Annotated in this window: 56 protein-coding genes and 3 tRNA genes (1 of these 59 running past the window's edge); 24 read left to right on the top strand and 35 right to left on the bottom strand. The window is 74.4% G+C overall.

Annotation, left to right across the window (positions count from 1 at the left end; genetic code table 11):
* Positions 1-213: 213 nt before the first annotated feature.
* The 4 genes from ACI78T_RS04885 to ACI78T_RS04900 form a co-directional block, all read right to left on the bottom strand.
* Positions 214-930 carry a 50S ribosomal protein L25/general stress protein Ctc gene (locus ACI78T_RS04885; protein ID WP_456556962.1) on the bottom strand — a complete coding sequence of 239 codons (717 nt, stop codon included), beginning with the start codon at positions 928-930 and terminating at the stop codon, positions 214-216.
* Positions 931-1,153: 223 nt separating this feature from the next.
* Complete coding sequence (locus ACI78T_RS04890; RefSeq protein ID WP_456556963.1) at positions 1,154-2,134, bottom strand: ribose-phosphate diphosphokinase; 981 nt, start codon at positions 2,132-2,134, stop codon at positions 1,154-1,156.
* Positions 2,135-2,148: 14 nt separating this feature from the next.
* Complete coding sequence (glmU, locus tag ACI78T_RS04895) at positions 2,149-3,660, bottom strand: bifunctional UDP-N-acetylglucosamine diphosphorylase/glucosamine-1-phosphate N-acetyltransferase GlmU (RefSeq protein WP_456556964.1); 1,512 nt, start codon at positions 3,658-3,660, stop codon at positions 2,149-2,151.
* Positions 3,661-3,691: 31 nt separating this feature from the next.
* A tRNA-Gln gene (locus tag ACI78T_RS04900) sits at positions 3,692-3,764 on the bottom strand.
* Between the two features lie 208 nt (positions 3,765-3,972).
* On the opposite strand from ACI78T_RS04900, the gene ACI78T_RS04905 reads away from it, so the two are divergent.
* Entirely contained in the window at positions 3,973-4,968 is a 996-nt protein-coding gene (locus ACI78T_RS04905) for an acyl-CoA desaturase (RefSeq protein WP_456556965.1), read from the top strand.
* Between the two features lie 89 nt (positions 4,969-5,057).
* On the top strand, positions 5,058-5,693 hold the full coding sequence (locus ACI78T_RS04910; RefSeq protein WP_456556966.1) for a TetR/AcrR family transcriptional regulator: 636 nt from the start codon (positions 5,058-5,060) through the stop codon (positions 5,691-5,693).
* A 10-nt stretch (positions 5,694-5,703) separates the two neighbouring features.
* Here ACI78T_RS04910 and ACI78T_RS04915 read toward each other — a convergent pair whose 3' ends face one another.
* The 8 genes from ACI78T_RS04915 to ACI78T_RS04950 form a co-directional block, all read right to left on the bottom strand.
* Positions 5,704-6,621, bottom strand: a complete 918-nt coding sequence (locus ACI78T_RS04915) for a 4-(cytidine 5'-diphospho)-2-C-methyl-D-erythritol kinase (protein WP_456556967.1) — start codon at positions 6,619-6,621, stop codon at positions 5,704-5,706.
* On the bottom strand, positions 6,618-7,523 hold the full coding sequence (gene rsmA, locus ACI78T_RS04920) for a 16S rRNA (adenine(1518)-N(6)/adenine(1519)-N(6))-dimethyltransferase RsmA (protein WP_456557389.1): 906 nt from the start codon (positions 7,521-7,523) through the stop codon (positions 6,618-6,620). The genes ACI78T_RS04915 and rsmA overlap by 4 nt, the downstream gene beginning before the upstream one ends.
* Positions 7,484-8,593 (bottom strand): ubiquitin-like domain-containing protein, encoded by a 1,110-nt coding sequence (locus ACI78T_RS04925; RefSeq protein WP_456556968.1) that lies wholly within the window; start codon positions 8,591-8,593, stop codon positions 7,484-7,486. Before ACI78T_RS04925 ends, rsmA begins: the two co-directional genes overlap by 40 nt.
* Before the next feature lie 333 nt (positions 8,594-8,926).
* Complete coding sequence (locus tag ACI78T_RS04930) at positions 8,927-9,763, bottom strand: hypothetical protein (RefSeq protein WP_456556969.1); 837 nt, start codon at positions 9,761-9,763, stop codon at positions 8,927-8,929.
* A gap of 52 nt (positions 9,764-9,815) precedes the next feature.
* Positions 9,816-10,700, bottom strand: coding sequence for a TatD family hydrolase (locus ACI78T_RS04935; RefSeq protein ID WP_456556970.1), 885 nt, complete (start codon positions 10,698-10,700; stop codon positions 9,816-9,818).
* On the bottom strand, positions 10,697-12,496 hold the full coding sequence (gene metG, locus ACI78T_RS04940) for a methionine--tRNA ligase (protein WP_456556971.1): 1,800 nt from the start codon (positions 12,494-12,496) through the stop codon (positions 10,697-10,699). The genes ACI78T_RS04935 and metG overlap by 4 nt, the downstream gene beginning before the upstream one ends.
* Positions 12,497-12,616: 120 nt before the next feature.
* The gene (locus ACI78T_RS04945) at positions 12,617-13,306 is read right to left on the bottom strand and encodes a hypothetical protein (protein WP_456556972.1); all 690 of its coding nucleotides are present in this window, start codon (positions 13,304-13,306) and stop codon (positions 12,617-12,619) included.
* Positions 13,307-13,381: 75 nt separating this feature from the next.
* Positions 13,382-14,875 (bottom strand): amino acid permease, encoded by a 1,494-nt coding sequence (locus ACI78T_RS04950; protein WP_456556973.1) that lies wholly within the window; start codon positions 14,873-14,875, stop codon positions 13,382-13,384.
* Positions 14,876-14,995: 120 nt separating this feature from the next.
* Here ACI78T_RS04950 and corA point away from each other — a divergent pair, with 120 nt between their 5' ends.
* Positions 14,996-16,108, top strand: coding sequence for a magnesium/cobalt transporter CorA (gene corA, locus ACI78T_RS04955; RefSeq protein WP_456556974.1), 1,113 nt, complete (start codon positions 14,996-14,998; stop codon positions 16,106-16,108).
* Positions 16,109-16,181: 73 nt separating this feature from the next.
* On the opposite strand, the gene ACI78T_RS04960 is transcribed toward corA, so the two are convergent.
* Together ACI78T_RS04960 and rsmI are read right to left on the bottom strand one after the other, a co-directional pair.
* The gene (locus ACI78T_RS04960) at positions 16,182-16,925 is read right to left on the bottom strand and encodes an endonuclease domain-containing protein (protein ID WP_456556975.1); all 744 of its coding nucleotides are present in this window, start codon (positions 16,923-16,925) and stop codon (positions 16,182-16,184) included.
* 241 nt (positions 16,926-17,166) lie between these two features.
* On the bottom strand, positions 17,167-18,006 hold the full coding sequence (gene rsmI, locus ACI78T_RS04965) for a 16S rRNA (cytidine(1402)-2'-O)-methyltransferase (protein ID WP_456556976.1): 840 nt from the start codon (positions 18,004-18,006) through the stop codon (positions 17,167-17,169).
* 53 nt (positions 18,007-18,059) lie between these two features.
* Between rsmI and ACI78T_RS04970 the strand changes: the two genes are divergently transcribed.
* The 3 genes from ACI78T_RS04970 to ACI78T_RS04980 are packed head-to-tail and all read left to right on the top strand — an operon-like array spanning position 18,060 to position 21,732.
* A complete protein-coding gene (locus tag ACI78T_RS04970) occupies positions 18,060-19,568 on the top strand; it encodes a dolichyl-phosphate-mannose--protein mannosyltransferase (protein WP_456556977.1) in 1,509 nt (502 codons plus the stop codon).
* 44 nt (positions 19,569-19,612) lie between these two features.
* Positions 19,613-20,887, top strand: coding sequence for an MFS transporter (locus ACI78T_RS04975; protein ID WP_456556978.1), 1,275 nt, complete (start codon positions 19,613-19,615; stop codon positions 20,885-20,887).
* 56 nt (positions 20,888-20,943) lie between these two features.
* Complete coding sequence (locus ACI78T_RS04980; protein ID WP_456556979.1) at positions 20,944-21,732, top strand: enoyl-CoA hydratase/isomerase family protein; 789 nt, start codon at positions 20,944-20,946, stop codon at positions 21,730-21,732.
* 3 nt (positions 21,733-21,735) lie between these two features.
* Here ACI78T_RS04980 and ACI78T_RS04985 read toward each other — a convergent pair whose 3' ends face one another.
* The 6 genes from ACI78T_RS04985 to ACI78T_RS05010 form a co-directional block, all read right to left on the bottom strand.
* Positions 21,736-21,954, bottom strand: coding sequence for a hypothetical protein (locus ACI78T_RS04985; protein WP_456556980.1), 219 nt, complete (start codon positions 21,952-21,954; stop codon positions 21,736-21,738).
* A 77-nt stretch (positions 21,955-22,031) separates the two neighbouring features.
* Positions 22,032-22,105 (bottom strand) — tRNA-Ala (locus ACI78T_RS04990).
* 73 nt (positions 22,106-22,178) lie between these two features.
* The gene (locus tag ACI78T_RS04995; protein WP_456556981.1) at positions 22,179-22,862 is read right to left on the bottom strand and encodes a hypothetical protein; all 684 of its coding nucleotides are present in this window, start codon (positions 22,860-22,862) and stop codon (positions 22,179-22,181) included.
* Positions 22,863-23,028: 166 nt separating this feature from the next.
* Positions 23,029-23,595, bottom strand: a complete 567-nt coding sequence (locus ACI78T_RS05000; RefSeq protein WP_456556982.1) for a GNAT family N-acetyltransferase — start codon at positions 23,593-23,595, stop codon at positions 23,029-23,031.
* 52 nt (positions 23,596-23,647) lie between these two features.
* Entirely contained in the window at positions 23,648-25,102 is a 1,455-nt protein-coding gene (gene glp, locus ACI78T_RS05005) for a molybdotransferase-like divisome protein Glp (protein ID WP_456556983.1), read from the bottom strand.
* Positions 25,103-25,190: 88 nt separating this feature from the next.
* Complete coding sequence (locus tag ACI78T_RS05010) at positions 25,191-26,123, bottom strand: UTP--glucose-1-phosphate uridylyltransferase (RefSeq protein ID WP_456556984.1); 933 nt, start codon at positions 26,121-26,123, stop codon at positions 25,191-25,193.
* Between the two features lie 26 nt (positions 26,124-26,149).
* Between ACI78T_RS05010 and ACI78T_RS05015 the strand changes: the two genes are divergently transcribed.
* The 5 genes from ACI78T_RS05015 to ACI78T_RS05035 all read left to right on the top strand — a co-directional run bounded on the left by ACI78T_RS05015 (position 26,150) and on the right by ACI78T_RS05035 (position 31,664).
* Positions 26,150-26,743 (top strand): 5-formyltetrahydrofolate cyclo-ligase, encoded by a 594-nt coding sequence (locus tag ACI78T_RS05015; RefSeq protein WP_456556985.1) that lies wholly within the window; start codon positions 26,150-26,152, stop codon positions 26,741-26,743.
* Positions 26,744-26,778: 35 nt separating this feature from the next.
* A complete protein-coding gene (locus ACI78T_RS05020; RefSeq protein WP_456556986.1) occupies positions 26,779-28,164 on the top strand; it encodes an SLC13 family permease in 1,386 nt (461 codons plus the stop codon).
* Positions 28,165-28,178: 14 nt separating this feature from the next.
* On the top strand, positions 28,179-29,357 hold the full coding sequence (locus tag ACI78T_RS05025; RefSeq protein ID WP_456556987.1) for a CaiB/BaiF CoA transferase family protein: 1,179 nt from the start codon (positions 28,179-28,181) through the stop codon (positions 29,355-29,357).
* The gene (locus ACI78T_RS05030) at positions 29,354-30,883 is read left to right on the top strand and encodes a carboxyl transferase domain-containing protein (RefSeq protein ID WP_456556988.1); all 1,530 of its coding nucleotides are present in this window, start codon (positions 29,354-29,356) and stop codon (positions 30,881-30,883) included. The genes ACI78T_RS05025 and ACI78T_RS05030 overlap by 4 nt, the downstream gene beginning before the upstream one ends.
* Before the next feature lie 64 nt (positions 30,884-30,947).
* Positions 30,948-31,664, top strand: a complete 717-nt coding sequence (locus ACI78T_RS05035) for an AAA family ATPase (RefSeq protein WP_456556989.1) — start codon at positions 30,948-30,950, stop codon at positions 31,662-31,664.
* 6 nt (positions 31,665-31,670) lie between these two features.
* Here ACI78T_RS05035 and ACI78T_RS05040 read toward each other — a convergent pair whose 3' ends face one another.
* Positions 31,671-32,162, bottom strand: coding sequence for a MarR family winged helix-turn-helix transcriptional regulator (locus tag ACI78T_RS05040; RefSeq protein ID WP_456556990.1), 492 nt, complete (start codon positions 32,160-32,162; stop codon positions 31,671-31,673).
* 144 nt (positions 32,163-32,306) lie between these two features.
* Between ACI78T_RS05040 and ACI78T_RS05045 the strand changes: the two genes are divergently transcribed.
* The 4 genes from ACI78T_RS05045 (at position 32,307) to mscL (ending at position 35,532) form a co-directional block, all read left to right on the top strand.
* A complete protein-coding gene (locus ACI78T_RS05045) occupies positions 32,307-33,845 on the top strand; it encodes a PP2C family protein-serine/threonine phosphatase (RefSeq protein ID WP_456556991.1) in 1,539 nt (512 codons plus the stop codon).
* Between the two features lie 152 nt (positions 33,846-33,997).
* Positions 33,998-34,315 (top strand): FmdB family zinc ribbon protein, encoded by a 318-nt coding sequence (locus ACI78T_RS05050; protein ID WP_456556992.1) that lies wholly within the window; start codon positions 33,998-34,000, stop codon positions 34,313-34,315.
* Positions 34,316-34,408: 93 nt separating this feature from the next.
* Positions 34,409-35,035: a Flp pilus assembly protein CpaB gene (cpaB, locus tag ACI78T_RS05055; RefSeq protein ID WP_456556993.1), complete on the top strand. Its 627-nt coding sequence runs from the start codon at positions 34,409-34,411 to the stop codon at positions 35,033-35,035.
* Positions 35,035-35,532, top strand: coding sequence for a large conductance mechanosensitive channel protein MscL (mscL, locus tag ACI78T_RS05060; protein WP_456556994.1), 498 nt, complete (start codon positions 35,035-35,037; stop codon positions 35,530-35,532). Before cpaB ends, mscL begins: the two co-directional genes overlap by 1 nt.
* On the opposite strand, the gene ACI78T_RS05065 is transcribed toward mscL, so the two are convergent.
* Positions 35,533-36,225: a YbaK/EbsC family protein gene (locus tag ACI78T_RS05065; RefSeq protein ID WP_456556995.1), complete on the bottom strand. Its 693-nt coding sequence runs from the start codon at positions 36,223-36,225 to the stop codon at positions 35,533-35,535. It abuts the gene before it with no gap.
* Positions 36,226-36,342: 117 nt separating this feature from the next.
* Between ACI78T_RS05065 and ACI78T_RS05070 the strand changes: the two genes are divergently transcribed.
* Both ACI78T_RS05070 and ACI78T_RS05075 read left to right on the top strand, forming a co-directional pair.
* Entirely contained in the window at positions 36,343-36,699 is a 357-nt protein-coding gene (locus ACI78T_RS05070; RefSeq protein ID WP_456556996.1) for a VOC family protein, read from the top strand.
* Complete coding sequence (locus tag ACI78T_RS05075; protein WP_456556997.1) at positions 36,696-37,115, top strand: PaaI family thioesterase; 420 nt, start codon at positions 36,696-36,698, stop codon at positions 37,113-37,115. The genes ACI78T_RS05070 and ACI78T_RS05075 overlap by 4 nt, the downstream gene beginning before the upstream one ends.
* Here ACI78T_RS05075 and ACI78T_RS05080 read toward each other — a convergent pair.
* Genes ACI78T_RS05080 through ACI78T_RS05095 form a run of 4 tightly spaced genes read right to left on the bottom strand, consistent with a single transcriptional unit; the run spans position 37,112 to position 39,675 of the window.
* The gene (locus ACI78T_RS05080) at positions 37,112-38,014 is read right to left on the bottom strand and encodes an MSMEG_6728 family protein (RefSeq protein WP_456556998.1); all 903 of its coding nucleotides are present in this window, start codon (positions 38,012-38,014) and stop codon (positions 37,112-37,114) included. The genes ACI78T_RS05075 and ACI78T_RS05080 overlap by 4 nt on opposite strands.
* 15 nt (positions 38,015-38,029) lie before the next feature.
* Positions 38,030-38,335: a biopolymer transporter Tol gene (locus ACI78T_RS05085; protein ID WP_456556999.1), complete on the bottom strand. Its 306-nt coding sequence runs from the start codon at positions 38,333-38,335 to the stop codon at positions 38,030-38,032.
* Positions 38,332-39,189: an NAD-dependent protein deacetylase gene (locus tag ACI78T_RS05090; protein WP_456557000.1), complete on the bottom strand. Its 858-nt coding sequence runs from the start codon at positions 39,187-39,189 to the stop codon at positions 38,332-38,334. The genes ACI78T_RS05085 and ACI78T_RS05090 overlap by 4 nt, the downstream gene beginning before the upstream one ends.
* A gap of 39 nt (positions 39,190-39,228) precedes the next feature.
* On the bottom strand, positions 39,229-39,675 hold the full coding sequence (locus tag ACI78T_RS05095; protein ID WP_456557001.1) for an SRPBCC family protein: 447 nt from the start codon (positions 39,673-39,675) through the stop codon (positions 39,229-39,231).
* 96 nt (positions 39,676-39,771) lie between these two features.
* Here ACI78T_RS05095 and ACI78T_RS05100 point away from each other — a divergent pair, with 96 nt between their 5' ends.
* Complete coding sequence (locus ACI78T_RS05100) at positions 39,772-40,674, top strand: alpha/beta fold hydrolase (protein WP_456557002.1); 903 nt, start codon at positions 39,772-39,774, stop codon at positions 40,672-40,674.
* Here ACI78T_RS05100 and ACI78T_RS05105 read toward each other — a convergent pair.
* Positions 40,610-40,984, bottom strand: coding sequence for a hypothetical protein (locus tag ACI78T_RS05105; protein ID WP_456557003.1), 375 nt, complete (start codon positions 40,982-40,984; stop codon positions 40,610-40,612). The genes ACI78T_RS05100 and ACI78T_RS05105 overlap by 65 nt on opposite strands.
* Before the next feature lie 242 nt (positions 40,985-41,226).
* On the opposite strand from ACI78T_RS05105, the gene ACI78T_RS05110 reads away from it, so the two are divergent.
* Positions 41,227-43,164 carry a PKD domain-containing protein gene (locus ACI78T_RS05110; RefSeq protein WP_456557004.1) on the top strand — a complete coding sequence of 646 codons (1,938 nt, stop codon included), beginning with the start codon at positions 41,227-41,229 and terminating at the stop codon, positions 43,162-43,164.
* 29 nt (positions 43,165-43,193) lie between these two features.
* Here the strand turns inward: ACI78T_RS05110 and ACI78T_RS05115 are convergent.
* Positions 43,194-43,269, bottom strand: a tRNA-Arg gene (locus tag ACI78T_RS05115).
* A gap of 179 nt (positions 43,270-43,448) precedes the next feature.
* Here ACI78T_RS05115 and ACI78T_RS05120 point away from each other — a divergent pair.
* The 4 genes from ACI78T_RS05120 (at position 43,449) to ACI78T_RS05135 (ending at position 46,895) form a co-directional block, all read left to right on the top strand.
* Complete coding sequence (locus ACI78T_RS05120; RefSeq protein WP_456557005.1) at positions 43,449-43,769, top strand: GNAT family N-acetyltransferase; 321 nt, start codon at positions 43,449-43,451, stop codon at positions 43,767-43,769.
* A gap of 36 nt (positions 43,770-43,805) precedes the next feature.
* Positions 43,806-45,161, top strand: coding sequence for a cryptochrome/photolyase family protein (locus tag ACI78T_RS05125; RefSeq protein ID WP_456557006.1), 1,356 nt, complete (start codon positions 43,806-43,808; stop codon positions 45,159-45,161).
* A 42-nt stretch (positions 45,162-45,203) separates the two neighbouring features.
* A complete protein-coding gene (locus tag ACI78T_RS05130; RefSeq protein WP_456557007.1) occupies positions 45,204-46,013 on the top strand; it encodes an Fpg/Nei family DNA glycosylase in 810 nt (269 codons plus the stop codon).
* Between the two features lie 75 nt (positions 46,014-46,088).
* Positions 46,089-46,895: a hypothetical protein gene (locus ACI78T_RS05135; RefSeq protein WP_456557008.1), complete on the top strand. Its 807-nt coding sequence runs from the start codon at positions 46,089-46,091 to the stop codon at positions 46,893-46,895.
* Positions 46,896-46,898: 3 nt separating this feature from the next.
* Here ACI78T_RS05135 and ACI78T_RS05140 read toward each other — a convergent pair whose 3' ends face one another.
* Positions 46,899-47,207, bottom strand: a complete 309-nt coding sequence (locus ACI78T_RS05140) for a putative quinol monooxygenase (protein ID WP_456557009.1) — start codon at positions 47,205-47,207, stop codon at positions 46,899-46,901.
* A gap of 72 nt (positions 47,208-47,279) precedes the next feature.
* Between ACI78T_RS05140 and ACI78T_RS05145 the strand changes: the two genes are divergently transcribed.
* A complete protein-coding gene (locus ACI78T_RS05145) occupies positions 47,280-48,680 on the top strand; it encodes an NADP oxidoreductase (RefSeq protein WP_456557010.1) in 1,401 nt (466 codons plus the stop codon).
* Here the strand turns inward: ACI78T_RS05145 and ACI78T_RS05150 are convergent.
* From ACI78T_RS05150 to ACI78T_RS05175, 6 genes are all read right to left on the bottom strand, one after another.
* Positions 48,677-49,747, bottom strand: a complete 1,071-nt coding sequence (locus ACI78T_RS05150) for an inositol monophosphatase family protein (protein ID WP_456557011.1) — start codon at positions 49,745-49,747, stop codon at positions 48,677-48,679. The two genes, ACI78T_RS05145 and ACI78T_RS05150, sit on opposite strands and share 4 nt — an antisense overlap.
* Positions 49,740-52,544, bottom strand: coding sequence for a phosphoenolpyruvate carboxylase (gene ppc, locus ACI78T_RS05155; RefSeq protein ID WP_456557012.1), 2,805 nt, complete (start codon positions 52,542-52,544; stop codon positions 49,740-49,742). Before ppc ends, ACI78T_RS05150 begins: the two co-directional genes overlap by 8 nt.
* A gap of 107 nt (positions 52,545-52,651) precedes the next feature.
* The gene (locus ACI78T_RS05160; protein ID WP_456557013.1) at positions 52,652-53,512 is read right to left on the bottom strand and encodes a tetratricopeptide repeat protein; all 861 of its coding nucleotides are present in this window, start codon (positions 53,510-53,512) and stop codon (positions 52,652-52,654) included.
* 77 nt (positions 53,513-53,589) lie between these two features.
* Positions 53,590-54,570 carry a TIGR03557 family F420-dependent LLM class oxidoreductase gene (locus ACI78T_RS05165; protein WP_456557014.1) on the bottom strand — a complete coding sequence of 327 codons (981 nt, stop codon included), beginning with the start codon at positions 54,568-54,570 and terminating at the stop codon, positions 53,590-53,592.
* Between the two features lie 38 nt (positions 54,571-54,608).
* Positions 54,609-55,796, bottom strand: a complete 1,188-nt coding sequence (locus tag ACI78T_RS05170; RefSeq protein ID WP_456557015.1) for an ABC transporter permease — start codon at positions 55,794-55,796, stop codon at positions 54,609-54,611.
* Positions 55,793-56,426, bottom strand: the 3' portion of a protein-coding gene (locus tag ACI78T_RS05175) for an ABC transporter ATP-binding protein (protein ID WP_456557016.1). The gene runs 281 nt beyond the window's last position; the window shows 634 of its 915 coding nt (coding positions 282-915); its start codon lies off the right edge, out of view — the gene reads right to left on this strand; the stop codon is at positions 55,793-55,795. The genes ACI78T_RS05170 and ACI78T_RS05175 overlap by 4 nt, the downstream gene beginning before the upstream one ends.

The following is a 56,426-nucleotide window of genomic DNA, read 5'->3' on the forward strand; positions in this document are numbered from 1 at the left end:
TCCTTGCGGCGGACCTTCTTGGCACCGGCCGCGGCGCGAGCCCTGGGAGGCATGTGGGTTTCTGTTCCTTCTCTTCGTGGCCAGAGATGGCACGCGGCGGGGGGGGGGGGCGGCGGGCGCCCGCGCCCCCCGCGCCCCCCCCCCCCCCCCGCGGCCGGCCCCCCCCCCCCCCCCCCCCCCCCCCGGGGCTGGTGCTCTCGCTCAGGGGATCCCTCAGTCGTTCTGAGCCGACTTCTCGGCCGACTCCATCGACTCGCCGCTGCCCTGGTCCAGCGGCTCGGGGACGACGTCGCCCTCGCCGGCGCCCTCGGCGGCGGCGTCGGACTCCTCGCGCTCGATGCCGGCCTCGGCCTCGGCCTCCTCCAGCTCGGCCTCGAGGGCCTCGGCGCTCGGAGCGGCCATCAGGTTGACGACCAGCGCCTCGGGGTCGGTGAGCAGCGTGGCGCCCTTGGGCAGGGTCAGGTCGGCGGCGGTGTAGCCCTCGCCGACGCCACGGCCCTCGACGTCGACCTCGATCGACTCGGGGATGCTGGTGGCGGCCACCTGCACCGAGACGGTGTTGAGCTCGATGCTCACCAGGGTGTCGGGGCCGGTCTCGCCGACGACGACGACCGGGACGTCGACCGTGACCTTCTCGCCGCGACGCACGATGACCAGGTCGACGTGCTCGTGGACGCGCTTGATCGGGTCGCGCTGCACGGCCTTGGTCAGGGCCAGCTGCTCCTTGCCGTCGAGGACGACGGTGAGCAGGGCGTTGGTGCCGCCGTTGCGCAGCGCCGCGGCGAACTCGCGGGCGGGCAGCGACAGGTGGACGACGTCCTGGCCGTGCCCGTAGAGGACGGCGGGGACGCGACCGGCACGGCGGGTGCGACGGGCGCTGCCCTTGCCGAACTCGGTGCGGATCTCGGCTTCGAGGCGGAAGTCAGCCACGGTGGATGTGCTCCTCAGGAGGTGGATCGGTCTGCGGACCGGCGCACGAGCGCGGCACACCTCTGGGGCGGACGCACGTCGATCACGGAGCGGGAGCTCCCTCGCCGGGCTGTGCTCACTGTACCCGAGCCGCGGACCCCGCCGTCCCGAGCCCGATCTCGGGGAGCTCGGGGCCTGGACGGCCCGACGGACCCCTACTTCCCCGAACCGAGGCCGGGGTCGGTCAGGAAGCGCCGTCGAAGAGGCTGGTGACCGAGCCGTCCTCGAAGACCTCGGTGATCGCGCGCGCGAGCAGCGGGGCGATCGAGAGGACGGTGAGCTTGTCGAACTGCCGCTCCGGCTCGATGGGCAGCGTGTTGGTCACGATGACCTCGCTGATCTTGCTGTTCTTGAGCCGGTCGACGGCGGGACCGGAGAGGACGCCGTGCGTGGCGGTCACGATCACGTCGGCGGCGCCGGCCTCGAACAGCGTCTCGGCGGCCTTCACGATCGTGCCGCCGGTGTCGATCATGTCGTCGACCAGGATGCAGACGCGGCCTTCGACCTCACCGACGACGCGGTTGGCGACGACCTCGTTGGGGCGCATCGGGTCGCGGGTCTTGTGGATGAAGGCCAGGGGGACGCCACCGAGCTTGTCGCTCCAGCGCTCGGACACCCGCACGCGGCCGGAGTCGGGCGAGACGACGGTCAGCTCGCGGTCGCCCCACTTCTCGCAGACGTGCCCGACGAGGAGGTCGAGGGCGAAGAGGTGGTCCACGGGCCCGTCGAAGAAGCCCTGGATCTGGGCGGTGTGCAGGTCGACGGCCATCAGCCGGTCGGCGCCTGCCGTCTTGAACATGTCGGCGACCAGACGGGCGGAGATCGGCTCGCGGCCGCGGTGCTTCTTGTCCTGCCGGGCGTAGGGGAAGAACGGGGCGACGACGGTGATCCGCTTGGCCGAGGCGCGCTTGAGCGCGTCGACCATGATCAGCTGCTCCATGAGCCAGGTGTTGATCGGCGCGGTGTGGCTCTGCACGACGAAGGCGTCGCAGCCGCGCACCGACTCCTCGAACCGGACGAACAGCTCGCCGTTGGCGAACTCGTAGGACGCGGTGGGCGTGGGAGTGACGCCGAGGTGCCCGGCGATCTCGTTCGCGAGCTCCGGGTAGGCCCGTCCCGAGAAGAGCATCAGGCTCTTGCTGTTCGCCTGCCGGATGGCGCTCATCGGCTTCGTCTTCCCTACGTGTCGGTGTGCGTGCCTGTGGCCTCGGACAGGTCCTCGGCAGGTGCAGCCGCCCGGCGCTCGGCCGCCTCCGCGGCCTCGGCCGCGGGCGTGCCGGAGCGGCGGCGGCGCACCCAGCCTCCCACATTCCGCTGGGGCGACCGCGCCACGGCCATGGCCCCCGGGGGGACGTCGGAGGTGATGACCGAACCGGCCGCGGTGTACGCGCCGTCCCCGACCGTGACCGGCGCCACGAGCATGGTGTCGGACCCGACCCGGACCTGGTCGCCGATCGTCGTGTGGTGCTTGGCGACGCCGTCGTAGTTGACGAAGACGGTGGCCGCGCCGATGTTGGCGCCCCGGCCGATCGTGGCGTCACCCACGTAGGACAGGTGCGGCACCTTCGAGCCCTCGCCGACCTGCGCGTTCTTGGTCTCCACGAACGCGCCGACCTTGGCCCCGCTGGCCAGGCGGGTGCCCGGGCGCAGGTAGCTGAACGGGCCGACCGTGGCCTCGGGCCCGATGTGCGCGCCGAGGCAGTGCGAGCGCACCACGCTGGCGCCCTCCTCGACGACGCAGTCCACCAGGGTGGTGTCCGGCCCGACGACGGCCCCGCCGCCGACGGACGTCGTCCCGCGCAGCTGGGTGCCCGGCTCGAGGACGGCGTCGGCACCCACGGCGCACGTGACGTCGACCCAGGTGGTCTGCGGGTCGACGACGGTGACCCCGCTGCGCATCAGGTCGTCGAGGACGCGGTCGTTCAGGGTGCGGCGGCGGAAGGCGAGCTCCCGGCGGTCGTTGCAACCCAGGACGTCGTCGGGGTCCTCGGCCACGTGCCCGCCGACCGGGGCGCCGTCGGCGACCAGCAGGCCCAGGACGTCGGTGAAGTACTGCTCGCCCTGGTCGTTGTCGGTGCCGATCCGGCCGAGCGCGCCGCGGATCGCCGCCGCGTCGCCCACGTAGACGCCGGCGTTGATCTCGCGGATGGCCCGCTGCCCGGGGGTGGCGTCGCGCTCCTCGACGATCGCGCGGACACCGCCGTCCTCGCCCCGCACGATGCGGCCGAGACCGGTCGGGTCGTCGACCTCCGCGGTCAGCACGGTCAGCGCGCTGCCCGCGGCCCGGTGCGCCTCGACCAGCGCGGACACCGTGCTCGCGCGCAGCAGCGGGGCGTCCCCGTTGACCAGGAGGACCGGCCCCTCCAGGTCGGGCACCGCGTCGAGCGCGACCGCGGCCGCGTGCCCCGAGCCGCGCTGCTCCTCCTGCACGACGGCCAGGGCGCCGGGGGCGATCTCGGCCAGGTGCGCCTCGACCTGGTCGCGCCCGGCGCCGACGACCACGACCGTCGTCCCGGCGTCGAGGGGTGCGGCGGCGGCGAGCACGTGGCCCAGCAGGCTGCGCCCGCCCAGCGTGTGCAGCACCTTCGGCGTCGTCGAACGCATGCGCGTGCCCTGGCCGGCGGCCAGGACGACGACGGCGGCCACCGCCGGGGACGTCGACGGGGCGGCGGGCGACTCCTGCGCGATCACGGATCTCCTCGGACGGGCGGCCGGTTTCTCGCTGGGGGACTCGGACTCGAACCGAGACTGCACGGCTCCAAAGGCCGGCGGGCTGCCGATTACCCCATCCCCCACCCGTGGGCCCGGTCGGCCAGGACCACGGGGGTGCCACGGATCCGGCACCCGGAGCGAGCCTAGGGCCGCCGGACGGCGAGGGCACCCACCGGGCACGGACGCCGGGTCGCCGACCCCCCTACGGTGCCGTAGGTTACGGCCACGTAGCCATGGCGCCGGATGGTCACCGGACCCCGCGCGAGGCCCAGACCATCCCCAGGAGATCTCTTGTCCGCTCCCGCTCTCACCCGGCCCACGGCTCCCCCGCTGGCGGACCCGCACGCCGGACTGCCGGCCAACGCCATCGGCCGGCACAAGAGCATCCTCGAGATCGTCACGCTCTCCGTGATCGTGGCCGTCCCGTTCCTCGCCCTGATCGCCGTCATCCCCGCCGTGTGGGGCTGGGGGATGTCCTGGCTGGATGTCGGCCTCGCCGTCGGCTTCTACTACCTGACCCTGCTCGGCGTGACCGTCGGCTACCACCGGCACTTCACGCACGGCTCGTTCAAGGCCGCGCGGCCGCTGCGGCTCGCGCTCGCTGCCGCCGGCTCCATGGCGATCCAGGGCCCGGTCGTCCAGTGGGTGGCCGACCACCGGCGGCACCACGCCTTCGCCGACCGGGCCGGCGACCCGCACTCGCCATGGCGGTACGGGACCGACCTGCGGGCCCTGCTCAAGGGCATGTGGCACGCCCACCTCGGCTGGACGTTCGAGCGGCGCAAGACCAACCCGGAGCGCTACGCGCCCGACCTGCTCAAGGACGGCGCACTGGTGACCACCAGCCGGCTGTTCGTCCTCTGGGCGGCGCTGAGCCTGTTCCTCCCCGCCGTGATCGGCGGCGTGGTCACCGGCACGTGGGCCGGCGCCTGGTCGGCGTTCTTCTGGGCCGGCCTGGTGCGGATCGCGCTGCTGCACCACGTCACGTGGTCGATCAACTCGGTCTGCCACGTGATGGGCAACCGCCCCTTCACCTCCCGCGACCGCGCCACCAACTTCTGGCCGCTGGCGATCCTGAGCGGCGGCGAGTCGTGGCACAACCTGCACCACGCCGACCCGACGTGCGCCCGCCACGGCGTGCTCCGCGGCCAGATCGACATCAGCGCCCGGGTCATCTGGTTCTTCGAGAAGCTCGGCTGGGCCCGCGACGTCAAGTGGCCCGACCCGGTCCGGCTGGCCGCCAAGCGCCGCGACGCCGCCCCGGCGCCCGCCACGGCCTCCGCCTGAGCAGTCCCCCGCCCGGGCGATCGGCGGAACGCGGATCGCCCGGGCGGAGCCGTGCTCGGGGCACGATGTCGTCGAGGGAAGGACACCCCATGACCAGCACGACGCGCCCCCGGGTCCGGATGACCGGCGAGCAGCGCCGTCGGCAGCTGCTCGACATCGGCCGCGAGCTGTTCGCGCAGCGGGGCTTCGAGGCCACCTCGGTCGAGGAGCTGGCCGCCCACGCCGACGTCAGCAAGCCCGTCGTCTACGAGCACTTCGGCGGCAAGGAGGGGCTCTACGGCGCGGTCGTCGACCGCGAGATGCAGGCCCTGCTCGACCGCTTCACCTCCGCGCTGTCGGTGCCCGGCCCGCCGCGGGAGATGCTGGAGAGCGCGGCGCTGGTCCTCCTCGACTACATCGAGGAGGAGACCGACGGCTTCCGCGTCCTGACCCGCGACGCCCCCGGGCAGAGCGCCGGCGCCTCGTTCTCCTCGCTGATCGGCGAGGTGGCCCGGAAGGTCGAGCACATCCTGGGCCGGGAGTTCGGCGGCCGCGGGTACGACCCCCGGCTGGCGCAGCTCTACAGCCAGGCCCTCGTCGGGATGGTCTCCCTCGTCGGCCAGTGGTGGCTCGACAACCGGGCGCTGGGCAAGGAGCAGGTGGCCGCCCACCTGGTGAACCTCTCCTACAACGGCCTGGCGCACCTCGACCCGGCGCCGGCCCTGCACCGGCGGACGACGCCCTGAGGGGACGACCTCAGGCGACCACGCGGGCGCCCGGCACCGGGCCGCGGACCGCGCGCACGGTCCGGAAGACGCCGGCCCCGGCCAGCTCGGCGGCCAGCCGCCGGGCGTGCTGCTCGTCCCGGCACAGCGCGGCGACGGTCGGGCCCGAGCCGCTCACCAGGGCGGCTGCGGCACCCGCCTCGGTCGCCGCCCGCAGCGCCCGGCCGAGGTCCGGCCGCAGGGCCAGGGCCGGTGCCTGCAGGTCGTTGGCCAGGGCCGCCGCCAGCGCCGACGGCGGTCCGCTGCGCAGCGCCGCCAGCACCGGCTCGACGTCCGAGGACCAGTCGGTGGGCACCCGGCCGGTCGCGCGCAGCCGGTCCAGCTCGCCGTAGACGGCCGGCGTCGACAGCCCCTCCCCGGCGATGCCCAGGACCCAGTCCGAGCGGGCGCGGGACAGCACGGGTGTGACCTGCTCACCCCGGCCCGCCCCCAGCGCGACCCCGCCCACGAGGCTGAACGGGACGTCGCTGCCCAGCTGCGCGGCCAGGTCGAGCAGGTCCTCGCGGCTCGCCCGCGTGCCCCACAGGGCGTCCAGCGCGACGAGCGCGGCCGCGGCGTCCGCGCTGCCACCGGCCAGGCCGGCCGCGGCCGGGATCGACTTGTCGACGGCGAGGGTCGCGTCGGCGGGGACACCGGCCGAGGTCGCGAGCAGCTCGGCGGCCCGCCAGACGAGGTTGCGGGAGTCCGTCGGCACGAGGTCCGCGCCCCGGCCCTCGGTTCCCTCACCGGTGACGGTGAGCGCCAGGCCCTCCCCGGGAGCGGCGGTGACCGTGTCGAACAGGGACACCGCGAGGTAGACGGTGCGCAGCTCGTGGAACCCGTCGGGACGCAGCGGCCCGACCCCCAGGTGCACGTTGACCTTGGCCGGCGCCCGGGCGACGACGCTCACGCGTCCACCGGGTCGGTCGCCGCCAGCCGGGCGAAGTCCTCGACCGACAGCTGCTCCCCGCGCGCGGCGGGGTCGATGCCCGCGGCCCGCAGCCGGGTCTCGGCGGCCGCGGGGCTGCCGGCCCAGCGGGCCAGGGCGGCCCGCAGGCTCTTGCGGCGCGTCGCGAACGCGGCGTCCACGACGGCGAAGGTGGCCACCCGGTCGCCGGGAGGGGGCGGCCGCCGGACGAGCGCCACGAGGCCTGAGTCCACGTTCGGCTCGGGCCAGAAGACCTTGCGGCCGACCGCGCCGGCGCGGCGCACCTCGCCGTACCAGGCGGCCTTGGCCGAGGGCACCCCGTACGCGGAGCTCCCCGGAGGCGCCGCCAGCCGCTCGGCCACCTCGGCCTGCACGAGGATCAGCGCCCGGTCCAGCGTCGGCAGCAGCTCCAGCAGGTGCAGGAGCACCGGCACGGCCACGTTGTAGGGCAGGTTGGCGACCAGCGCGGTGGGCGGGGGGCCGGGCAGCTCCCGGACGCGGAGGGCATCCGCGGTGACCACGGTGAGCCGGTCGGCCAGGTCGGGACGGCGCTCGGCGACGGTCCCCGGCAGGAGGCCGGCCAGCCTGGGGTCGATCTCCACCGCCAGCACCGCCGCGGCTGCCGGGAGCAGGCCCAGGGTCAGCGACCCGAGGCCCGGGCCCACCTCGAGGACGACGTCGTCCGGGCGCAGGTCCGCCGTGCGGACGATGCGCCGGATGGTGTTCGCGTCGTGCAGGAAGTTCTGCCCGAGCGTCTTGGTCGGACGCAGCTCGAGCTGCTGGGCCAGCTCACGGATCGTGGCCGGACCCAGCAGCCCGTCCGACTGCTCGGCAGGCGGCTCGCTCAGCGCGGGAGGCCGAGCTTGGCGGCGCAGCTGGGCCAGGCGCCGTACCCGCCGCGCGCGGCGACGACCTTCTCGGCGATCGCGATCTGCTGCTCGCGGCTGTTCTCGTGCGGCAGGCCCTGGCCGCCGTACGCGCGCCACGTGGAGGCGTTGAACTGCAGGCCGCCGTAGTACCCGTTGCCGGTGTTGATGGCCCAGTTGCCGCCGGCCTCGCACTTGGCCAGCGCGTCCCACACCCCGCCCGCGGGGACCGCCGGGGCGGCCGGACGGGGCTTGGTGCCGACGGTGACCTGCTCGGGCACCTGCTGGCGGGTGACCGTCGTGTTCAGGACCTCGCGGGCGGTCTCGACGCCGTCGACGACGGTGACGCGGACGGTGGAGACCTGCTCGCCGTCGACGCCCTGCTGGGTGACCTTCTCGTCGCCCTCGAGGGCGTTGGGGTCGGCGGTCTCGACGCGCTCGTGCGGCAGGGCGTCGGTCACCTGGGTCTCGGTGATCTGGACGCGGAAGACCTGCAGGCGCATCCGGTTGAGCAGGCCCTGGTTCAGGTAGAGGCTGGTCCGGTCGGTCTCGCTGAGGGCGATGCCCTGCTCGGCCAGGAGGTCACCGGCGGTCGCGGCCGTGGTGGTGACGACGCGCTCCTGGCCGTCGCTGACCAGGACGATCTGCTTGGGCGTGGTGATCGTCAGCTGCATGCCGTCGAGCGGGAGGCGCTCGCTGCGGCTGGCGGAGAGCACCAGGTCGTCCGAGCGCAGGCCCAGCTGCTCCAGCGCCTCGTCCACGCTCAGCGCCGTCACGTAGACCTCGCGGTCCACGCCGTCGATCGACAGCTGCAGCGGGCGGGCGCGGTTGACGACCACGGCGTCGCCGTCGGCGAGCTCCTGGCCGGGAGCCGGCAGGACGACGTCGTGGGCGGCGACCTCCAGGCCCTCCTCGTCCAGGACCTCGGCCACCGTGCCGGCGTAGGTGCCGACGGTGCGGGGCTGCCCGTCGACGGTGAGCGTCACGGACTTCTGGGCGACGAAGTAGGCGAGCGTGCCGCCGATCAGTCCGAGGAGGACGACGGCGAACAGGCTGAGCTGGAGGGAGCGGCGCACGAAGACTTCCACGAGGTCACAAGACCCGGGCAGGAGGCCGGGCCGGCAGCCGGTCGGGAGCGCGGGGCGCCCAGCCGGTCGATGCCGCCCGGGTGTTCTCCACCCCGGCTGTCGGTCACGACACGATAACGAACACTGTCCGTGTGGCAATGCTGCACAGGAAGTACAGCAGAGGAATTCACTTGCCGTGCGTGGGCGCGCCGACACCCTCCGTGACACGGCGGGCAGAAGGTGCAGGTGACGAGCCGGCGTGACCGTCCCGTGACCCGTGAGCAAGGCCACAGCATTGTTCCCGGCGTCGCCGGGCAGAAACCGGGGGTTCCGGGCTGTCCGGAGCCGGTTGCGTCAACCGGCCAGGGCGCGCGCCGCGGTCCTCACCGGCCGCAGCCAGCCGAGCAGGAAGCCGGCCACCGCGATCCCCGCAGCCAGCGCCGAGAAGCCGCCCGCGACGAGCGCGACCGGCAGGAAGTCGTACCCCTCGCTGACGCCGTCGGGGTCGATGCCCGCGCGCAGCAGCAGCGTGCCGAGCGGCAGCAGACCGAGGACCGTCGTCGCGGCGGCGACGAGGTGCGCGGTCCAGGTGCGCAGGGCCTCGTCGACCGGCACGTCCGCCCCGCGCGCCGGCAGCGGCCGCACCAGGACGCGCAGGAGCGCCACCTCGGCCAGCAGCCAGGCGACCAGCGGCACCAGGAGAGCCGCCCAGGCCACCGGGTCGGACAGCTCGCCCTCGTTCCACAGCGAGACGGTGACGGCCACCTGCGCGGCGACCACCGCCCGCATGGTCCACAGCAGCCAGCCGGAGATCAGGTCGCCGAGGCGGGGCCGGCGCGGCGGGCTGCTGGTCGTCCAGCGCGGCCGGGGCCTGGTCGCCTCGGCGACGAGCACCCCCAGGAGCAGCCCGATGACGAGGACGGGCAACCACAGGAAGACCGACGCCTCGGCGAGCGCGACGACGCTGCCGATGATCCCGGCGACGCCGAGCAGCAGCCCGAGCAGCCGGATACGCCGTCCGTGCTGCGCCTGGCGCTGGAGCGTCCGGGTGCCCTCGGGCGTGGGCTCGGCCAGCTCGACGCCACCGGCGGCGACGGCTCGCCGGCCGACCGCCAGCCACCACGCCCGCGCCAGGAGCACGCCGGGCACGAGCACGGCGATGAACAGCAGTACGGCGATCAGACGACCCACGACGCCAGTGTCCCCCGGTTTGCCCCGACGTGGCGGCCTCCTGGCCGCAGGATCACCAGGACCCGAACACCCGCTCGCCCGTGGCGGTCAGGGCCGCGCACAGCTCCCCCAGCTCGACGCCGGTCACCTCGGCGAGCGCCCGCACGGTGTGCGGGACCAGGCGGGAGGCGTTGGGGCGGCCGCGGTGGGGCATCGGCGTGAGGAACGGTGAATCGGTCTCGACCAGCATCTGGTCGACCGGGGTGAGCGCCGCCGCCTCGCGCAGGTAGCCGGCGTTGCCGAAGGTCACCGTGCCGGCGAAGGAGAGGACGAACCCCCGCTCGATGCAGGCGCGGGCGAAGGCGGCGTCGCCGGAGAAGCAGTGGAAGACGGTGTGCTCGGGGGCGCCCTCGTCGTCCAGGACGCGCAGGATCTCCTCGTGGGCGTCCCGGTCGTGGATGACCAGGGCGATGCCGTGGCGCTTGGCGATGTCGATGTGCGCCCGGAACGACGCCTCCTGCGCGGCCCAGCCCTCGGGGCCCGTGCGGAACCTGTCGAGGCCGGTCTCCCCCACCGCGCGCACCCGCGGCTGCGCGGCCAGGCGGTCGATCTCGGCGAGCGCGTCGTCGGTGGCCTTGCCGGCGCCGGCCTCGTTGGGGTGCAGCGCCACCGCGGCCAGCACGCCGGGGTGGCGGGCGGCCAGACCGGCCGACCAGCGCGACGACCCCACGTCGACGCCGACCTGGACGAGCCGGGTCACGTTCACGGCGGCCGCCGCGGCGATCTCGGCGTCCACCGCCTCGTCGGTGGCCCACTCGCCGTGCTCGCCGTCGGCCGGCCGGTCCCCCAGGACGATGTCCAGGTGGGTGTGGCTGTCCAGCGCGGGAGCAGGCAACGGCTCCGGGGACGGCGGCGGCTCGCCGCGCCGGTTGGCGCGCGAGGCGGCCGAGCGGCTCACTGAGCCTTCTCCTCCAGCCGCGCGAGCTCCTCGTCGACGATCGAGTCGTCGAGCTTGGTGAACACCGGCTTCGGGGCGGCCAGCAGCGTGCCCGAGGGCGGCAGCGGCGTGGACGCCCAGACGGCCTGCCCGCTGTCGTAGGGCCCGGTGATGATCGGGTAGGGCGACCCGTCGTCCAGGTCGGTGACCTCGTGGACCTCCGGCGCGACCGACCAGACGCCGTCCCCACCCAGCAGCTCGTGCACCTTCTGCGCCGAGTGCGGGAGGAAGGGCGTGAGCAGCGCGTTGCAGTCCTTGATCGCCTGCAGCGCCGTGTGCAGGACGGTGTCCCGGCGGGCCGGGTCCTCCTTGAGCTTCCACGGCGCCTGGTCCGACAGGTACTTGTTCGCCTCGCCGACGACCCGCATCGCCTCGGTGGCCGCCGCCTTCTGCCGGTTGCGCGACAGCAGGTCGCCGACCGGCGCGAACGCCCCGGACGTCGTCGCCAGCAGGGCGCGGTCGGCGTCGGTGAGGTCCCCCGGGGTCGGGACGGCGCCGACGTTCTTCGCCGCCATCGACACGGTGCGGTTGACCAGGTTGCCCCAGCCGGCGACGAGCTCGTCGTTGTTGCGGCGCAGGAACTCCGCCCAGGTGAAGTCGGTGTCCTGGTTCTCAGGGCCGGCGACGGCGATGAAGTACCGCAGCGCGTCGGCGTCGTAGCGGGAGAGGAAGTCGCGGACGTAGATGACGACGTTGCGGCTGCTCGAGAACTTGCGGCCCTCCATCGTCAGGAACTCGCTGGAGACCACCTCGGTCGGCAGGTTCAGCCGGCCGAGGTCGCCCGGCGTGCCGCCCTTGTCGCCCTCGCCGTTGTAGCCGAGGAGCTGGGCGGGCCAGATCTCGGAGTGGAAGACGATGTTGTCCTTGCCCATGAAGTAGTAGGCGTCGGAGTCCGGCGTCTGCCACCACTGCCGCCACGCGTCGGGGTCGCCGGACCGGCGCGCCCACTCGATGGACGCCGACAGGTAGCCGACGACGGCGTCGAACCACACGTAGATGCGCTTGTCGTTGCGGTCGCGCCAGCCGTCGAGCGGGACGGGCACGCCCCAGTCGATGTCGCGGGTGTAGCTGCGCGGCTTGAGGTCCTCGAGCAGGTTCACGCTGAAGTTCAGGACGTTGGGGCGCCAGCTCTTGCGGGTGGCCAGCCAGTCGCCGAGCGCCTTGGTGAACGCCGGCAGGTCGAGGAAGTAGTGCTCGCTCTCCACGAACTTCGGCGTCTCGCCGTTGATCCGGCTGACCGGGTTGATCAGGTCGGTCGGGTCGAGCTGGTTGCCGCAGTTGTCGCACTGGTCGCCGCGGGCGCCGTCGTAGCCGCAGATCGGGCAGGTGCCCTCGATGTAGCGGTCGGGCAGCGTGCGGCCGGTGCTGGGGCTGATCGCGCCCAGCGTCGTCTTCGGGAAGACGTACCCGTTCTTCAGCAGGCCCAGGAAGATCTCCTGGCTGACGGCGGCGTGGTTGGCCGTCGTCGTCCGCGTGAAGAGGTCGTAGCTCAGCCCGAGCGACTGCAGGTCGCCGACGATGATCCGGTTGTTCCGGTCGGCGATCTCCCGCGGCGTGATGCCCTCGGCGTCGGCCGCGACGGTGATCGGGGTGCCGTGCTCGTCGGTGCCGCTGACCATGAGGACCTTGTCCCCGGCCATGCGGTGGTACCGGCTGAACACGTCGGAGGGGACGCCGAACCCGGAGACGTGGCCGATGTGCCGCGGCCCGTTCGCGTAGGGCCAGGCGACTGCGGTCAGGATGTGCCGATCACTCACGGGTCAAACAGTAGGTGAAGGCGCGCGGAGCCCTGAGCATCGCAGGGAGCGCCAGCGACCGAGGAGCGGAGGGGCGGAGGCGCCGAGCGGGTCACGGAGGACCGTCCACCCGGCTGCGCGTCAGTCCTGCGTGAAGACCGAGGACGCCGGGTCCTGGACGTCGCCGGCGGGGACCGGGGCGAGCACCGCGACGGCGCACAGCGCGGCGCCGATGACGCCCAGCGTCAGCGTGGCGAGCAGGCGGTGCGCCTGCACCGGGTCGGGACGGCGCACCCGGGCGCGGGGCCCCTGCGCGATCCACCGCTGCGTCGCCGGTGCGCCGGCGAGCAGCAGCTTGCCGACCGGGACGGCGAGGACGAGCAGGGCCAGCCCCGGCAGCGGCAGCGGAGTCGGGTTCGCGACCGGGGTCGCGGTGGCGACCACGAGCAGCGCGGCCACCAGGGCCAGCTCGCCGTAGGCGACGCCGACGAACAGCGAGCGGCCGGTGCCGTCCACCATGGCGGCGGCGCTGCCCGCGCACAGCACGATCCAGGCGGCGAGCACGACCAGGCTCGAGGCGACCAGCCAGCCCGCGGGGCGACCGGCCGAGGAGAGGACGCCGTCCAGGCCGCCGAGGGCGAGCGCCAGCAGGCCCACGGCCTGGAGGACGCCGACCAGGGCGGCGCCGGCGACGGCGAGCGGGATGCGGCGGGAGGAGATCTCCTCGGTGGTGGCGACGTCCTCGGGAGCGGCGACCGTGGCGGCAGCCACCGTCGCGCGCACCGGGTGCGGCCCGAACGTGCGGGGGGCCTCGAGGACGCTGATCGCCATACCGGTCAGCTCGGCCCGCCCGGCGGCCCGCTGAAGGGTCGCCGGACGGCACTCACCCCTGGGGGTGAGCGGCGGTCACCCCGTGCGCACCGCCTCCTCGCGGCCACCGGGGGTGGCGAAGCGGCTCCGGCGGCGGCCGTAGACGACGTACAGGACGACGCCCAGGGCCATCCAGATCAGGAACCGCGCCCACGTCTCGACCGGCAGGTTGGCCATGAGCCACAGCGAGGCCGCCGCCGACACCCAGGGCACGACGTTGACCAGCGGCACCCGGAACGCGCGCGGGAGCTCGGGCCGGGTGCGCCGCAGGATCCAGACGCCGACCGAGACCAGCAGGAAGGCGAACAGCGTGCCGATGTTCACCAGCTCGGCCAGCTCGGTCAGCGGGACCACGCCCGCGATGATCGCGACGACGACACCGGTGGCGATCGTGATCCGGTACGGCGTGCCGTACGTGGGGTGGACCTTGGCCAAGGCCGGCGGGAGGAGCCGGTCACGGCTCATCGCGAACAGCACCCGGGACTGCCCCAGCATCAGGATCATCACGACCGAGGTGAGCCCGGCGAGGGCGCCGACGGAGATCACGCTCGAGAAGAAGGTCAGCCCCACCTCGGAGAAGGCCCCGGCGAGCGGCGCCGTCGCGCTCAGGTCCTGGTAGTTCTGCATGCCGACGACCACCAGGGAGACCGCGACGTAGAGCAGGGTGCAGATGGCCAGGGAGCCGAGGATCCCGCGCGGCAGGTCCTTCCTCGGGTCCTTGGTCTCCTCCGCGGCCGTGGCGACGATGTCGAAGCCGATGAACGCGAAGAACACGATCGCCGCGCCGGCGATGACACCGCCCCACCCGAACGTGCCCGGGCTGAAGCCGAAGAGGACCTGCACGAGGGGCGAGTCCCAGCCGCTGGCGTCCGCGGCGGCGGGCTCGGCCGGAGGCACGAACGGCGTGTAGTTCGAGGCCTCGATGTAGAAGACACCGACCGCGATCACCAGCAGCACGATCGCGACCTTGATCGCGACGATCACCGAGGTCACGCGGGACGAGAGCTTGATGCCGAGGACGAGCACCCCCGTCATCACCAGCGTGATGACGATCGCCGGGATGTTGAAGCTCGCCGTCTCGCCGGCGATCGAGGTCGGCAGCGGGATCCCGATGTCGTCGAGCAGCTGGTTGAGGTACCCCGACCAGCCCACCGCCACCGTGGCGGCGCCGAGGGCCAGCTCCAGGACGAGGTCCCACCCGATGATCCAGGCGATGAACTCGCCGAACGTCGCGTAGGAGAACGTGTAGGCCGATCCCGCGACCGGCACCGTGGAGGCGAACTCCGCGTAGCAGATCGCCGCGAGACCGCACACCACCCCGGCGATCACGAACGAGATCGCGACGGCGGGTCCGGACTGGTCCCGCGCCACGACGCCGGTCAGGACGAAGATGCCGGTCCCGATGATGACGCCGACCCCGAAGACGGTGAGGTCGAGTCCGGAGAGGTGCTTCCTCAGCCGGTGCTCGGGCTCGTCGGTGTCGCGGATCGACTCCTCGACCGACTTGATCCGGCGGGTACCTGCCGTCACGGGGACCTCCTCCGCGCCGGCGCGAGCCGGCTCCGCCTCGTCGTCCTGGCAGCGTCGCACGGGGCGGACGGACCTGCATGCCTACGCTGCTGTCGTCCGGACCGACCCAGGAGGTGGGCGATGACTGGCACCGGCACGCCACCACCGGAGCTCCCGGCGGGACCGCCCCCGGCAGCCGTCCCGACGCTGCGCCCGCGTCCCGCCGGCGCCCCCCGCGCCCGGACGACCCGCCCCCGCGAGGAGGACGTCGTCGTCGACTGCGCCGTCTACGTCGACGGCCGGCGGCAGGCGCCCGTCGCCCCCGAGGACGCGCTCGAGCACGCCGTCGCCCAGGGCGGCTTCGTGTGGCTGGGGCTGTACGAGCCCACCGAGGAGGAGCTCACCGCGATCAGCGAGCGGTACGGGCTGCACCCGCTCGCCGTCGAAGACGCCGTGTACGCCCACCAGCGGCCGAAGCTCGAGCACTACGACGACGCCCTGTTCATGGTCCTCAAGACGGCGACCTACGTGGAGCACGAGGAGCTGACCGCGACCAGCGAGGTCGTGGACACCGGCGAGGTGATGGTCTTCCTCGGCCCGTCGTACGTGATCACCGTGCGGCACGGCGAGCACTCGGGGCTGACCGATCTCCGCGCCCGCCTCGAGGACCAGCGCGATCTGCTCTGCCTGGGACCGTCCGCCGTCCTGTACGCGGTGGCCGACCTCGTCGTCGACAACTTCGTGGACGTGGCCAGCGCGGTCACCGAGGACGTCGAGGAGCTCGAGAACTCGGTCTTCAGCCCCCAGCGCACCGACGACATCGGCCGGCTCTACCAGCTCAAGCGCGAGCTGATGTCGCTGCGCAAGGCGGTCGTCCCGCTCGAGCTTCCGCTGCAGAAGCTCTCGGAGCGGCAGATCGACGTCGTCCCGGAGGCGATGCGCTCCTACTTCCGCGACGTGCAGGACCACGCGATCCGGGTGCGCGACCAGGTCGGCGGGCTCGACGAGCTGCTGTCGTCGATCCTGCAGGCGTCGCTGGCCCGGACGACGCTGGCCGACAACGAGGACATGCGGAAGATCTCGGCGTGGGCGGGCATCATCGCCGTCCCGACCGCGATCGCCGGGATCTACGGGATGAACTTCGAGTTCATGCCGGAGCTGCGCTGGCGCTACGGCTACCCGCTGGTGCTGCTGGTCATCGCGACGGCGTGCGTGTTCCTCTACCGCGGCTTCAAGCGCAACGGCTGGCTCTAGCCCCGCTGTCCCTCCGGCGCCTCCGTGCGCTCATCCACGTCATCCGCCCGCGATGAGGTGGACCAGCGCACAGTCACCGCCCGAGCGCCGCCGCGATGGAGGCGATCAGCTCCACGGGGCGGTGCAGTTCGGCCGCCGTCACGAACACGACCGTCCAGCCGGCAGCACGCAGCCGGTTGAGCCGCCGTCGATCACGCGCGAACTGCCGGTCCTCGGCATGCCACAGCCCGTCGTACTCGAGCGCGATCTTCCGGTCCGGCCAGGCGAAGTCCACCCGGGCGACGAAGCCGTCGCCGTCCATCACACGGAACTGCGCGACGGGTTCCGGCAGGCCGCTCCGCAGGAGCAGCAGCCGGAGGCGCGTCTCCTGCGGTGACTCGGCGAGACCGTCGGCGAGACCGCACACCGCTCGGGCCCGGGCGGAGCCAGGCCCACGTCCTGACGCGGCGACGGCACGGACCGGCGCGAGGTCCACGATCCCCGAGGCGATCATCCGGTCCACCGCCACCACCGCGTCGTCCCCCGGTAACGACGCGGCCAGGCGGACCGCGGTCGCCTCCGGCGTCGTCACCGGGAGGCCGCCTCTGTGCCAGCGGTGCTCCGGCGGGATGTCTGCCCGCCGCGCGCGTAGCCCCGGAAGGCGCCGGGGACCGGCCGCGGGCGGCAGGGTGACCTCGACGTCGTCCCCGACGTCTGCCAGATCCACGCCCCACAGGACGGCGGCACTCCGGCCGGTGACCACGGCGTCCGGCAGGAGCAGGCAGGCCGCCCGGACGCGGAGTGCGTGCGTGACCGGGACGGCGGCGTGGACGTACACGTCCTGAATGAGGCGACGCCACGTCGCGCCGTCGAGCTGCCGCCTGGTGAGCAGGCCGGACGCAACTGCCTCCGACCCTCGGAAGACGCCGCGGCTCAGGACCTGGGGGACGACTGCCGGGCGCACACCAGAACGCTGCCGGATCCCCGCGACGCCCGGAGGCGCTGTCCACAGGCCGGGCTTGTGCGCTGATCCACCTCATACGGCGGCGATGAGGTGGATCAGCGCACAGCGACGGCAGCTAGGGGGACTTGGCGGCGACGACGGCGTCGTAGACGACCCGACGGGGCAGCCCGGTCCGGACGACGACGGCGCGGATGGCGTCCTTGCGCGTGGCGCCGGCGGCCTCCTCGTCGGCCACCGCGGCCGCGAGCTGGTCGGCGTCCATCAGCACCGGTGCCGCGCTCGCCCCCGCGACCACCAGCGTGATCTCGCCCTTCACGCCCTCGGCGGCCCACGCGGCCAGCTCCGACAGCGGTCCGCGGCGGATCTCCTCGTAGGTCTTGGTCAGCTCGCGGCACACGGCGGCCGGCCGCGAGTCGCCGAACGCGGCGGCGGCGTCGGTGAGGGCATCGGCGAGCCGGTGCGGGGACTCGAAGAAGACCATCGTGCGGCGCTCGTCGGCCAGCGCCGCCAGCGCCGACCGGCGCTCCCCGCCCTTGCGCGGCAGGAAGCCCTCGAAGCAGAAGCGGTCCACCGGCAGCCCGGAGACGGCCAGTGCCGTGGTCACCGCGGAGGGACCCGGCACGGAGGTCACCGGGACGCCGGCCTCGATCGCCGCCCGCACCAGCGTGTAGCCGGGGTCGGAGACCGACGGCATCCCCGCGTCGGTGAGCAGCAGCACGGTCGCCCCGTCCTGCAGCGCCGAGAGCAGCCCGGGCAGCCGCGCCTTCTCCACCGACTCGTGGAAGGTCACCACCCGGCCGGTGAACGTGACGCCGAGGTCGGTGGCGAGCCGGTGCAGGCGGCGGGTGTCCTCGACGGCGAGGACGTCGGCCGCGGCCATCACCTCGCGCAGCCGCGGTCCCACGTCGCCCGGCTGCCCGAGGGGCGCCCCACCCAGCACCAGCCGTCCGCTCACGCCGACGAGCCTGTCACGGCCGGTCCCCCAGCCGTGCCGCATACCCTGCCCCCATGGCGGTGCTGGCACCCGAGCGGGCGGAGACGGCACCGGAGCCGCCTCCGGCAGCCCGCCGCTGGACGCCGCCCCGTCGCCGCCGGGACACCACTCCGCCGCTCCCGGACGACGCGCGGCTGTCCTGGGTCCTCACCGCGGTCCTGGGCGTGGTCACCCTCGCCGTGCGCCTGTGGGGCATCACCTACCCCAAGGACCTGCTCTTCGACGAGGCGTACTACCCGCCCGAGGCGCACGAGCTGCTGACCTGGGGCTTCGAGTACAACCGCGGCTACTCGTTCATCGTCCACCCGCCGCTGGGCAAGTGGCTGATCGCGTCCGGCGAGCAGCTGTTCGGCTACAACTCCTTCGGCTGGCGGTTCCCGTCGGCGGTGGCGGGCACCGTCGCCGTCGTCGTCCTCGTCCGGCTGGCCCGGCGGCTCACCGGCTCGACGTTCCTGGGCCTGCTCGCCGGGCTGCTGCTGGCCCTCGACGGCTTCTCCTTCACCCTCGCGCGCATCGGCCTGCTCGACGTCTTCCTGCAGGTCCTCGTGGTCTCCGCGGTCGCCTGCCTCGTCGTCGACCGCGACACGGTGCGGGCGCGGGTCCGCGCCATGGAGGTGCCCACCCGGATCGGCCCGCGCGGGTGGCGGATCGCGGCCGGTGTCCTCTTCGGCGCCGCGTGCGCGGTCAAGTGGAGCGGGATCTGGTTCCTGGCCTTCTTCGCGGTCCTGAGCCTGTTCTGGGACCGCGCCGCCTGGCGGGAGGCCGGCGTGCCGAGCCCGACGAGGACGACGCTGCGCCGCGGCCTGCCCGGAGCGGTGTGGGCCCTGGGCGTCCTCCCGGTGCTCACCTACCTGGCGTCGTTCACCGGCTGGTTCCTCGGCGAGACCTCGCAGGGCAAGGCCTGGGCCCAGCAGAACCCCGACACCGCCTTCCCGTGGATCCCCGACGCGCTGCGGTCGCTGTGGCACGAGCACGCCCAGTGGCTCGAGTTCCACAACCAGCTGTCCTCGCCGCACCCCTGGGAGTCGGGGCCGTGGTCGTGGCTGGTCGACGGCCGCCCGATCCTGCTGTGGAACCCCCAGGGCCTGACGGACTCCGCCGGCGACCAGGTGATCCGCTACATCCTCATGGTGGGGACGCCGACCCTCTGGTTCGCGTTCGCGCCCGCCCTGCTCTGGCTGCTCTGGCGCATCGTGGCCCGCCGCGACCCGGCGGCCGTCACCGTGGCGGTGGCCATCGCCGCCGGCTGGCTGACCTGGTTCATCAACCTCGACCGGACCATGTTCATCTTCTACATGGCGCCGGCCCTGCCGTTCTTCGTCCTGGCCGTGGTGCTCGCGCTGCAGGACGTCCTCGGCCGCTCCGAGACCGACCCGCTCCGCCGGCAGATCCGCCTGGGCGTGGTGTGCCTCTACGTGGCCCTGGTCGCGGCGACCTTCGTCTTCTTCTACCCCGTGCTGACGGGGCAGCCGCTCTCCCACCCGGAATGGCTGCTGAGGATGTGGTTCCCGTCATGGTTCTGAAGGAGCCCTCGCGAGCCAGTTAGTTGGGTAGTACAACGGTTTGCATGAACAGCAGCATGTTCCGGCAGCCGAAGGCGGTCTACGCCGTCGCGCTCGCGTGCGTCGTCAGCTTCATGGGCATCGGTCTCGTCGACCCGATCCTCCCGGCGCTGTCCGAGCAGCTCGACGCGACGCCGAGCCAGGTGACGCTGCTGTTCACCAGCTACCTGATCGTCACGGCGGTCGCGATGCTGGGCACCGGCTGGGTCTCCAGCCGGCTGGGCGCCAAGCGCACCCTCGTGGCCGGGCTGACCATCATCGTCGTCTTCTCGGCGCTCGCCGGCCTGTCCGGCACGGTGGACCAGATCGTGGGCTTCCGCGCCGGCTGGGGGCTGGGGAACGCCCTCTTCATCGCCACGTCGCTGGCCGTGATCGTCGCGTCGGCGTCCGGCGGCTTCGCCGGGGCGATCGTGCTCTACGAGGCCGCGCTCGGCCTCGGCATCGCCGCCGGCCCCCTGCTCGGCGGCCTCCTCGGGGACGTCAGCTGGCGCGGCCCGTTCTTCGGCGTCGCCTCGCTCATGGCCATCGCGCTCGTCGCCACCGCCGTCCTCCTCGACCCGATCCCGAAGCCGACGCAGCGCACCTCGCTGGCCGCCCCGCTGAAGGCGCTGCGGCACCGCGGCCTGCTGACCATGAGCGTCACCGCGCTGCTCTACAACTGGGGCTTCTTCACGATGCTCGGCTTCGCGCCGTTCCCCATGGGCCTGTCGGCGATCCAACTCGGCTTCGTCTTCTTCGGCTGGGGCCTGCTCGTGGCCGTCTTCTCGGTCATCGGGGCCCCTCGGCTGCAGAACCGCTTCGGCACCGCCCGCTCCCTCTACGCGGCGCTCGGGCTGTTCGCCGTCGACCTGGCCGTCATGTCGGTCTGGGCCGACCGGACGGCGGTGCTGATCACCACGGTGGTCGTCAGCGGGATCTTCATCGGCATCAACAACACGCTCACCACCCAGGCGGTCATGCTGGTCTCCCCCGTCGAGCGCCCGGTCGCGTCGGCGGCCTACGGGTTCGTGCGCTTCCTCGGCGGCGGCCTGGCCCCCTTCGCCGCCGGCAAGCTCGCCGAGCACTTCGGACTGCACGTCCCGTTCGCCGTCGGCGCCGCCGCGGTCGTGGTCGCCGTCCTGGTGCTCTCCACCGCCCACCGGGTGCTCGCGGCGGCCGACGCCGGGCTCGACGAGGACGGCCACGGAGCCCGGGACCTGGACGACGTCGCCGGCGAGGTGGCCGACGAGTTCGGCGGCGCCCCCGCCGCGATCGACAGCGAGGTCGGCGTCCGGGCCTGACGTCGGGGCCGGTCGCGCCTACGGTGACGGCACCAGCCAGGACGAAGGGGACGACGATGACCCAGGACCGGCCCGCCGTGCTCACCGAGGTCGACGGCGACGTCTGGCGGATCACCCTCGACCGCCCCGAGACCGGCAACGCCCTCACCCCGCAGATGGCCGCCGAGCTCGCCGCCGCCCTGGCCGCCCGCCCCGAGGGCAGCCGCGTGGTCCTCCTGCTGGCCAACGGTCCCCGCTTCTGCGTGGGCGGCGACGTGCAGTCCTTCGCCGACGCCGACGACCCCGGCACCTTCGTCGGCCGGCTGGCGCACGACTGGCACGAGGTGATCAAGGCGGTCCTGTACTGCCCCGTCCCGGTGGTCGCCGGCGTGCAGGGTGCTGTCGCCGGCGCCGGCGTCGGGCTGGTCGGTGCGTGCGACCTCGTCGTCTGCGCCCGCACGACCAAGATCCGGCCCGCGTACAGCGCCATCGGGTTCTCCCCCGACGGCGGCACCTCGTGGGCGCTGGCCCGGTCGCTCGGAGCGCCGCGTGCCCTCGACCTGATGCTCACCAACGGCTCGCTCACCGCAGCCGAGGCGCACCTCACCGGGCTGGTCGCCCGCCTGGTCGAGGACGAGGACCTCCGCGCCACCACCGAGATGGTGGCGCGCGAGATCGCCGAGGGACCGGTCCGGGCGATGGTGCGCACCCGCGCACTCGTGCGCCGGGCAGCCACCCGCACGCTCGAAGAGCAGCTGGACGACGAGGCGCAGCTGATCGCCGAGTCCGCGGCCGACCCCGAGGGGCGCGAGGGCGTGCGGGCGTTCGTGGAGAAGCGGGTGCCCGACTTCCGCAACGCCCGCTAGAGGTCAGCGCCGGCGGCGGTCCAGGCGCAGGAGGACCAGGGCGAGCACGCCCAGGACGAGGAGGACGGCGCCGACGATCAGCACCTGCCCGACGGCGTCCGCGTCCGCCCACACGCCGCGGAGCCCGTCGACGAGGAACCACAGCCCGATGGCGGCGACCACCGCGCGCGCGATCCAGCGGAGCCGGACCGCGCGCGTCTCGTCCGGGGCGGGCTCGCTCACGTCGTCTCTCCTCCGGACGGCGAACGCCGCCGGGGCGGAGGCCCCGACGGCGTCGGCTGGGTCGTGCTGTGAAGGTGTGGAGCTGAGGGGAGTTGAACCCCTGACCCCCTCGATGCGAACGAGGTGCGCTACCGGACTGCGCCACAGCCCCTTCGAGGAGTGAGTTTACCGCCCCGGCTCTCCGACGCCAGCACCGGGGCCGTCGTCGGAGAGCCGGACCGGGTTCAGCCGTTGGCGACGCGCCGGGGCTGGTACTCGTCGATGTCGGCGAAACCGATGTCGTCGTCGTCCAGGCCGACGACGGCGCTGTTCTGCCAGCCGGCGGGAGCCGGCGTGCGAGCGGCGACGACGCGACCCATCGGGAAGGCGTGCACGGGCGCCAGCGGCACGCTCGGGTGCGGCAGCGACGGCAGGTTCTCCTGGGCGACGGTCTCGTGGACCTCGACGTCGCGCTGCACCGGCACCGGACGGGCCGTCGAGCGCATCGCGGCCCGGGCGGCCGCACGGGCGGCACGGCGGGCGGCCAGCCGCTCGCGGCGGGCGACCTTGCGCAGCACCAGCACGTAGCCGACGACGGCGAGGTCGAGGACGCCCTGCACCACCCACACCCACGGGCTGTACACGAGGGCGCCCACCAGGGACAGCACGGCGAGGGCCACCAGGCCCGCCAGGGTGCGACGCCGGAGGGCGTGCACGTCGACCTGCAGCTCACCGCTGGTGCGCAGCAGGTCCCGGTCGATCGACACGCGCTCGGTGTCGGCGTGGACGACGGGGTCCACCGTCCGACGGCGCTGCAGCGTCCGACCGGAGTCAGCCAGGCCCACCGGGCCGGTCTGCGCGTCGCCGCGGGTGACCACCATCGGCACCAGCACGACGAACCACAGCACGACCAGAGCGGCCAAGAGCACGCCCGATCCCATCCGAACACCACCTGTCACATGAGTCACTCGCAGGGGGGAGGTTATGCAGGTGGGAGGTCCGCGCCCGGGAGGCGCGCGGTGTGTCGCGCGTCGTTTTCTGTGGCCGGTGTGACGACAGGGGCGTGTCGCGCCCGCCGTCCGCCGGCGGGTGGGCTCAGCCTGGTATGCGGGCGCGCCAGTGGGCGAGCACCCCGCCGGGCAGGTCCTCGGCCAGCAGGGCGTAGGAGACGTGGTCGCGCCAGTCGCCGTCGATGTCGAGGTAGCGCCGCAGCAGACCCTCGCGCCGGAACCCGAGCCGCTCGACCAGCCGCTGGCTGGGCAGGTTCTCCGGCCGGATGTCGGCCTCCACCCGGTGCAGCCCGACGGCGCCGAACGCGTGGTCGCACACCAGCGCGACGGCCAGCGAGGCCATGCCGCGGCCGGCGACCGACCTGTCGATCCAGTAGCCGAGGTATCCCGAGCGCAGCGCCCCCCGGACGATGTTGTCCAGGGTCACCTGCCCGGCCAGCCGGCCCTCGACCCGCAGGGCGAACGGCAGCGAGGTGCCCTGCCTGGCGCGGCGGGCCACCACCCGGCGCATCGCCCGGTAGGCCGCGGGCGTGTGCCGCTCCTGCCACGGCGCCCCGTTGGACGGCTCCCACCGGCGCAGCCAGTCCTCGTTGGCCAGGCGCAGCCGGCTCCACTCCGCGGCATCCCGGCGCCGGAGCGGGTGCAGCTCCACGGGCCCCCAGGCGAGGCGGGCGGGCCAGCCGGGGTGCGCGACGGGGTCCAGCTCAGCCCCCGAGCAGCAGCGGCATCACGGTGACCAGACCGCCGGCCGCGACCTCCGTGACGTCCTCGTCGACCACGATCAGGCAGTTGGCGCGGGCCATGCGGGCCAGCAGCGCGTCGGTGCCGTCGCCCACGGGCTCCACGACGTAACCCCCATCGGGGTGCCGCATGACCGTGCCGTGCAGGTACTGCCGGTAGCCCAGCGGGGAGACCAGGGGCTGCCCGGCGATCGCCTGCACGGTGCGGCGGAACAGCTGGCGCTTGCCCAGCATCAGCCGGATGGCCGGCCGGACGAACACCTCGAACGCGACCAGCGCGGCCACCGGCTCGCCGGGGATGCAGATGACCGGGATCTCGTCGCGGCCCAGCCGGCCGAAGCCCTGGGCGGGGCCCGGGTGCATCGTCACCTGGCGGAAGCGCATGTCGCCGAGCGCCGACAGCGCCTCCTGCACCATGTCGAACCCACCGCTGGCGAACGTGCCGGCCACCAGCACGAGGTCGCTGCGCAGTAGCTGGCTCTCCAGCACCTCGGACAGCCGCCGCGGGTCGCTGGGCAGGATCCCCGACCGGTAGGCCTCCGCGCCGGCGTCGCGGGCCGCGGCGGCCAGGGCGTAGCTGTTGACGTCGACGACCTGCCCGGGCGCGGGCGGCGTCCCGACGTCGACCAGCTCGCTGCCCGCGCTGAGCACGGCGATCCGGGGCCGCGGGCGCACCAGGACCCGCTCGCGGCCGACGGCGGCCAGCAGGCTGATCTGGGCGGGGCCGATGGGCGTGCCCACCTGCACGGCAGGGTCGCCGGGCGCGACGTCGTCCCCGGTGCGGCGGACGTAGCTGCCGGCCGGCGGGCCGGCCTGCACCGCCACGGTCACCGCGCCCTCGTCGGTCCACACCGCGGGGACGACGACGTCCGCGCCGGCCGGGAGCATGGCGCCGGCGGCCACCTTGAGCGCGAGCCCGGGGCCGATGGACGACGGGCTGCCGGCGCCGGCCACGCTCTCCCCCACGACCGCAAGCTCCACCGGCGCGTGCGGCAGCGCACCCACGACGTCCTCGGCCCGGGCGGCGTACCCGTCGAGGGCCGCCTGGTCGAAGGCGGGCAGCGCCCGCTGGCTGACGACCTCCTCGGCGCAGAGCAGGCCCTGCGCGTCCAGGACGGCGAGCTCAATCGGGTGCGGCTGCGGCACGGCGGCGAGGATCTCGTCGAGGTGCCGCTCCACGGTGCAGATCTGCGCCAGCGGCACCGACTCGGCCGGTGGCAGCGGGATCGGCCCGGAGGCGGCGGACCGCTGACCGGGCACCGGCCGGCTGGCGTGGCTGGGCGTCACGAGGCGAGCACCCGGCAGCGTGACCGGGCCGCTCCGCCGCGGTGGCGTCATGGGCATGTCCACCTGCGCCGTGTCCCGGTAGCCCCGGTACGCCTGCGCCCCGCCGTCCTCGCCGTCGATCTGACCGCTCATCCTCACCACCGTCGTTCCGCCGTGCCGAGCGCCGTCCGCCGTACCGGCGGTCGCTCCGCAGCCCGATGGTGCCCCTTGACCCCTCCGGTCAGGACGACGACGCGCCACCGGCGGGCAGGTCGGCGACGAACTCGTGCAGCCACGCGCGCAGCGGCGGACCGAGGTCGTCGCGCTCGCTGGCCAGCCGGATGACCGCCTTGAGGTAGTCCAGTCGGTCGCCGGTGTCGTACCGCCGGCCGCTGAAGACGACGCCGTGGACGGGCTCGCCGCGCTCGACGAGGGTGGCCAGCGCGTCGGTCAGCTGGATCTCCCCGCCCCGCCCGGGCGCGGTCTCGCGCAGCACGTCGAAGACCGTCGGCGACAGCACGTAGCGGCCGATGATCGCCAGGCTGCTCGGCGCCTCGTCGACGGGCGGCTTCTCCACCAGCCCGGTCACCGTGACGACCTCGTCGCCCTCGATCGCGGTCTGCGTGCCGGGCTCGATGGCCACCGCGCCGTACTTGTCGATGTTCTCCCGGCCGACGTCGAGCAACGCGATGACCGAGCCGCCGTGCTCCGCCTGGACGGCCAGCATGTGCTCGAGCAGGTGGTCGCGGGCGTCGATCAGGTCGTCGCCGAGCAGCACCGCGAAGGGCTCGTCGCCGACGAAGGCCGCGGCCTGGAGCACCGCGTGCCCGAGGCCCCGCGCCTCGCCCTGGCGGACGAAGTGCACCTGCGCGACCTCGGTGGACTCGTGCACCGAGGCCAGCCGGTCGGCGTCGCCCTTCTTCTCCAGCGCCGTCTCGAGCTCGGGGTGCCGGTCGAAGAAGTCCTCGATGGCCGCCTTGTTGCGGCCGGTGACCATCAGCACCTCGGGCAGCCCCGCGCGAGCCGCCTCCTCGACGATGTACTGCAGCGCCGGCCGGTCGACCACCGGCAGCAGCTCCTTGGGCACCGCCTTGGTCGCGGGCAGGAAGCGGGTTCCCATCCCGGCGACGGGGATGACGGCCTTGCGCGCCGGACGCGAGGAAGGGCTGGACATGGTGGCAGCCTAGCTAGCCTGCGGCCATGACCCTCGTGCCCGAGGTCGCCGCAGCCAAGACCGCGCTGCGCGCCGACGTCCTCGCCCGGCGACGCCTGCGCCCAGCGGCCGAGCGGGAGCAGGCCGCCGCCGCGGTGGCCGCCGCGCTGCTGCGGGGCCTGGCGGGCTGCCGGACCTTCGCGGCGTTCGTCCCCGAACCCGACGAGCCGGGGCACGGGCGCGTGCCCGCGGCGTTCACCCAGCTCGGCGCCCGGGTGCTCCTGCCCGTCGTCCCGGTCGAGGGGACCGAGCTCGCCTGGGCCGTCGACACCGGCCGGCTGGCCCCCGGCCGGTTCGGCCTGCTGGAGCCGCTCGGGCCGCGGCTGGGCCCCACCGCCGTGGGCACCGCCGACGTCGTCGTCGTCCCGGCCCTGGCCGTGGCCGCCGACGGCACCCGCCTGGGCCGCGGGCGTGGCTTCTACGACCGCGCCCTGCGCTACGTCAGGGACGACGCCGTCCTGGTGGCCGTGGTCTTCGACGACGAGCTGGTCGACGAGCTGCCGGCCGAGCCGCACGACCGGCGGGTCACCGCGGTCGTCACGCCGTCCGGTGGCTGGCGGGAGCTCGACCGCGCACAGTGAGGTGACCCCCGCCGCCGACGTCGTGGGAGAACCTCGTGTCCCCGGAGATCGTCACCATCCTCGGACTGGTCGTGATCTTCGCGATCGCGACCTTCCTGCCGATCAACATGGGCGCGCTGGCCTTCACCGCCGCGTTCGTCATCGGCACGCTGTCGGTGGGGCTCACCACCGACGACATCCTCGAGGGCTTCCCCGCCGAGCTGGTGGTGACGCTGATCGGCGTCACCTACCTGTTCGCGATCGCCCAGAACAACGGCACCGTCGACCTGCTGGTCAGAGGCGCGGTGCGTCTCGTGGGCGGCCACGTGGCGGCGATCCCCTGGATCATGTTCTTCGTCACCGCGCTGCTGACCGCCATCGGCGCGCTCTCCCCCGCCGCGGTCGCGATCATCGCCCCGATCGCCCTCACCTTCGCCGCACGGCACGGGATCAACCCGCTGCTCATGGGCATGATGGTCATCCACGGGGCGCAGGGCGGCGGCTTCTCGCCGATCAGCGTCTACGGCGTCACCGTGAACACGATCGTCGAGGACGAGGGGCTCACGAGCAGCCCGCTCGCGGTCATGCTGGGCAGCCTCTTCTTCAACCTGGCCATCGCGGTGGTGCTGTTCTTCGTGCTGGGCGGCCGCCGGCTGCTCGGCCGGAAGGTCGTCGTCGAGGCGCCGGCCGAGGTCGAGCACGCCGAGAGCACGACCGTGCGAGGTCACGGCGCCTCACCCGGGCCGGCGGTCGGCGGCCCCGGCGACCGGGACGACGACGCCCGGGACGACGGCGCTCGGGGCGACGGTCCGGGCGGCGACGCGAGCGTCATCCAGCCGCAGCCGGTCACGCTCGACCAGGTCCTCACGCTGATCGGGCTCGCGGCCGTTGCGGTCCTGGCGCTGGTCTTCGACCTCGACATCGGCTTCGTCGCGATCACCGTCGCCACCGTCCTCGCGCTGTTCGCCGCGGCCCGCCACAAGAACGCGGTCAGCCAGATCAGCTGGTCGACGGTGCTGCTGATCGCCGGCGTGCTGAGCTACGTGTTCGTGCTGCAGGAGGCGGGCGCGATCGACTACGTCGGCGAGGCGGTCATCGGTCTCGGCGTCCCGCTGCTCATCGCGCTGCTGCTCTGCTACATCGGCGGCATCGTGTCGGCGTTCGCGTCGTCGACGGCGATCATCGGCGTCGCGATCGCGCTGGCCGTGCCGTTCCTGCAGGAGGGCAGCATCGGCGCCGTCGGCGTGGTGGTGGCCCTGTCGGTGTCGTCCACGATCGTCGACGTGAGCCCGTTCTCCACGAACGGCGCGCTCGTCCTGGCCAACGCGCAGGACGTCGACAGGGACCGCTTCTACAAGCAGATCCTCGGCTACTCGGCGATCGTCGTGGCCGTCGGTCCCTTCCTCGCCTGGCTGGTGTTCGTCGTCCCCGGCTGGCTGTAGGCGAGGATCACCCCATGACCGGACCACTGGACGGCGTCCTCGTCGTCGACCTGACCCGCGCCCTCGCCGGCCCGCACGCGGCGATGATGCTCGGCGACCTCGGCGCACGCGTGATCAAGGTGGAGAACCCGGGCAGCGGTGACGACACCCGCGGCTGGGGCCCGCCGTTCGTCCAGCCCGAGCAGGGCGACCGGGAGTCGACGTACTTCCTGTCGACGAACAAGAACAAGGAGTCGATCACCCTCGACCTCAAGGACGAGGCCGACAAGCGCATGCTCACCGAGCTGCTCCGCCGCGCCGACGTGCTGATGGAGAACTTCCGGCCGGGCACGCTGGCCCGCCTCGGGTTCGGCACCGACGTCCTGGCGGAGCTGAACCCGCGGCTGGTGACCCTGGCGATCAGCGGGTTCGGCCACGACGGGCCCGAGGGCGGGCGCGCCGGCTACGACCAGATCGCCCAGGGCGAGGCCGGGCTGATGTCGCTCACCGGACCGGGCCCGGACGACCCGCAGCGGGTCGGCGTCCCCATCGGCGACCTGCTGGCCGGCATGTACGGCGCCTACGGCGTGCTCGCCGCCCTCATGGAGCGCGAGCGGACCGGACGCGGCCAGGTCGTGCGCACGTCGCTCCTGGCGGCGATCGTCGGCGTGCACGCCTTCCAGGGGACGGCGTGGACGGTGGCCGGGAAGGTCGGCCACGCGCAGGGCAACCACCACCCCTCGATCGCGCCCTACGGCCTGTTCCACTGCTGGGGCGGGAGCGTGCAGCTGTCCTGCGGGTCCGAGGGCCTCTGGCGCAAGCTCTGCGCCGAGTTCGGCTTCGACCCCGAGGCCCCGGGCATGGCCACCAACGGCGAGCGCGTGGACAACCGGCAGCAGGTCATCGCGCTGCTCGAGGAGGCGTTCGCGGACATCCCCGCCGAGGAGCTCCTGGCCCGCCTCGCGGCCGCCGGCATCCCGGCGGGGAAGGTCCGCACGATCGACGAGGTCTACGGGTGGGACCAGACCCTGTCCCAGGGACTGCTCGTCGACGTCGACCACGCGACGCTGGGCCGGCTGCAGCTGCCCGGCCCGCCCCTGCGGTTCTTCGCCCCCGGTCCGGACGGCGAGACGGAGACGACCCGGCGGGACCACACCGCTCCCCCGGTGCTCGGCGCCGACGGCGACGCCATCCGCGCCTGGCTGGAGTCGTGACGGAGAAGCCGGCCCGCCTCGACGCCCGGTCGCTGCGGGACCTCGTCCTCGACCCCGGGTCCTGGACGTCGTGGGACGCACCCGTCCGCCAGCGCGACGTGCCCGAGTCCTACGCCGCGGAGCTCCGGGCGGCGGCCGAGAAGTCGCGGCAGGACGAGTCGATCATCACCGGCGAGGGGCGGCTGCGCGGCCGTCGCGTCGCCGTGGTCGCCGGGGAATTCGGCTTCCTGGCCGGGTCCATCGGCGTGGCCGCGGCCGAGCGGCTGATCGCGGCCGTCGAGCGGGCCACCGACGAGGGGCTCCCGCTTCTGGCGGCGCCCGTCTCGGGCGGCACCCGGATGCAGGAGGGCACCGTCGCCTTCCTGCAGATGGTGGGGATCACCGCGGCCATCGCCCGGCACAAGCAGGCGGGGCTGCCCTACCTGGTCTACCTGCGCAACCCGACCTTCGGCGGGGTCCTGGCCTCGTGGGGGTCGCTCGGGCACGTGACCATCGCCGAGCCGGGCGCCGCGATCGGCTTCCTCGGCGCGCGGGTGTACGAGGCCCTGTACGGCGAGCCGTTCCCCGAGGGGGTGCAGACCGCCGAGCACATGGCCGAGCGCGGGCTGATCGACGCCGTCGTCCCGCACGAGGAGGTCGCCGACCTCGCCGACCGGGCCTTGCGGGTGCTGGCCGCGCGGCAGACCTGGCACACCGACGTGAGCGGCGCGGAGAAGCCCACGGCGGAGGACGGCACCGACGCCGACGACCCCGAGGACGGCCGGAGCGCGTGGGAGGTCGTGACGGCCTCGCGAAGGGAGGACCGGCCCGGCGTCCGCCGGCTGCTCCGGACCGCGGCGACCGACGTCGTCGGGCTGTCGGGCACCGGGGCCGGCGAGAAGGACCCCGGCCTGCTGCTCGCGCTGGCCCGGTTCGGGGGCGCGCCGTGCGTGGTGCTCGGCCAGGACCGGCGCGGCCAGTCGCTGTCGGCGCCGCTCGGACCGGCCGCGCTGCGCGAGGCCCGTCGCGGCATGCACCTGGCCGAGGAGCTGCGGCTGCCGCTGATCACGCTGATCGACACCCCCGGCGCCGCGCTCTCCCGCGAGGCGGAGGAGGGCGGGCTGGCCGGGGAGATCGCCCGCTGCCTGCACGACCTGGTGGTGCTGAAGGCGCCCACGCTCGCGGTGCTCCTCGGCCAGGGCACCGGCGGTGGCGCGCTGGCCCTCGTGCCCGCCGACCGGGTCCTGGCGGCGGCCAACGGCTGGCTGGGCCCGCTGCCTCCCGAGGGCGCATCGGCGATCGTGCACCGCACCGTCGACCGCGCCGACGAGATGGCCGCCCACCAGGGGGTCCGGGCGACCGACCTCTGGCGGGCCGGGATCGTCGACCGCGTCGTGCCCGAGCGGCCCGACGCCGCCGACGAGCCGAACGAGTTCTGCCTCCGGCTCGGCCGGGTGCTCGGCGAGGAGCTGGCCGGGCTGCTGGGCCGCGACGACACCGAGCGCTACCGGAGCCGGCTGCACCGGTACCGGCACCTGGGGCGCTAGCCGAGGTCGGCGCCGTCCTCCGCACGGTGAGGGTGGGTGCGGCCCGATGAGCCAGGATGCGGCCGTGGACCGCCGCCCCGTGCGCCGACTGAAGCCGGACCCGCTGGCCCCGCCGCCGGATGAAGGCTGGCCGGCGACCGTGCCCGCCGTGGCCCACATCCTGCGCGAGGGCCTGGAGCTGGGCCCGGGCGCGACGGTGCTCGTGGGCGAGAACGGCTCGGGGAAGTCGACGGTCCTCGAGGTGCTCGCGGCCGCCCTGGGGCTCAACGCCGAGGGCGGCTCCGTGGGCGCCCGGCACGTCACCCGGGCCAGCGAACCCGGGTCCCTCGGCCTGGTCGTCGAGCGCTCACCGGGCGCCGACCGCTGGGCCTACTTCCTCCGTGACGAGACCCTGCACGGCCTGTACAGCTACCTGGAGGAGAACCGCAGCTGGCACCGGCCCGAGGTGTCGTACCACGAGCTGTCGCACGGCGAGGGCTTCCTGTCCCTGCTGGGCTCACGGGCCTCGCCGCGGGGCCTCTACCTGCTGGACGAGCCCGATGCCGCGCTGTCGTTCACCGGCACGCTGGCTCTGGTCACGATGCTCGCCGAACTCGTCGCCGGGGGTGCGCAGACCGTCGTCGCCACCCACTCCCCCCTCGTGGCGGCGCTCCCCGGAGCGAGGCTCCTCGAGGTCGGCCCGTGGGGGCTGCGCGAGACGCAGTGGCCCGACCTCGAGCTCACGGCGAGCTGGCGGCAGTTCCTCGAGCGGCCGGAGTCCTACCTCCGCCACCTCCCCTGAAGCCGATCAGCCGAGGTCGGCGCCGTCCTGGACGCGAAGGCTGCGGTCGGGGTCCAGCTTGCCGGCGATCGCCTCGAACGCCTCGCCCAGGACCCGGGTCTGCTCGGCGGTCAGCGGGCCGAACACCGCCTCCCGGACGGCGTCGACGTGCCCGGGAGCGACCGCGACCACCACGTCCCAGCCGGCGTCGGTGAGGACGGCGAGGTTGCCACGGCCGTCGTCCGTGGCGCGCTCCCGCCGGACCCAGCCGCGCTCCTCGAGCCGCGCCACGGTGTGCGACAGCCGGCTCTGCGACTGGTTGGCCCGGCGGGCGAGGTCGCTCATCCGCCGGCTGCGGGTCGGTGACTCCGACAGCATCGCCAGGACGACGTACGCCGCGTGGCTGATCCCGGCGTCGCGCTGCAGTTGGGCGTCCAGCGCGCGGGGCACCAGCTCCGACACCGTGAGCCAGGCGCGCCAGGTCCGCTGCTGCTCGTCGTCGAGCCACCGGTCCGTCACGGGGCAGACCGTAGTGGAGGTCCAGCAACGGGCGTTGCCACCGCCCCGTGGGCGGCCGGTGGATCCGTTTTCCGGAACCCGGGCGTGTCGCCCTCTGCGACGGTTAGTCTGCGCAACGACATGGTTACCGTCCGACTACGCAAGGTGAGCATCGTCGTCGCGGTCCTGCTGCTGGCGATCACCGGGATCCTCGCCTTCCTGACGTGGCGGGTGACCACGCACAGCGAGGAACGGCTGCTCGACCGCCAGCTCGCGCAGGTCGGGACACTGCTCAGCACCCAGGCGGCGGTGCTGCAGGTGCAGCTGGCCGACGTCGGTGCCGTCGCCGTCAACACGAACGCCAACCCCGGCTCCTTCGCCCGGTTCGGGGCGACGCAGCTGAAGCAGACCGGTCAGTCGCTGTCGCTGTGGCGGGTCACCGACGGCCGCGCCGAGCAGCTGGCCCTCCAGGGCGTGGAGCCGTTGCTGCCGGCAGCGGGGGCCGACGACCTGACCGGCCTGCAGCCCGACGGGCAGCTGCGGATCCTCGGGATCCTCCCGGGCGAGCCGCGCCGGCTGGCGTACGGCCTCATGCCGGCCGAGGGCGCGGGCGACCTCCTCGTGTACGCCGAGTCCCCGCTCCCGGACGGCGAGCAGGCGGCGGCCGACGACGGCTCCCCCCTGGCCGGTCTCGACCTGGCCCTGTACCTCGGCACCCAGGCCGACCCCGACCAGCTCCTGCAGGCCACGGCGCCCACGCCGATCGGCGGCGACCCGCAGCGCACCGGCGTGCCGTTCGGCGACACCTCGGTCACCGTCGTGGGCGCCTCGCGTGCTCCGCTGTCCGGGCCGCTGGCGGAGGCCCTGCCGTGGATCGTGCTGGGGGTCGGCTGCGCGCTGGCGGTCGGCGCCGTGACCGTCGTCGAGTTCGTGTCCCGCCGCCGGGCGGTGGCGGAGGGGCTCGCCGCCGAGAACGACCGGCTCTACCGCCAGCAGCGCGGCATCGCCGGCACGCTGCAGCACGCGCTCCTCCCGGTCCTGCCCGAGCTCTGCGGCGTCCAGGCCGACGCCCGCTACGTGGCGGGTGTCGACGAGCTGGCGGTCGGCGGCGACTGGTACGACGTCATCGAGGTCCGGCCCGGGTGCGTGGTGTTCGTCGTGGGCGACGTGTCCGGTCGCGGGCTCCCAGCGGCCACCACCATGGCGTCGCTGCGCTTCGCGGTGCGCGCCTACCTCGCCGAGGGCCACTGCATCGAGACGGTGCTGACCAAGCTGCGCTGCCTGCTCGACATCGACACCGAGCACCAGTTCGCAACGGTCCTGCTCGGCCAGCTCGACGTCTCGGCCGGCCGGCTCAGGCTGGTGTCGGCCGGGCACTTCGGCCCGGTGGTCGTCGGCGAGGACGGCGCCCGGCTGCTCGAGTGCCCCGTCTCCCCGCCGGTCGGCATCCCCAGCCCCGCCCCGCCGACCGCGGTGACCGTGGACGTGCCCGGACCCGCGACCCTCCTGGCCTTCACCGACGGCGCCGTGGAGCGCAGCGGCGAGGTCATCGACGCCGGTCTGGACCGCCTCCGCTCGGCGGCCGCGGCAGCCGGGGACCGCCCGCTCCCCGCGATGCTCGACGACCTCATGGCCACCCTGTCCAGCGGCGGCAAGAAGGACGACACGGTGATCCTCGGCATGCGGTGGAGCGGCTCGGCCTGACCGACCGGCCCGGCCGGTGTCGTCGGGTCCCGCGGACGCGTGACGCTCTGCACGGTGCGTGGACGGACCCGCGCGGATGGCGCATCATTGGCAGTCGCCGGGTGCGAGTGCCAGCCGGCCGCGAACTTTCCGCACCACCAGGGAGACCCGTCGTGCCCACGTACCAGTACGCCTGCACCAACCCCGAGGGGAAGCACGAGTTCGAGGTCGTGCAGTCCTTCAGCGACGCCCCGGTGAGCGAGTGCCCGGAGTGCGGCGCGCCGGTGCGCAAGGTCTACGGCTCGGTCGGCGTGGTCTTCAAGGGCTCGGGCTTCTACCGGACCGACAGCCGCAAGTCCTCGTCCTCCTCGGAGAGCGCGTCGTCCAGCGGTTCCTCGTCCTCCTCCACGTCGTCGTCGTCGAAGGAGAGCTCGTCGTCCACGTCGGCCGCGAGCACGTCGTCCGGCTCCTCGTCGAAGGCCGCCAACTGACCCGGTGAGCCGGCGCCGTCCACAGCGGACGGCTCGCTCCACAGCCCGCGGGGACGTCTCCCACGCGGGTGCTGCCCGGGCGAGGCTGGGCGGGTGCTCCGCCTCCGCCGTCCGCGCCACCCGCTGCACACCGCCCGCCGCGGGGCCGCCGTGCTGCTCGCCGCCCTCGCCCTGGTGCTGGCCCTCCGGCCCGACTCCCCCGCCACGGCGGAGCACGCGGCCGAGGCCGCGGTGACCGTGGCCGCGACCGACCTACCGCCCGGCACGGTGCTCACCACCGGCGACCTCTCCGTCGCCCGGCTCCCGGCGGGCTCGGTCCCCGCCGGCGTGACCCCCGAGCCGTCGTCCCTCGCCGGACGGGTGCTCGCCGCCCCGGTCCGCGCCGGGGAGCCGGTCACCGACGTCCGGCTCGTCGGTGCCGGCCTGACCGCCCTGCTGCCGGAGGGGCAGGTCGCCGCGCCGGTCCGGCTGGCGGACCTCGCCGTGGCCGCGCTCGTCCGCGCCGGCGACCGCGTCGACGTCCTGGCGACCGCACCCGACGCCGGCACGGCGGAGGTCGTCGCCGCGGCGGCCCTGGTCCTCGCCGTCCCGGGCGAGGGCGCCGGTGAGCGTGACGCGGCCGTCGGTTTGCTCCTGCTCGCCGTGGACGGGGAGACCGCCGCCCGGCTCGCGGCGGCGTCGACCACCGCGACGCTGACCCTCAGCCTGCCGCCACCCTGATGCGCCTCGTGGACGACGGGCCGCCGCTGTGCGTGGATGGAGCGATGATCAAGGGCTTCAAGGACTTCCTGCTGCGCGGCAACGTCGTCGACCTGGCCGTCGCCGTCGTCATCGGGACCGCGTTCACCCTGCTCGTCGGGTCGTTCACGAGCTCGTTCCTCGAGCCGCTCATCGGCCTCGTCGGGGGCGGGGGCGTGACGGGCGGCACCTTCACCGTCGACGGCCAGACCTTCGACTGGGGCGCGTTCGTCAACCAGCTGATCACGTTCGTGCTGACCGCGGCGGTCCTCTACTTCGTGGTGGTGCTGCCCCTGAAGACGATCGCGGAGCGCCGCAAGCGCGGGGAGGAGGCCGGACCGGCCGAGCCGACGCAGGTCGAGCTGCTGGTGGAGATCCGGGACCTGCTGCGGGCGCAGCAGTCAGGGACGGCCTGGAACGGCCCTCCTGCAGGGTCCCGCCGCGACCTTGCGAGTGGCGGGGGGCAGGAGGGTCCTTAGTCAGTCGCTCCCCCAGTGCGGGGGCCGGTCCTCGAGGTAGCGGCGGTCGTCGTCGGACGGGTCGGCCGGTCGGTCGCCCCACCCGACATCGCTGTCGTCCGGCGCCCGGAGCGGTCGCGCCGGCGCCGGGGCCGGCTCGGCCGGCACCGGGGCCAGCGGTCGCCCGAGGCCGTCCAGCACCTGCGCCGCCGGCAGGCCGGCCAGCACCGCGCCCGGCACGGCGAGCTTGCTGCCCCGGATCCCGGAGCCGATGACCAGGAGGTCCGCGGCGGCGACGGCCGGGTCCACGAGGACGGGCCAGCCGTCGGGCAGCCCGAGCGGGGTGATGCCGCCGAACGCCATCCCCGACTCGGCGACCGCGACGTCCTGCGGCGCGAACGACGCCTTGCGGGCGTCGAGGTGGCGGCGGACGAGGCCGTTGACGTCGGCGCGGGTCGTGGCGAGGACGACGCAGGCGGCGAGGGTCGTCTGGCCGGCGCGACGGGCCGCGACGACGACGCAGTTCGCCGACGCCTCGAGGGGCACCCCGTAGGCCTCGCTGAACGCGGCGGTGTCGGCCAGCTCGTCGTCGATCTCGGCGACCCAGGCGGCGCCGCCGAGCAGCGGCACCGCCGCCGCGACCGGCGGAGCCAGGAGGTCGGGCCGGTCGGCCACGGGGAGCCAGGTCAGGGAGCCGAGCTGGGGAGAGGGCACGCACCGATCCTCCGGTACGCCCCAGGGAGCGACCACACCGCCCGGATGGCCGGATCCCGGCGACTCCCGGCCGCATCCCGCCTGTCGTCCCCCGCGACCCGCCACCAGGATGGGCTCATGATCGGTCAGCTGCACTCCGTCGTCATCGACGCACCCGACGCCCATGCCCTCGCCGGCTTCTACGCCCAGCTGCTCGGCATGGAGGTGAAGGGCTCGCCGGGCGACGACTGGGTCGTCATCACCGGTGCGGGGTACCGGATCGCGTTCCAGCAGGCGCCCGACCTCCAGCCCCCCGACTGGCCGGACCCGAACCGCCCGCAGCAGTTCCACCTCGACATCCGCGTGGCCGACGTCGACGAGGCCGAGCCGAAGGTGCTGGCCCTCGGCGCCCGGCGGCTCCCCGGTGGCGGCGGCGACTTCCGGGTCTACGCCGACCCGGTCGGGCACCCCTTCTGCCTGGTGTGGGACGCGTGAGCACCGACCTGCCGTCGGTCGACCGGGCGTCGTCGAGCGCCTTCGTCGCCGCCACCGGCTTCGACCCCGTCGAGATGACCGGCACCCGCGTCACCGGCCGCGCGGAGCTGGGCCCCGACCAGCACACGCCCTGGGGGGTGGTCCACGGTGGTGTCTACTGCGCGATCATCGAGTCGGCGGCGAGCATCGGGGCCAGCGCCGCGGTTCTCGAACGGGGCCAGTTCGCGGTGGGCGTGAACAACAACACCGACTTCGTGCGGCCTGTCTCCACGGGTGCCGTCGACGTGGTGGCCGAGCCGATCCAGCAGGGCCGGACGCTCCAGCTCTGGCAGGTGGTGCTCACCCGCGCCGAGGACGGCAAGCTCGTCGCCCGCGGCCAGGTGCGCCTGCAGAACGTGCCGCTCCCGGGGAGCTAGGCCACGGCCGCCGGGTCGAGCACCACCCGGAACAGGGCGCGGGGGTCCTGCAGCGTCGCCGGCGGCAACGCCGCCGAGCGGGGGACCACCCGCTCCCACCGGGCCGGCCGGCGGTGCGGGAGCAGCTCGCGGCCCTGGAAGAGGTAGTCCCCCACCACCTCGCCCAGCAGCAGCCCGGCCCCGTGCTCGACCGGCAGCCCGACGCGGTCGCCGGGCGCCATCTCGTCGAGGAACGCCGACAGCTGGCGCAGGTCCTTGGCGGGGCGCCGTCCCGACAGCTCCTTGGACAGGACCCGCAGCTCGGCCGGGGTCATGCCGGTCGCGTCCACGTCGATGCCCGACTGGGTGCCCAGCCCGACCACGCCGGCGGCGAGGCAGGCGCCGAGCTCGTTGTGGGCGCGCGGCCGCACGACCCACACGCCGACGCCCTCGGGCGCCGGCGTCGGCGGCACGTCGTCGGAGCCGGGCCACTTGTACGGGAGGTCGTCGGGGTCGCCCGGGAACCGGGCGCGGTAGAAGCCCGGGTCCTTGGCCAGCAGGTTGGACCGGTGCGACAGGTGCAGCTCCTCGTCCCCGACCCAGCTGGGCAGCAGCCCGGCCGCCGCCGCCTCGGCCTGCGTCAGACCCGCGGCGTCGGGTGCGAACTCCGCGATGAGCGACTCGGTGGTGTCGGCGAAGCCGCGTTCCCGCCAGATGCGCACCATCGCCAGGGAGTAGACGACCAGCCCGGCGGTGCGCCCCCGCCACATGGTCACGACCGGGTGGTTGGCCCAGCCGTAGTCGGGCAGCTCGAGCGCGCGGAGGACCTGGAGGCACTCCACGCGCTGCTTGCCGAGCCGGGGGTTGTCGAGGAGACGGGCCGACTCGGCGAAGTCGGCGACGGGGAGGAAGGTCTGCACCGTCGCCAGTCTCTTTCAGGCGTCGAGCTCGCGCAGCGCGGTCTCCCAGCGGGCCCGCCGCTCGGCGTCGTCCTGGTCCCACCAGGCCGGACCCCGCTCCCCCAGCCCGGTCTTCGCGAGCTGCACCCGGGCGCGGGCGGCGGCCACCGCGGCCTCGTCGCCCGCGCGTCCCGCCGTCCGCACGGCTGACCGGGCCACCCCCAGGTGGTGCAGCAGCCGCTCCCGCACGTCGCCGGGCAGGGCCGGGTCGGCGGTGCGCCACCGCCTGCCGTTGACGACGACGTACCGGCCGTCGTCGGTCCGGCCGACCTCGCGGGTCACGCGCCGAGGCGAGCGGCCAGCGCCGGCAGGACGACGCCCAGCGGGGCGTCGACGCGCACGTCGGCCTTCGCGTCCCCGCGGGTCGGCCCGACGTTGACGATCGCGACCGGGATGCCGAGCTTCGCGGCCCGCAGCACGAACCGGTAACCGCTCATCACCGTCAACGACGAGCCTAGGACGACGAGGCTCCCTGCTTCCTCGACCAGGCCGAAGCAGTGCTCGACGCGGTCGCGCGGCACCGTCTCGCCGAAGAAGACGACGTCGGGCTTGAGCGGCCCGCCACCGCAGGCCTGGCAGTCGACCATCACGAAGCCGTCGAGCACCTCGTCGGGCAGCTCCGCGTCGCCGTCGGGGTTGATCTCGTCCGTGCGGGGCCCGAAGTGCGGGTTCGCCGCGCGCAGCCGCTCGTCCAGCTCCGCCCGGCCGGCGACGTCACCGCAGCCGAGGCAGACGGTCCGGTCGAGCCCGCCGTGCAGCTCGACGACGTCCCGGGCGCCGCCGGCCTGGTGCAGCCCGTCGACGTTCTGGGTGATGACGCCGCCGATCAGCCCGGCCGCCTGCAGGTCGCCGACGGCACGGTGCCCGTCGTTGGGCCGCGCGGCCCGGATCTGCCGCCAGCCCACGAAGCTGCGCGCCCAGTACCGGTGCCGGCCCCGCGGGTCGCGGGTGAAGGTCTGGTATGTCATCGGCGTGTGCCGGCGGAGGCTGCCGGTGGCCCCCCGGTAGTCGGGGATGCCGGAGTCGGTGGACAGGCCGGCCCCGGACAGGACGACGGCGTCGCCGTCGGCGAGGAGGTCGGCGAGCGCGTCGACCCCCGCCTCCGGGCGGGGGTCGGCGAGGGGCGCGGCGGTCACCCGGCCATCGTCCCCTCCCGGCGGCGGTCGTGCCGCGGCTCAGCGGCCGGCGAGCTCCGCCTCGAGACGCTCCAGGACCTGCTCGTGCACCCGGCGCAGCCCCTTCGGGGCGAACGTGCGCTCGAAGAAGCCGCCGATCCCGCCCGCGCCGTTCCAGGTGGTCCGCACCCGCACCGTCGAGACGCCGGCGTCGGCGGGGAGCACGGTCCACGTGGTGACCATCGAAGAGTTGGCGTCGGACTCCACCAGCGAGTCGGCGGTGGGTTCGGTGACGACCAGCAGCTGGTCACGGACGCGCTTGGCGGTCGCCGCGAAGCGCCAGTGCACCCGCGTCCCCGCACCCTGCCCACCGGCCTCGACCCGGTAGTCGCTGAACTGCTCCGGCAGTGCGCGGCGGCGGGCGCCCTCGTAGTCGGCGAGGGCTGTCCGCACCTGCTCGGCGGGGGCGCGGACGACTCGTTCGGCGGTGGCGACGACCTGGCTCATGGCTCCATCCTGCCGCGCCCCGCGGTTCCTCCCGGGCGACGGGCGCGGTGGGGAGGGTCACGGGTCGGCGCCGCCCGCACCGGGTACCGCGCCCGGATGACCGCACCGCTGTTCTCCACCCGGTCCGGCGCCGGGGAGCCCCTCCTCCTGCTGCACGGCTGGGGCAGCTCGCGCCGGGACTTCACCGCGGTCCTGCCCGCGCTGGAGGAGCGGTTCGACGTCGTCAACATGGACCTCCCGGGGGCCGGCCGCTCGCCGCACCTGCTGCAGCGGCCGACCGTCGCGGCGATCACGGACGCGGTCGAGCAGAGCCTCGACGCCGTGGGGGTCGGCCGGGCACACGTGCTGGGGAACTCGCTGGGCGCACGCGTCGCCATCGAGCTGGCGCGGCGCGGCCGGGCCCGCTCGGTCGTGTCGATCGCGCCGTCCGGGCTGAACATCTGGCCCGAGCGCGTCCTCCAGGGCACCGGGATGGCCGTCGCCCGGCTGGTGGGGCGGACTGTCGCGCCGCTCATCGGCCCGCTGTCGCGCTCGGCCCTGGGCCGGACCGCCCTCATGCTGCCGCTCAAGGCCCGGCCGTGGGCCACCAGCCCGGAGGAGGCGATCGGCCTGCGCGAGGGCTTCGCCGACTCCCGGGACTACTGGCGCATGCTCCTCTGGGCGCTGCTGCTCGACGTCCCCCGCGGGCTGGGGCACGTCGACTGCCCGGTCCTGCTCGTCCAGGGCACCGCCGACTGGATCGCCATGGGCCAGACCGTCCGCTACCTGCCGCTGGTGCCCAGGTCCCGGTTCCGCCCGCTGCTGGCCGCCGGCCACGCGCCGCAGTCCGACCGTCCGGGCACCATCGTCGAGCTGGTCGAGCGGACCGCGCGCCAGGCACGGGAGGCCGACGACGCCGGCACCCGTCCGGACGAGGTCGCGGACGCTCGCGCGGCTACTCCGCCTCCTCGGCGTTCAGGTACTCGCAGCGGTAGCGCGCGGCGGACATCGCCTCGGTGAAGCGGGCCTCCCAGGCCGGATCGCGCGCGGGGAAGGACTCGAGCACCCGCTCGTCGAGCACGACCGGCCGGCCGTCGAGACCCGTGTAGGTCTTCCGCACCAGCACGCGCGTGGTCCCGTCCACCTCCTCGTGGGCCGGCACCCACCGCGCCTGGGCGATGGCCGCCGCGAGCTCGGCCCGCTGCCGTGACGGCAGCCGGCGCGCTCCTCCCGGCTCTCCCTGCAGGGCGCGCCAGAACGCGACCGCGCCGAAGGCCAGGAGACCGAGCACCGCCATGACCAGAGCCAGCTCGACCAGGCCGACGATCATGGCCTGACGCTAGTTCGCCGGACTGCCCTGCGGCGCCTCCGTCCCCGGCGGGCCGGAACCGCCAGGTCCGGCCCCGCACGTCACCCGCCAGGGGGAACCCGCCATCCGGCCGGTTCCAGGCCGCGACAGCACCCCTTACGGCGGGCGCCGTCCGGAGTTACGGTGCGCGCCGCGGTGACGGGGGCCACACCGGCTCCCGCACGGGAACGGCGGCGTCGCGTGCCGTCAGTAGGAGGCCGGCCGTGCGTACCCGCATGCTCGCGCAGATCGCCGTCGCCGGCCTCGTCGTGATCGCGGTCGGTCCCGGATCGCCGGCGCAGAGCGCCGACGAGGCCGGCGTCGTGCACTTCACCGCCGTCGGCGACTTCGGCAGCAAGGGCACGACCGACTCGGTGCTGGCGGGCATGAAGGCCGTCGACCCGGACCTGACGGTCACCCTGGGGGACCTCTCCTATGCGGGCCCGGGCTCCGAACAGGCGTGGTGCGACCGGGTCACGTCCAAGATGGGCGCCGGTTACCCCTTCGAGCTCCTCGCCGGGAACCACGAGAGCAACGGCCAGGACGGCAACATCAACGACTTCTCGGCCTGCCTGCCCAACCAGCTGGAAGGTGCCGTCGGGACCTACGGGCGGCAGTACTACGTCGACGTCCCGCAGGTGGATCCGGTCGTCCGGTTCGTCATGGTGTCGCCGGCGCTCCAGTTCCCCGACAGCACGTGGTCCTACGCCGCCGGGTCGCCGCGCTACAACTGGACCGCCGCCGCCATCGACGGCGCCCGCTCGAACGGCATCCCGTGGGTGGTCGTCAGCGCGCACAAGCCCTGCTACTCCATGGGGAACTACACCTGCGAGATCGGCGCCGACTTCACCAACATGCTGATCAGCAAGCGCGTCGACCTGGTCCTGCACGGGCACGAGCACCTCTACCAGCGCACGCACCAGCTGGGGCCGAGGTCCGGTTGCGCGACCGTGCCCGCCGGTACCGCCGACCCCGACTGCGTCGTCGACAGCGACGCCAGCATGATCCAGGGTGCGGGCACGGTCTTCGCGACGTCCGGACTGGGCGGTCAGGAGCGGCGCACCGTCAACCTGGCCGACACGGAGGCCGGCTACTTCGCCACCGCCTCGGGCGGCAACCTGAGCCCGACCGACGGCTTCCTCGACGTCGAGGCGACGGCCGACCACCTGACCGCACGGTTCGTGCCGGTCGCGGCCGGGACGTTCACCGACACCTTCGCCATCCACCGCGGCACCCCGCCGCCCAACGCCGGGCCCACGGCGGCGTTCTCGTCCACCACGAACAACCTGACGGCGACCTTCGACGGCCGCGGCTCCAGCGACCCCGAGGGACCGATCTCCACCTACGCGTGGGACTTCGGCGACAACACCGCCCCGGGCAGCGGCGCCCAGCCCAGCCACACCTACGCCCAGGCAGGCACGTACCAGGTGACGCTGACCGTCACCGACAGCGCTGGGGCGACGAACAGCGTGACCAAGCCGGTCACGGTCACCGAGCCACCTCCGGGACCGGTCGACTTCGTCGTCGACGCCTTCGGGCGCACCGTCACGAACGGCCTCGGGACGGCGGACGTCGGCGGAGCGTGGTCGGTCAACGGCACCACGGCGAACTTCGCCGTCAACGGCGGGTCCGGGGCGATCACCTCGCCGAGCGCCGGCCAGAGCCGCTCGGCCTGGCTCGGTGCGACGCCGAGCAGCGACACCGACCTCCGCACGACGCTGTCGCTGGACAAGGTGCCGACCGGCAACGGCCTGTACCTCGACGTCGTCGGGCGGCGGGTCAGCGCCAACAACGAGTACCGGGCCCGGCTGGTCATGTCGGCCACCGGGCGGATCACCGTCCAGCTCACCGCGCTGAAGGGGAACGGCACGCTGGTCGGCCTCGCCCCGGCGGTCACGCTGCCGACGTCGATCACCTACGCGGCGGGGTCGCAGCTCTCCGTCCGCATGCAGACGACCGGCACCAATCCGACGACTCTCCGGCTGAAGGTGTGGCCGGCGGGCACGCCGGAGCCGACGGCGTGGCAGACGACCGCGACGGACACGTTCGCGGGCCTGCAGAGCGCCGGTGCGGTGGGCGTGGCGACGTACCTGTCCGGGAGCGTCACCAACGCGCCGGTGACCGTGCGGATCGACGACCTGAGCGCCCGGCCGGTCGCCTGAACGGCCCGGCCGGGCCGTTCAGGCCGCCCTGGTGCCCCCGGCAGGATTCGAACCTGCGGCACACGGTTTAGGAAACCGATGCTCTATCCCCTGAGCTACGGGGGCGGCGGCGTGACGAGCGGTGATCGCCGCGCCGATGGCAAGAGGCTATCCGGTGCCCCGGGGAACACCCGCCACACCCGACTCGTCACCACAGGTGAGACCAACCTGTGCATCCCGCGACTACCTTTCCGGGTACACGTCGGGCTCCGGCAACGGCGCCGGGGGACGGAAGGACGAGGACGATGGACACGAAGGTGGTGGACGTCCCCGAGAAGGGACGCTTCGAGATCCGGCTCGACGGCCGGGTCGTCGGTCTGGCCAGCTACCACGTCGACGGCAGCACGATGACCTTGCCGCACACCGAGGTGGACCCCGGTGTCGGCGGCCGCGGCATCGGCACGCAGCTCGTCGCCGGCGTGCTCGACGCCGCCCGCGAGCGAGGGCTGACAGTCCTCCCCTACTGCTCCTTCGTCCGCCACTACATCCAGCAGCATCCCGAGCTGACCGACCTCGTCGCCGCCGACGACCGCCCGCACTTCGGGCTGGCGACCGCCGACCGCTGACCTGCGGCTCCGGCGGTCCCTGCCTACGCTCCGCAGGTGCCGACGTCGCTGCTGTGGTTCCGCCGCGACCTGCGGCTGGCCGACCACCCCGCCCTGCTCGCCGCGGTGGACGACGCGGGGGCGGGCGGCGACGTCCTGCCGGTGTTCGTGGTCGACCCCCGGCTGTGGGAGCCGGCCGGCGGGCCACGCCGCCAGTTCCTGCGCGACTGCCTGGCCGCGCTGGACGAGTCGCTCGGCGGCGCGCTGGTGGTCCGCTCCGGCGACCCGGCCGCCGTCCTGCCGGCGCTGGTTCGGGAGGTCGGGGCGACGGGCGTGCACGTGTCGGCCGACGCCGGGCCCTACGGCCGCCGGCGCGACGCCGAGGTCGAGGCCGCGCTCGGCGACGTCCCGATCGTGGCGACCGGCTCCCCCTACGCGGTCACGCCCGGCCGGGTCACCAAGCAGGACGGCGAGCCCTTCCGGGTGTTCTCCCCCTTCGCGCGGGCCTGGCGGGCGCACGGCTGGCGGGCCCCGGCACCGCGGCCGGAGCGGGTGCCCTGGCTGCGGGACGTGCCGTCGGACGGCCTGCCGCCGGACCAGGACCTCGGCGACGTGCGGCTCCCGCCTGCCGGGGAGGCCGCGGCTCTTGCCGCCTGGGAGCGGTTCCGCGACGAACTCCTGCCCGGCTACCCCGAGACCCGCAACCTCCCGGGCACCGACGGCACCAGCCGGCTCTCGCCCTACCTGAAGTACGGCTGCCTGCACCCGCGCACGCTGCTCGCCGACCTCGCGGAGGACCACGAGGCCACCGAAGCGGTCCGGCGCTTCACCGACGAGCTCGCCTGGCGCGAGTTCTACGCCGACGTCGTCTGGCACCGGCCGGAGTCGGCGCGGGAGCCGCTCGACGCCCGCACCGGCGCCATCGCGTACGACACCGGGCCCGAGGCCGACGCGCACTTCGCCGCCTGGGCGGAGGGCCGCACCGGCTACCCGATCGTCGACGCCGGCATGCGCCAGCTCCTCGGCGAGGCCTACGTGCACAACCGGGTGCGGATGATCGTGGCCTCGTTCCTGGTGAAGGACCTGCACCTGGACTGGCGGCGGGGAGCCCGCCACTTCCTGCAGCACCTGGTCGACGGCGACCTCGCCAGCAACAACCACGGCTGGCAGTGGGTCGCGGGTACGGGCACCGACGCCTCGCCGTACTACCGGGTCTTCAACCCGACCAAGCAGGGCAGGCAGTTCGACCCGGACGGCGACTACGTGCGCCGCTGGGTGCCCGAGCTGCGCGACGTCCCGACCGCCCACGTCCACGAGCCGTGGCTGGCACCGGGAGGACCCCCGGCCGGCTACCCCGAGCCGATCGTCGAGCACGCCGCCGAGCGCCAGGAAGCGCTCGCCCGCTACCAGTAGGTCCGGTCCTCGTGACCGCGACCGGGATCCGGAGGACCGCCGGTGCCTGAGGGGCACACGCTCTACCGCCTGGCGCGGGAGCAGCAGCAGACCTTCGCCGGGCGACCGGTCCGGGTCACCAGCCCCCAGGGACGGTTCGACGCCGGCGCCGCCCTGCTCGACGGGCGGGTGCTGGAGGAGGTCTGGTCCTACGGCAAGCACCTGTTCGCCGACTTCGGCGGCGACGTGCTGCACGTGCACCTCGGCCTGTACGGAACGTTCACCGGTGGCACGGGTGACCCGCCCCCGCCGAAGGGTGCGCTGCGGATGCGGTGGACCGCCGAGGGGCCCGACGGCACCGGCGTCTGGACCGACCTGCGCGGCCCCACCGCGTGCGAGGTGCTCGCCGAGCCGGAGGTGAAGGCGATCCTCGACCGGCTCGGCCCCGATCCCCTCCGGCGGCGGGCCGACGGCACCCGGGCCCACCGCCGCATCGCCGGCAGCCGGACGGCGATCGGCGCCCTGCTCATGGACCAGTCGGTGCTCGCCGGCGTGGGCAACGTCTACCGGGCCGAGCTGCTGTTCCGGCACGGCGTCTCGCCGTTCCGCCCGGGCCGCGCCGTCGACGCCGATCTGTGGCGGGCGATGTGGGCGGACCTGGTGACCCTCATGCGGGCCGGCGTCCGCATGGGCCGCATCGTGACCACCCGGCCGGAGGACCGGACGCGGCGACGGGGCGCGGTGCAGCGCGACGACGCGCACTACGTCTACCGGCGCACGGGACTGCCCTGCCGGATCTGCGGCACACCGGTGCAGACCGAGGTCATGGTGGGGCGCAACCTCTACTGGTGCCCGGTCTGCCAGGCGACCTAGGCCTGCCGACCAGCGACTTTGCGGTTCCGTGACGGCCCGGCACCACCGGCCGCAACCCGTGTACCTTCGCCGCCGATGGCATCGTCAGCGCGGAGGATCGCCGTCGTGGCCTGCGGGGTCGCGGCGGCCGTCGCCGTGCCCGGGGCGGCCTGGGCGGACACCTCCGTCGGCTACGACGTGTCGCACCCCCAGTGCGACACCGACCTGCCGCGCGAGCGCGCGTTCGCCGTCGTCGGCGTCAACGGCGGGCTGTCCACCCGGGCCAACCCCTGCCTGCAGGAGCAGCTGACCTGGGCGTGGGAGTCCTCCGGTGAGGTGGCCGGCCAGCCGCGGGCCCAGCTGTACCTCAACACCGCCAACCCGGGGCAGCTGCTCGACGAGGTGACCACCTGGCCGCAGAGCGGCTCCACGCCCTACGGCCCGTGCGACGGGACGAACTCGACGGCGTGCTCGTGGGAGTACGGCTGGGAGCGGGCGGAGAACAGCGTCCTGTCGTTCTTCACCCCGGCCGCCCGTGCGGCGCGGGTCGACAGCCAGCCCTCCCGGTACGTGTGGTGGCTCGACGTCGAGACGATGAACACCTGGCAGTACGGGTCCGCCGAGGCCGACGACCGCAACCGTGCGACGCTCGAGGGCATGGCGGCCTACCTGCTCTCGCGGGACGCCGAGGTCGGCATCTACTCGACCGGCCGCCAGTGGGGCCAGATCGTCGGCGAGGTGGACGACGACAGCGTCCTGGCCGAGCTGGACAGCTGGCTGGCCGGCTCGGTCACCGCCGACCAGGCCGAGGCGGCCTGCGACGACGACCCGCTCGTCCCCGACGGCGAGGTGGTCCTCAGCCAGTACGTCCGCGACGAGTGGGACCGCAACGTCGCCTGCTGAGGCCTAGAGCGCGCCCTTGCCCGCCTCGCCGGCCGGGACCGGCGCCAGCCGGCGGACGTCCAGCGGCGCGGCCAGCTTGTCGGCGATCGCCCCGCCCAGCGTGGTGAGCGCCTCGGCGCGACCGTGCACCTTCAGCGCCTCGGGGCTCTCCCACCGCTCGACCATGACGAACGAGCCGTCGCCCTCGTGCAGCGCGTAGAGCTCGCAGCCGGGCTCCTCGTGCACCTTCGGCACCGCGGTCAGGATCGCGTCGCGGACGGCGTCGACCTGGTCGGGCTTCGGGGTGATGGTGGCGACGACGACGACGGACAACGGTCCTCCAGGGCGGGCGGCGGCGGGGTCCGGGCTGGTGCGAACGGCCCGGGCCGGGTCAGGATGCCAGGCGTGCCCGCCGACGCCGCGTCCCGTCCCCCGTCGGCCGAGCGCCCGCTGCGCGTCGCGGTGATCGGCGCCGGGCCCGCCGGGATCTACGCGGCGGACGCCCTGACCCGCCAGGACGACGTCCCGGTCGCCGTCGACCTGATCGACCGGCTGCCGACGCCGTTCGGCCTGGTCCGGCACGGCATCGCGCCCGACCACCCGAAGATGCGGGCCATCCGCGACACCCTGCACCGCTTCCTCGACCACCCGCTGGTCCGCTTCGTCGGCAACGTCGACGTCGGCGTGGACATCTCCCTCCCCGAGCTGCGGCGGCACGTGGACGCGGTGATCTACACGTACGGCGCCTCGCTGGACCGGCAGCTGGGCATCGAGGGCGAGCAGCTGCCGGGCAGCCTCGCCGCCACCGACCTGGTCGCCTGGTACACCGGCCACCCCGACGCGGACCGGGCCCGCGTCGAGGCCGCGCTGGCCGGCGTGCGGTCGGCCGTGGTCATCGGGGTCGGCAACGTCGCGCTCGACGTCGCGCGGGTGCTGTCGCGGACCCCCGAGGAGCTCGAGCCGACCGACATGCCGCAGCACGTGCTCGACGTCCTCGCCGCGGCCCCGGTCGAGGAGGTCACCGTCCTCGGCCGGCGGGGACCGGCCCAGGCCACGTTCACGACCCAGGAGCTGCGGGAGCTCGACGGCCTCGCCGAGGCCACCGTGCTGGTGGACCCGGCCGAGCTGGAGCTCGACCCGCTCGCCGAGGAGCACGCCGCGGCCGACCGCAACGTCAGCCGCAACCTCGCCGTCCTCCGTGGCTGGGCCGACCACGCGGCGGCGCCGGACCGGGTGCGGCTGCGGCTGCGCTTCTTCCGCCGTCCGGTCCGGCTGCTCGGCACCGACCGGGTCACCGGCATCGAGGTGGAGCGGACCGCGGTCGACGGCGACGGGCGGGCCATGGGCACCGGCGAGCTGGAGGTGCTGCCGGCGGACCTGGTGGTGCGCTCCGTCGGCTACCGCGGCGTCCCGCTGCCGGGGCTGCCGGTGGACGAGCGGTCGGGGACGGTGCCCAACGACACCGGCCGGGTGCTCCGCGACGGCGCGGTGTCCCCCGGCGAGTACGTGGCCGGCTGGATCAAGCGCGGGCCCAGCGGCGTGGTGGGGCACAACAAGCACGACGCCCGCGAGACGGTGGCCGCGCTCCTGGCCGACGTCGCCGCCGGGGAACTGCGGGTGGGCGGCCCGGTCGGCGACCTGGTCGACGAGCTCGTGGCACGGGGTGCCGAACCGGTGCTGCTCGAGGACTGGCGGGCGATCGACGCCGCCGAGGCCGCGCTCGGCGCGACCCGTGGCCGCGCCAGGACGACGCTGCACGAGCGGGAGTCGCTGATGGCCGCCGTGCGGGCGGCCGCCGCGCGCTAGCCGACCGCGCGCAGGAGCTCGGCCGCGGCCCCGTGCGAGGAGGCCGCCACGAACCGCAGCTTCGCCGAGGTGTCGGGCGCCAACCGAACGGGCGTGCCGTCGGGCATCAGCGCGGCACCCCCGGCCGACAGCAGCACCGCCAGCGCGCCGGCCACGTCGTGCGCGTGCGTGCCGCTGCGGTCGATGTCGTGCCAGGCGGCGGCCGAACCGTCGGCGACCAGGCACAGCTCCACCGCGGTGCAGCCGGTGACCCGGACCCGGTGGGCCGGCCCCGGCACGACGACCGTGCCCCCGGCCGGCGCGGACGGGACGACGACGGTGCTGCCGGGCCGCGGCGCGACCGGCAGGCCGTCCCGCCAGGCGCGCTCGCCGTCGGCCCACCAGCGACGCCCCGACGACAGGTCGACGACGACGCCGGCGACGGGCCGGCCGGCCCGCACCAACCCGGCGGAGAAGGCCCACGGCGGGAGGCCGGCGCGGAAGTTCCCGGTGCCGTCGAGGGGGTCGAGCACCACCCAGGGTTCGTCACCGGCCACCTCGCCGTCGGTGCGCTCCTCGCTGAGCACCGGCACGCCGAGGTCCGCGAGGACCTCCGCGGCCGCCACGTGGGCCGCCTCGTCGGCGGCCACCGAAGGGCTGCCGTCGGCCTTGACGCGGTCCTCGCCGGTACCGCGGGCCAGGGCCACCGCCGTCTCCACCCGCGTCGCGGCCAGCGCGGCGAGGTGCAGGAACCGCGCGCTCAGCGGGTCTTCTCCTCCTGGTGCGGGAACCGGCCGGACACCGCGCCCACCCGGCCGGTCGCGCACCCGGTCGCAGCCCCACGCCGAGGCGGTCGCCAGGACGGCGGGGGCGTCCGGGCCGACGCCCGAGTCGGCGAGCAGCACCGCCTCGGAGACGCCCTCGGCGGTCCACTGCCGGCGCAGGAGCACCGCCGTCCCGTCGTCGCCGACGAGCACCCGGTAGGCGGGGTCGCTGACCGCGGGGGCCAGCGCCGCCGGCGCCAGCGCCAGCGACGCCGCCGCGCAGCCGAGGTCCGGCCCGCCGGCGGCGACGCGGTGGTCAGCCACTGTTGCGCAGGGCGGTCGCGATGCCGTTGATCGTCAGGTGGATGTTGCGGCTGGTCAGCTCGTCGTCCTCACCCGCCCGGCGGCGGCGCAGCATCTCCACCTGCAGGTGGTGCAGCGGCTCCAGGTAGGGGAAGCGGTTGCGGATCGACCGGGCCAGAGACGGGTTGTCGGCCAGCAGCTGGTCGTCGCCGGTCACGGCCAGCAGCATCCGGCAGGTGCGCTCGTGCTCGGCGGTGATCTGGTCGAAGACGCGCGCCCGCAGGTCCTCGTCGGGCACCAGCTCGGCGTAGCGCGCGGCGAGGTCCAGGTCGGTCTTGGCCAGCACCATGCCCATGTTGGAGAGCACCGTGCGGAAGAACGGCCAGGTCCGGTGCAGCTCGCGCAGCCGCTCGAGCTTCGCGTCGTCACCGTCGACCCACGACTCCAGCGCCGAGCCGGTCCCGTACCAGCCCGGCAGCATGATCCGCGCCTGCGACCAGCTGAACACCCACGGGATGGCGCGCAGGTCGGCGATCGAATCGCCCGCCTTGCGCGACGGCGGACGGCTGCCGATGTTGAGCTCGCCCAGCTCCTTGATCGGCGTCGCGGCGCGGAACCACTCCACGAAGCCCGGCGTGTCGTGCACCAGAGCGCGGTAGGCCTGCTGGGCGCGACCGGCGAGGTCGTCGAGCAGCGCGTAGGCCGGCTCCGCGTCGTCGCCGAGGCCCTCGATGTCGAGGAGACTGGCCTCGAGGGTGGCCGCCACGAGGGCCTCCAGGTTGCGCCGGGCCAGGTCGGGGTCGGCGTACTTGGCGGCGATGACCTCGCCCTGCTCGGTGATCCGCAGCGCGCCGGCGACCGCGCCCGGGGGCTGCGCGCGGATGGCCTCGTAGCTGGGCCCGCCGCCGCGCCCCACGGTCCCGCCGCGCCCGTGGAACAGCCGCAGCCGGATGCCCTCGGCGCGCGCGACCTCCACGAGGTCGAGCTCGGCGCGGTACAGCGCCCAGTTGGCGGCGAGGTAGCCGCCGTCCTTGTTGCTGTCGGAGTAGCCGAGCATGACCTCCTGCTGCTCGCCCCGGGAGGCGACCAGCGAGCGGTACAGCGGCTGGTCGAGCATCGCGGCGAGCGTCGTCCCGGCGGCCTGGAGGTCGCCGATGGTCTCGAACAGCGGCGAGATGCCGACCGACGACGTCGGCCCGCCTTCCGCGCCGGGGTCGAGCAGGCCGACCTCCTTGAGCAGGACGGCGACCTCGAGGACGTCGCTCACCGACTCGCACATGCTGATGACGTAGTTCGGGACCGTGCGCGGGCCGAGCAGCGCCACCTGGTCGGCGGCGGCCAGCAGCACGTCGAGCTCGCCGCGGGCGGTGTCGGAGAGCTCGGCGCCGGGGCGCACCAGCGGCCGCCGCAGCGTCAGCTCCCCGGCCAGCAGCTCGACCCGCGCCTCCTCGTCGAGGGAGGCGTAGTCGTCGCAGACACCGGCCCAGGCCAGCAGCTCGCCGACGACCTCCTCGTGGACCGAGGAGTTCTGCCGCATGTCCAGCCCGCACAGGTGGAAGCCGAAGACCTCGACGGCCTCGCGCAGCCGCAGCAGCCGGTCGTCGGCGAGCGCCCCGGCGCCATGGCTGCGCAGCGAGGCGTCGACGACGTCGAGGTCCGCGCGGAGCTCGTCGGGCGACTCGTACGGGGGCAGCGGCGTCTCCGGTGCGGGGCCGGGCACGCGGCCGAGGACCGCGTGCGCGGTGGCCGCGAGGCGGGCGGAGATGCCGTTGAGGGCGCGGCGGTAGGGCTCGTCGGCGCGGAACGGTGAGTCGTCCCGGGACGCGTCGGCCAGGTGGTAGAGCTCGGGCGTCGGGGTGACGAGCCGGTCGGACATCGACAGCTCGCCGCGCAGCGCCTCCAGCTCGTCGAGGTGGTGGGCCAGCGCCGTCTCGGCCTGGCGGCTCGTGGCCCGGCGCAGCGCGTCGGCGGTGACGAACGGGTTGCCGTCCCGGTCGCCGCCGATCCACGAGCCCGGCAGGAGCATGGGTCGGCGGAGGAGGCCGGCGTCGGGCCAGCGCTCCTCGAACGCCCGCCGGAGCTCGGCGTTGATGGCCGGGACGACCTCGAACAGCGACAGGTCGTAGTAGCGCAGCGCCTCGTCGATCTCGTCCTGCAGGCGCAGCCGCGAGAGCCGCAGCAGCGCCGTCTGCCAGAGGGTGAGCACCGAGCGCCACAGCTCGGCCGACCACCGGGCGTCGTCGACCTCGCCGCCGGCCGAGCGGTCGCGCTGCCGGATCAGCTCGGCGATGTGCCGCTGCACCTGGGAGATCGTCTTGCGCCGCACCTCGGTCGGGTGCGCGGTGACGACCGGGCACACCAGGGCGCCGGCGAGCTCGCGCGCGACCACGTCGGCGTCGAGGTCGGCGTCGTCGAGCAGGGCCATGGTCGCGGCCAGGCTGCCGGTCTGCGGCGGCGAGCCCTCGCGGCGGTGGAACCGGCGGCGGCGCTCGTGGTGGATGTCCTCCGCCAGGTTGGCCAGCACCGAGAAGTGGCTGAAGGCGCGGATGACGTGGTTCGACGAGCGGACGTCGAGCCCGGAGAGGCGCTGCGCCAGCTCCGCGCGGTCCATCTCGGACCGGCGGATCTTGAACGCCTCCACCCGGGTGGACTCGACCAGGTCGAGGACGTCCTGCCCCGCCTGCGACCCGATCACCTCGCCGAGGACGCGTCCCAGCAGGCGGATGTCGTCGCGGAGGGGGGCGTCATCGGCCCGGTCCGCCCCGTCAGGGGAACCGGAGGGACGCAGGTCGGCGACGTCGACTGTGGCTTCGGACACGCGGGCAGTATCCGGCCCCCGTGTAACGGCCTCATGTCGGGCCCGAGATCTGCACACTCGTGGCCATCAGAGCCTGATGGGCACGAGTGTGCAGATCTCGCGGGTCGTCAGCCGTGCTCGAGCTCTCGGAGGGCGTCCGCGGCGAGCTGGTCGCCGGCCGCCGCACCCAGCCGGAACTGCTCGACGGCGCCGTCGAAGTCCCCCCGCTCGGCCAGCAGCACGGCCAGGTTGTGGTGGCAGTACGCCTCGCCCGCGGCGATCCCCCCGCGGTAGGCCTCCTCGGCCGCCTCGTCGTCGTTCATCTCGTCGGCGTAGAAGTTGCCCAGCGGCAGCCAGGCCACGGCCTCACCGCGCTTGGCGCCCTTCTCCAGCTGGAACCGGGCCTCGTCCTTGCGGCCGGTCTCGCGCAGCAGGTGCGCGAGGTCGGCGCGGGCGGCCGGGAAGTGGTCGGCGCCGGCGCGGAGGTCGGGCTCGAGCGACGGGTCCATCGTGGCGCACCAGCGCCAGCAGGCGACGACGGCGGCGGCCTCCTGGTCGCCCATCGCGGCGATCTCCACCGCGACGTCCATGGCGGCGTGCCGCTCGCCCTGCTCGCGCAGGAGGAAGGCCAGCTGCAGCCCGCCCTCGAGGTCACCGGCCTGGACGGCGCCGCGGTAGGCGCGCATGGCCCCGGCGAGGTCGCCGAGGTCCTCGAGGACCTTGCCGAGGTTGCGCCAGGCGTCGGCCTCGCCGCCGGCGATCGCGACCTCGTACGCCTCGACCGCCTCGGGGAACCGCTTCTGGGCGGCGAGCGCGTTGCCGAGGTTGAAGGAGGCGACGGTGTCGCCGAGGTCGGCGGCGCGGCGGAAGCACCACTCGGCGTCTGTCTGCCTCCCGACGTCGGCCAGGTCGCAGCCGAGGTCGATCAGCGCGTAGACGTCGTCGGAGGACTGCAGCGCCTGGAGGCGGGCGTCGAGGTCCTCGGTCATGCCGCCGATGATTGCCGCCGGGGAACGCTGCCCGCGCCCCCCGGCGGGATGACCTCACCCCAAGGTGTGCGTGCCGGTCAGCTGCCGAAGGCCTCGCGCCAGGCGGGCAGCAGCGTCTTCTCGGTCCACTCCAGGTACGGCGCCTGCTGGTCGCCGCCGATCTGCACGAGCGCCAGGTGCGTGAAGCCGGCGTCGGCGTACTCCTTCGCGCCCTCGATCACGGCCTCGACGTCGTCGCCGCACGGGATGCTGCTCTCGACGTCCTCCTCGCGCACGAAGGAGCTCGCCGAGTCGAACGCCGACGGCCCGGGCAGCTCGGCGTTGACCTTCCAGCCGAGGCCGAACCAGCGGAAGAGCGTGTGCGCCCGCGTGACGGCGGCGGCCTTGTCCGTGCCGTAGCTGATCGGCATCTGGGCGATCTTCGGCTTGCCGGCGCCACCGGCGGCCTCGAACTGCTCGACCAGCTCGCGCTCGGGATCGGTGGCGATCAGGGCGTCGGCCAGCTCGCCGGCGATCGTGGCCGCCTGCTTGCCACCGGCGGCGACCCCGATCGGCACCCGCTTCTCCGGCAGGTCCCAGAGCTTCGCGGACTCGACGTCGAAGTGCTCGCCGCGGAAGTTGGTGTAGCCGTCGCCGTCGAACAGGTCGCGGATGATGTGGATGGCCTCCTCCAGCATCTCCTGGCGGACGTCGGCCGGCGGCCAGCCCGCCCCGACCACGTGCTCGTTGAGGTTCTCCCCCGCGCCGAGGCCGAGCGTGAACCGGCCGTCGGACAGGATCTGCAGCGTCGCCGCCTTCTGCGCCACGATCGCCGGGTGGTACCGGAAGCTCGGGCAGGTGACGTAGGTGGTCAGCGGGATGCGGCTGGTGGCCTGCGCGGCCGCGCCGAGCACCGTCCACGCGTGCGGCGAGTGCCCCATCTCGTCCAGCCACGGGAAGTAGTGGTCACTGCTCACCGCGAAGTCGAACCCGGCCGCCTCGGCGCCCACCACGTGGCTGACGAGGTCCTTCGGCCCGGCCTGCTCGGTCATCATCGTGTAGCCCAGCTGCATGCCCATGCCGCGCGGCTACCCGCGACGCATTGCGCCCAACCGGTTCACACGCGCTCGGCCCTGAGCGCCTCCCGCATCTTCAGCTTGCCTCCGGTGCGGAGCAGCGCGCCGGCGTAGATCCGGCCGCCCAGCCGCACGATCAGCGCGATCGCGGCGAGCATCAGGACGACGGCCAGGGCGATCTCCCAGACCGCCACCTCCCCCGCTGCCTGCCGGACGGGCATGACCAGCGGCGAGAGGCCGGGCACGAGGGAGGTGACCCGCGCCAGGGTGCCGTCGGGGTCGGAGGACGCCTGGATGCCCACGACGAAGGCCGCGACGAGGACCAGCGTCGTCGGCATCAGGACCGTGCCGAGGTCCTCCTGGCGGCTCACGAGGGACGCCGCCACCGCGAAGATCGCCGCGTAGAAGGCGTAGGCCAGCACGAACCAGAGGACGACCGACACGGCCGTGCCGATGAGCTCACCGGGGATGTCGACGATGTCCAGGGTGATGGCCCCGGCCACGCCCACGACGGCGATGACCACGATCTGGGCCAGCCCGAGCAGGCCGAGCCCGAGGATCTTGCCGGCCAGGAGCTGCCACGGCTTCATCGTGGCCAGGAGCAGCTCGACGACCCGGCTGGCCTTCTCCTCCACCACGCCCTGGGCGATGAACTGGCCGAAGAGGATCAGCAGGCCGTAGAGCAGGCCCGCCCCGATGACCGCGGCGACGACGCGCTGGCTGTCCTGGTCGGCATCGGGGTCGAGCGCGGTGACCGCCACCTCGGGGCTGGCCAGCCCGGAGATCCCCGCCTCGCTGAGCTGCTCGGCGATCGCCAGCTGCGTGACCGCGCCCTGCACCACGGCCTGCAGCGCGCCCCCGGCCTCCTGCTGCACGAGGAGCTCGGGCTCCGCGCCGCCGGTGAGCAGCGCGCCGTCGACGTCCTCGTCCTCGACGGCCGCCCGGGCGTCCGCCTCGTCGTCCAGGCCGACCACGGTGACGTCGACGTCCAGGACCGTCCCCTGCGCCTCGAGCGCCTGCTCCACGCCGGGTGCGTCACCGACGACACCGACCCGGACCTCGTCGCCGCCCGAGTCGAGGGCCACCTGCAGGCCCAGGGTGCCGAGCAGCACCAGGATGATCACGACCGAGCTGATGATGAAGTTCTTGTCCCGGATCCGCGCGTGGACCTCCCGCCGGGCGACCAGGCGGACGAGGGACGCGCTGCTCAGGCTCCGCGGCTCGCTCACGCCGCCACCTCCTGCGGGGTCGGGGTGGCGACGGCCTCGCGGAAGAGCTCCACGAGCGAGGGCTGCTGCCAGGCGAAGTGGGTGACCCGCCCGGTGCGCAGGGCGGCGGCGAGCACTGCCTGGTCGTCGCCGCCGTCGGCGAGCTCGAGCACGGTGTCGCCGGCGCGCTCGGAGACCACCCGCACGCCCGGCAGCGCGGCTGCCCAGTCGGGACCGGCGTCCGGGGCGATCACCCGCAGCAGGCGGCCGGCCTCGCGGCGGCGCAGCTCCTCGACGGTCCCGGTCGCCACCATGCGGCCCCGGGCCAGGATCCCGACGGAGTCGCAGAGCCGCTCCACGAGGTCGAGCTGGTGGCTGGAGAAGACGACCGGCACGCCCTCGCGGGCCTGGCTCAGCAGCGCCTCGGCGAGGGAGTCGACACCGATCGGGTCGAGGCCGGAGAAGGGCTCGTCGAGGATCAGCACCTCGGGGCGGCTGACCAGCGCGGCCGCCAGCTGGACGCGCTGCTGGTTGCCCAGCGACAGCTTCTCCACGGCGTCCCCGCGGCGGGCGGCCAGGCCGAGCCGCTCGACCCACTCGTCGGCGGCCCGCGTCGCCGCGGCGCCGTCCAGCCCGTGCAGCCGGGCGAAG

This window comes from Blastococcus sp. SYSU D00922, from assembly GCF_054050495.1.

Excerpts from the sequence above, each read along its gene's own strand:
- ACI78T_RS04890 (WP_456556963.1), bottom strand. The coding sequence starts at position 2,134 with ATGAGCGCCATCCGGCAGGCGAACAGCAAGAGCCTGATGCTCTTCTCG.
- ACI78T_RS04910 (WP_456556966.1), top strand. The coding sequence starts at position 5,058 with ATGACCAGCACGACGCGCCCCCGGGTCCGGATGACCGGCGAGCAGCGC.
- ACI78T_RS04945 (WP_456556972.1), bottom strand. The coding sequence starts at position 13,306 with ATGGCGATCAGCGTCCTCGAGGCCCCCCGCACGTTCGGGCCGCACCCG.
- corA (WP_456556974.1), top strand. The coding sequence starts at position 14,996 with ATGACTGGCACCGGCACGCCACCACCGGAGCTCCCGGCGGGACCGCCC.
- ACI78T_RS04970 (WP_456556977.1), top strand. The coding sequence starts at position 18,060 with ATGGCGGTGCTGGCACCCGAGCGGGCGGAGACGGCACCGGAGCCGCCT.
- ACI78T_RS04975 (WP_456556978.1), top strand. The coding sequence starts at position 19,613 with ATGAACAGCAGCATGTTCCGGCAGCCGAAGGCGGTCTACGCCGTCGCG.
- ACI78T_RS04980 (WP_456556979.1), top strand. The coding sequence starts at position 20,944 with ATGACCCAGGACCGGCCCGCCGTGCTCACCGAGGTCGACGGCGACGTC.
- glp (WP_456556983.1), bottom strand. The coding sequence starts at position 25,102 with ATGAGCGGTCAGATCGACGGCGAGGACGGCGGGGCGCAGGCGTACCGG.
- ACI78T_RS05010 (WP_456556984.1), bottom strand. The coding sequence starts at position 26,123 with ATGTCCAGCCCTTCCTCGCGTCCGGCGCGCAAGGCCGTCATCCCCGTC.
- ACI78T_RS05015 (WP_456556985.1), top strand. The coding sequence starts at position 26,150 with ATGACCCTCGTGCCCGAGGTCGCCGCAGCCAAGACCGCGCTGCGCGCC.
- ACI78T_RS05025 (WP_456556987.1), top strand. The coding sequence starts at position 28,179 with ATGACCGGACCACTGGACGGCGTCCTCGTCGTCGACCTGACCCGCGCC.
- mscL (WP_456556994.1), top strand. The coding sequence starts at position 35,035 with ATGCGCCTCGTGGACGACGGGCCGCCGCTGTGCGTGGATGGAGCGATG.
- ACI78T_RS05070 (WP_456556996.1), top strand. The coding sequence starts at position 36,343 with ATGATCGGTCAGCTGCACTCCGTCGTCATCGACGCACCCGACGCCCAT.
- ACI78T_RS05095 (WP_456557001.1), bottom strand. The coding sequence starts at position 39,675 with ATGAGCCAGGTCGTCGCCACCGCCGAACGAGTCGTCCGCGCCCCCGCC.
- ACI78T_RS05100 (WP_456557002.1), top strand. The coding sequence starts at position 39,772 with ATGACCGCACCGCTGTTCTCCACCCGGTCCGGCGCCGGGGAGCCCCTC.
- ACI78T_RS05105 (WP_456557003.1), bottom strand. The coding sequence starts at position 40,984 with ATGATCGTCGGCCTGGTCGAGCTGGCTCTGGTCATGGCGGTGCTCGGT.
- ACI78T_RS05120 (WP_456557005.1), top strand. The coding sequence starts at position 43,449 with ATGGACACGAAGGTGGTGGACGTCCCCGAGAAGGGACGCTTCGAGATC.
- ACI78T_RS05135 (WP_456557008.1), top strand. The coding sequence starts at position 46,089 with ATGGCATCGTCAGCGCGGAGGATCGCCGTCGTGGCCTGCGGGGTCGCG.
- ACI78T_RS05160 (WP_456557013.1), bottom strand. The coding sequence starts at position 53,512 with ATGACCGAGGACCTCGACGCCCGCCTCCAGGCGCTGCAGTCCTCCGAC.
- ACI78T_RS05165 (WP_456557014.1), bottom strand. The coding sequence starts at position 54,570 with ATGGGCATGCAGCTGGGCTACACGATGATGACCGAGCAGGCCGGGCCG.